Here is a 54,539-nt window from a genome sequence, read left to right as displayed (position 1 = left end):
GTGTGCTTTTCGAGGCGCACGTTGAGGTAGGCCGTCAAGCCCAGCCCCACGGCTTCGGGTTTGACCAGGGCGACATAGCGATCGATCACGCCGCTGTCTTCCAGCCGCTTGACGCGGCGCAGCACCGCACTGGGCGACAGGCCTACCTGCGCCCCGATCACGTCGTAGGTTTCGCGTCCGTTGTGCTGTAAACAGCGCAATATGGCCCGATCCAGCTTATCTAATGCGTCATTGACTCCCATGACGCACGATTTTACGCACACCCTGGATTTTGCGCACACGAGACCACCCACCCGGGTATGTCCCGATGGCGACAGAAAACACAAAAAGGAAGAATTTCACTTGCAAAAACGCACGGTCGTTCGTTTATTGCGCATACAACAATCCTATCCAGGAGACATCCATGACCGGTTTCTTTCGCCGCCTGCTGCGCGGCCTGGCTTTTGCTGCCACAGCACTAGCCCTGCTCCCCCTGCAAAGCGCCCATGCGGCGGGCAGCTACACGCAAACGCGCTACCCCATCGTGCTGGTGCACGGGCTGTTCGGGTTTGACTCAGCGCTGGGCGTGGACTACTTCTACGGCATTCCTGGCGCCCTGCGCAGCGACGGTGCCAAGGTCTATGTGGCCCAGGTGTCGGCCGCCAACAGTACCGAGGTACGCGGCGAACAGCTGCTCGCCCAGGTGAAGAACATCCTGGCCCTCACAGGGGCCGCCAAGGTCAACCTGATGGGCCACTCGCATGGCGGCCCCACCGCCCGCTACGTGGCGGGCGTCGCACCGCAGCTGGTGGCCTCGGTCACCTCCATCGGCGGTGTCAACCGCGGCTCGCGCGTCGCCGACATCCTGCGCGGCGTGGCTCCGGCAGGCTCCGTCAGCGAAACCTTGGCCAATGGCGCAGCCTCGGCGCTGGTGTCTCTGATCAACATCACCTCGGGCGGCACGGGCCTGCCACAAATGCCAGTGGCTGCACTGGACTCGCTCACCACGGCGGGGTCTGCCAAGTTCAACCAGCGCTTTAGCGCAGGCGTGCCCACCAGCGGCTGCGGCAATGGCGCTGAACTGGTGAATGGCGTGCGCTACTACTCGTGGACCGGCACCCAGCCCGTCACCAATATTTTCGACCTGAGCGACGGCGCTCTGGGCGTGCTCGGCCTGGTGTTTGGCGAGGCCAATGACGGCCTGGTCTCGGCCTGCTCCTCGCGCCTGGGCAAGCACCTGGGTGATTATCGCCAGAACCACCTGGACGAAGTGAACCAGTTGCTCGGCCTGCGCGACTGGTTCTCCACCGACCCCGTCACCCTGTACCGCCAGCAGGCCAACCGCCTCAAAACCGCCGGTCTGTGAAAAAACGCATAGGCGCACGAACGCTGGCCGTCTGCGCCCTTGTGGGCGCGGGTGCTGTCGGGTGGCTGGCGCTGTCCAATGGCAGCCCACTCGCCACCAGCGCACCGGGCAGTAGCTCCAGCGCCCGTGCGCCATCGGCGCCCGGTGCGCAAGTCGCCTCAACTTCGTATGCCGCCGCCGGGCACGGCCGCACCTCTGGCTCCACGGCCGCCGACCCATTGCTGACACCTGGACTGCGCTACGCGCTGGAAGCACTGCTGATGGCCGCCGGAGAAACGTCCGACCCACAGCGACTCAAGCAGCGCCTTGAAGCCCTGGTAGGCCAGCATTTCCCCCCAGAACTTGCCACCCGTGCCCTGGCCCTGGCACACCGCTATGTGGATTACCGCGTCGCCCTCGGTCAGTTGCGCCCCCCGTCCGACCAGACCGACCCGCAAGCACTGCGCACCGTAATGGCCGAGCGGCAAAGGGTGCGATTGCAGTATTTTGACGGTGACGAATTCGACGCCCTTTTTGCCCAAGACCTGGCCCTGGACGAATACATGCTGGCGCGGCTCGAGATCGAGCGCAACAGCGCCTTGACTCCGGAACAAAAGCGCAGCGCCTTGCAAGAGGCCGAACAGGGACTGGACCCTGCCTTGCGCGCGCAGCGCGCCGAAGCTGTGGCCCACGAGGGCGTGGCGCAGCAGACCGCCGCCTTCAATGCCCAGGGCGTGGACGAACGCACACGCCATGCGCAGCGCAGCGCCGAGTACGGCCCCGAGGCTGCCCAGCGCCTGGCCCAGCTCGACCGCGAACAAGGGGACTGGAACGCCCGCCTGGACCAGTACCAGCAGGCCATGGCCAGCACACAGGACCCGACACGCCTCGCCCCCCTGCGATCCCGGCTTTTTTCTCCCGAAGAACAGTTGCGCGTCGAAGCGGCCCTGGCCGCACGGGCGCTACCCTCCCCACACTAGCGCTGGCAGCCCGCTGCGGCCTCCAGCCGCCGTTGCATGCAGTATTTCAAGCGCTCGGATCGTGATACAGCGCAAATTTCCTGCAAAAAATCACTTCTACAGGCCAAACTACGCCTGAATGCTGAGGGCTGCATTGCCTACAGTTCATGACATAAATCAATCCACAAATGGAGACAGCATGAACGCAGCACTTTCGGGGCACGCCCTGGCGCCCACCGATGCCTGGGACAACCCCATGGGCACCGACGGCTTCGAATTCATCGAATACGCCGCGCCCGATCCCGCAGCCATGGGCCGCTCGTTTGAAGCCATGGGCTTCAAGCCCGTGGCGCGCCACCGCCACAAGAACGTGCTGCTGTACCGCCAGGGCACGATCAATTTCCTCATCAACGCCGAACCCGACAGCTTTGCGCAGCGCTTTGCACGCCAACACGGCCCCAGCGTGTGTGCGATTGCCTTCCGGGTGCATGACGCCAAGGCCGCCTACGAGCGCGCCGTGTCGCTGGGCGCCTGGGGCTACGCCGGCAAGGCAGGCCCGGGCGAGCTGAACATCCCGGCCATCAAGGGCATTGGCGACAGCCTGATCTACTTTGTGGACCGCTGGCGCGGCAAGGGCGGTGCACAGCCCGGCGACATCGGCAACATCGGCTTCTTCGACGTCGATTTCGAGGCCCTGCCCGGCGTGAGCGCGCAGGAAGCGCTGCACCCCTTTGGCCATGGGCTGACCTACATCGACCACCTCACGCACAACGTGCACCGGGGCCGCATGGGCGAGTGGGCTGACTTCTACGAGCGCCTGTTCAATTTCCGCGAGGTGAAGTACTTCGACATCGAAGGCCAGGTCACCGGCGTCAAGAGCAAGGCCATGACCAGCCCCTGCGGCAAGATTCGCATCCCCATCAACGAGGAAGGCAAGGAGAACCCCGGCCAGATCCAGGAATACCTGGACATGTACAACGGCGAGGGCATTCAGCACATTGCCATGGGTTCGGACGATCTCTACAAAACCGTGGACGCGCTGCGCACCAGCGGCGTGCGCCTGCTCGACACCATCGACACCTATTACGAACTGGTGGACAAGCGCATCCCCGGCCACGGCGAGCCGCTCGAAGAACTGCACAAACGCAAGATCCTGATCGACGGCAAAAAAGACGCGCTGCTGCTTCAAATCTTCAGCGAGAACCAGCTCGGCCCGATCTTCTTCGAGTTCATCCAGCGCAAGGGAGACGACGGCTTCGGCAACGGCAACTTCAAGGCGCTGTTCGAGAGCATCGAGCTCGACCAGATCCGCCGTGGTGTGCTCAAGGCGCCGAAATAAACCAGCCCCCCCTGAGGTGCTGCGGGCAGGGGGACGCCGCCAGCGCGGTGGGGCGGCCCTTGCGCGGCGGCCGCTGGCTTGGGCCGCGCCAGTTTCATGCGCCGTGGTCGGTGCATGTCCCATGAAAACAGAAAAGGAGACTCCCATGGCCGTCGAACCCGCCGTCTATGGCGCCAGCGAACGCCCGCCGCGCGGCGACTATGCCCGCGCGGGCGCCGACTACACCTGCGCCCAGGACTACACCCGCTACACCCGCGCCGACCACGACACCTACCGGCGCCTGTACGAACGCCAGAGCGCGTTGCTGCCAGGCCTGGCGAGCGAAGCCTTTATCGCGGCCCTGCCCTCACTGGGCGCACGCGAACAGATTCCGCGTTTTGAAGACATCAACGAGCGCCTGCATCGTGCCACCGGCTGGGAAATTGTGGCCGTCCCGGGGCTGATCCCCGAAGTGCCCTTCTTCACGCTGCTGGCGAACCGCAAGTTCCCGGTGACCGACTGGATCCGCACGCCCCAGGAGTTCGACTACATCGTCGAGCCCGACATCTTCCACGACCTGTTCGGCCATGTGCCGCTGCTGTTCAACCCGGTGTTCGCCGACTATGTGCAGCGCTACGGCCAGGGCGGCCTCAAGGCCCACGGCCTGGGCGCCTGCGAGATGCTGGCGCGCCTGTACTGGTACACCATCGAATTCGGCCTGATCCGCGAGGCTGGCGGCCTGCGGGCCTACGGGGCCGGTATTCTGAGCTCCTCGGGCGAGCTGCCGTACGCCGTACAAAGCCCGGAACCGCAGCGCCTGCCACTGCAACTGGAGCGCACCATGCGCACGCGCTACAAGATCGACACCTACCAGCAGACCTACTTTGTCATCGACAGCTTCCAGCAACTGTTCGATATGACGGCTGCTGACTTTGCCCCGCTGTACGAGCGCCTGCGCGGTCAGCCGGAGTTTGCGGCGCAAGCCTAGCTCCACAACCATTGCAGCCGTTTTCACACCGCCCTGCAATAAACATCACTCCGCAGGGCAGCGACATGGCCTACAGTGGCATCCATGAACTCTGCCAGCCCCGCAATCACGGCAACACCCTCCGAGCGCGCCGCGCGCCAGACCGCGGTGGTGCAAGCCCTGCTGCAGCACCTGCCCGCGCATGCCCTGCTGTGGCATTCCGAAGACACCACGCCCTACGAGTGCGACGGCCTGACCGCCTACCGCCAGCGTCCGCTGGTCGTTTGCCTGCCCGAAACCACGGCGCAGGTACAGGCGGTGCTGCAGGCCTGCCACCGCCTGGGTGTGCCCGTGGTGGCGCGCGGCGCCGGCACCGGCCTGTCGGGAGGCGCCCTGCCCCACGCGATGGGCGTGACGCTTTCACTCGCCAAATTCAACCAGATCTTGTCGTTAGACCCCGTCAGCCGCACCGCCCGCGTCCAGTGCGGCGTGCGCAACCTGGCCATCAGCGAAGCAGCCGCGCCCTATGGCCTGTACTACGCACCCGACCCCAGCAGCCAGATCGCCTGCACCATCGGCGGCAACGTGGCCGAGAACTCGGGCGGCGTGCACTGCCTGAAATACGGGCTGACGGTGCACAACGTGCTGCAGGTGCGCGGCTTCACCGCCGAGGGCCACGAGGCGACCTTCGGCAGCGAAGCCCTGGACGCCCCCGGCTACGACCTGCTGGCCGCTGTGATCGGCAGCGAGGGCATGCTGGCCGTCACCACCGAAGTGACCGTCAAGCTGGTTCCAAAGCCCCTGCTTGCGCGTTGCATCATGGCCAGCTTCGACGATGTGCGCAAAGCCGGTGACGCCGTGGCAGCAGTGATCGCCGCCGGCATCATCCCGGCGGGCCTGGAGATGATGGACAAGCCCATGACCGCCGCCGTGGAAGACTTTGTGCATGCGGGCTACGACCTCACGGCCGAGGCCATACTGTTGTGTGAGAGCGACGGCACACCCGAAGAGGTGGAGGAGGAAATCGGACGCATGAGCGCGGTGCTGCAGGCTGCAGGCGCCACCGCGCTGACCGTGAGCACCAGCGAAGCCGAGCGCCTGCGTTTTTGGAGCGGGCGCAAAAACGCCTTCCCCGCCAGCGGCCGCATCAGCCCCGACTACATGTGCATGGACTCGACCATTCCACGCCGACGCCTGGCCGACATCCTGCTGGCCATCCAGGACATGGAGAAGAAGTACGGCCTGCGCTGCGCCAACGTGTTCCATGCGGGTGATGGCAACCTGCACCCGCTAATCCTGTTCGATGCCAACGACGCCGACCAGCTGCACCGCTGTGAGCAGTTCGGCGCCGAAATCATGGAGACCAGTGTGGCCATGGGCGGCACCATCACGGGCGAGCACGGTGTGGGCGTGGAAAAGCTGGGCACCATGTGCGTGCAGTTCACCGCCGAGGAACTGGCACAGATGTCCAGCGTCAAGCACGCCTTCGATCCGCAGGGCTTGCTCAACCCGGGCAAGGTCATTCCCACGCTGAACCGCTGCGCCGAGTACGGCAAGATGCTGGTGCGCGGCGGGCAGATCAGCCACCCCGACCTGCCCCGCTTTTAAGCCCCACGCATGCAAGTGCTCCAGGGGCTGGCCATCCTGCTCACGCTGCAGTCGGTGGGCGAAGCTCTGTCGCGGCTGTTGCACCTGCCCTACCCCGGCCCGGTGATTGGCATGGTGCTATTGCTGGGCGCACTGCGCTGGCCTGCGGTGCAGCAGCGTGTGCAAACCGTGGCCCGCTTTTTACTGGCCCACTTGTCACTGCTGTTTGTACCCGTGGGCGTGGGCGTCATTTCCCAGCTCGGGCTGCTGGCAGAGCACGGGTGGCGGCTGCTGGTGGTGATCGTGGTGTCCACGTGGATCGGCATGGCTGTTACGGCGCTGGTGCTACGACAGTTGATGCGCCAGGCCCCACCATCGGGAGACAGGGAATGACGGACTTCGTGCAACTGTGGGTGTACCTCTCGTCCACACCGCTGTTCGGGCTCAACGCCACGCTGGTGGTCTATGTGCTGGCATTGGCGTTTTACACGCGCATGGGGCAGGCGCCCTGGGCCAACCCAGTGCTGTGGTCCATGGTGGTGCTGGGCCTGGGTTTGCTGGCCACGGGCACGGCCTACCCCACCTACTTTGCCGGGGCGCAGTTCATCCACTTCCTGCTCGGGCCCGCCGTGGTGGCGCTGGCCTGGCCGCTGTGGGAGCGGCGCGCCGAACTGCGCGTACGCTGGGGGCGCTTTACGCTGGCCTCGGTGGTCGGCGGCGCGGCCGCGGCAGGCAGCGCCGTGGGCCTGGCCTGGACACTGGGACTGCCCCTGGAAATCGTGCTTTCGCTGGCGCCCAAGTCGGTCACAGCCCCCGTGGCCATGGGTATTGCCGACAAGATTGGCGGCAATGCATCCCTGGCCGCAGTTTTTGCCGTGGTGACGGGGCTGGTTGGCGCACTCAGCGGCAAAACCCTGTTTACCTTGCTGGGCATCGGTACCGACTCCACCGGCTGGATGGCCCGTGGCTTTGCCATGGGCACGGCCGCCCACGGCATTGGCGCCGCACGGGCGCTGCAGGTGCACCAGGATGCTGGCGCCTGGGCCGCGCTGGCGCTGGGGCTGCAGGTGGTGACAGCGTCGCTGCTGATCCCGCTGATCGCGGGTTGGTTCTGATCAAACCAGCGCCAACAACCAGTCCCGGAACATTTGCAGCGCCTCGGGCCCCGGCCGGTGCTGCGGCTGCACGAACCAGTAGCCCTGTTCGCCCGCAAGCACCTGCGCGTGCGCCTGCACCAGGCGCCCACTGTCCAGCGCCTCCTGCGCCAGCAACTGCGGCACCAGCCCCACACCCAGGCCTGCGGCGGCAGCGGCCATCACCATGGAAAACAACTCATAGCGTGGCCCGCGCGAGGCGTGCAAGGTGTAATGCCAGCCACGCTCGGCATACCAGCCGCGCCAGGCGTTGGCGCGCGATGCCAGCGTGAGGTGCGGGCAGTGCAGCCAGGCCGCCTCGTCGTGCAGGGCGTGCGCGGCGGCGTACTGCGGGCTGCACACGGGCACGCACGGCCCCTCGGGCAACACCATGCCGCCCTGCGTGTCGGGCCAAAGCCGGTCGCCGTAGTAAATAGCGGCATCGAAGCCGCTCTCGTCAAAAGCGAACACCTCGGAGCGCACCGAGAGGTTGAGCGTAATGCGCGGGTGCAGCGCCGCAAACTGCGGCAGGCGCGGAATGAGCCACTGTGTGCAGAAGGTGGACACCACCGCCAGGTGCAGCACATAGCCTTCATCCCGCCCCACCCGGATCTCCTGCGTGTCGCGCTCGATCTGCTCCAGATGCAGGCGTATGCGCGCCGCATAGCTGCGGCCTGTGTCCGTCAGGGCCAGGCGCTGGCGTGCCCGCACGAACAAGGTCACGCCCAGCCGATCTTCCAGCGCGGCGACATGGCGGCTCACGGCGCTGGGCGTCAGGGCCAGCTCTTGGGCCGCACGCGAGAAGCTCTGCAGCCGTGCCGAGGCCTCGAAAGCCTGGAGCACGCCCAGGCTGGGGATGTCTTTCCGCATGGCAAATGCGCTCCACAGTTGTTCGTAAAACTCAACACCCATGGAGGATATAGCAGCTATTGGGTGCACTGAACGCATTTACCATGGTGCGCACACGCAGCCCACGGCCCCGGCACAGACCGGGAACCGCCCAAGGGACTCCATCGATTTGCTCCAGAACGCTTTCATGACCACCTCTTCGCCCTCCCTCTTCGACACCGCTTTGCAGCAACTGGGCCTGGACCTGGCCCCCTGGCGCGGCCAGGACCTTGCCGTGCGCGCGCCCCGCGACGGCGCGGTGTATGCGCAGCTGTCCAGCCACACGCCAGTGCAGGCACAGGCCCTGATCGACGGCGCGCACGCCGCCTTCCTGCAGTGGCGCGCCACGCCCGCGCCCGTGCGCGGCGAACTGGTGCGCCGCCTGGGCCAGAAGCTGCGCCAGCACAAGGAGGCGCTGGGCCTCTTGGTGTCGCTGGAGGCGGGCAAGGTGCGCTCCGAAGGGCTGGGCGAGGTGCAGGAGATGATCGACATCTGCGACTTCGCCGTGGGCTTGTCGCGCCAGCTGCACGGCCTGACCATCGCCAGCGAGCGCCCAGGCCACCGCATGATGGAAACCTGGCACCCGATGGGCGTGGTCGGCGTGATCTCGGCCTTCAACTTCCCCGTGGCCGTGTGGGCCTGGAACGCCGCGCTGGCCTTGGTGTGCGGCAACGCCGTGGCCTGGAAGCCATCCGAAAAAACCCCGCTGTGCGCCATTGCCTGCCACCACCTGTTGCAGCAGACGCTGAACGAATTTGCCGCCGAGCAGGGCATGGCCGCCCCCGCAGGCCTGTCCACGCTGCTGCTGGGCGGGCGCGAGATGGGCGAGCTGCTGGCGCGCTCACCGCGCGTGCCGGTGGTCAGCGCCACGGGCAGCACACGCATGGGCCGCGCCGTGGCGGTGGACGTGGCGCAGCGCTTTGGCCGCAGCATCCTGGAGCTGGGCGGCAACAACGCCATGGTGGTGATGCCCAGCGCCGACCTGGAACTGGCCGCACGCGCCATCACCTTCGCCGCCGTGGGCACGGCGGGCCAGCGCTGCACCACGCTGCGCCGCCTCATCGTGCACCGCGATGTGGCCGCACCGCTGCTCGCGCGGTTGGAAAAAATCTACGCCAGCGTGCGCGTGGGCGACCCTTTGGCCGACGGCGTGCTCGTCGGCCCGCTGGTGGACCGCGCGTCTTTTGAGCAGATGCAGAGTGCCCTGGCCCAAGCGCGTGAACAGGGCGGCACGGTGCACGGCGGCGAGCGCGAATGCCAGGCCCTGGGCGAGGACGCCTGGTACGCCCGCCCGGCCCTGGTGCGCATGCCCGCGCAAAGCAGCGTGGTGCAGCATGAAACCTTTGCGCCCATCCTCTATGTGCTGACCTGCACCAGCCTGGACGAAGCCATTACCCTGCAGAACGGCGTGCCCCAGGGCCTGTCGTCGGCCATCTTCACCACCGACCTGCGCGAGGCCGAGCGCTTCCTCTCCAGCACGGGCAGCGACTGCGGCATCGCCAACGTGAACATCGGCACCTCGGGCGCCGAAATCGGCGGCGCCTTTGGCGGCGAGAAAGAAACTGGCGGCGGCCGCGAATCGGGCTCCGACGCCTGGAAGGGCTACATGCGCCGCGCGACCAACACCATCAACTACAGCGACGCTCTTCCCCTCGCCCAAGGCGTGCGCTTCGACGTCTGATCCCATGATCGCCAACCCCCAGGGCGCGCCGATCGCCATCATCGGCGGCGGCGCCATTGGCAGCGCCATTGCATTTTTCCTGACGCAGATGGCGCCGCAGCAGCCCGTCGTCGTGGTCGAGCGCGACCCGAGCTATGCGCGCGCTTCGTCGGCGCTGTCGGCCAGCTCGATACGGCAGCAGTTCTCCAGCCCGATCAACATCGCCATTTCGCAGTTCGGCATCGAGTTCCTGCGCGACATTGGCGCGCGCCTGCAGGTGGGCGGCGAGCAACCCGACATCGGCCTGGTCGAAGCGGGCTACCTCTACCTGGCCAGCGCGGCGGGCGAGGCCGTGCTGCGCGCCAACCACGCCGTGCAGCGTGGCATGGGCGCCGACGTGGCCTTGCTCACGCCCGACGCGCTGCGCGAACGCTTTCCCTGGCTCAACACCACGGGCGTCACGCTGGGCTCGCTGGGCCTCTCTAGCGAGGGCTGGTTCGACGGCTACAGCCTGCTGCAGGCGCTGCGCCGCAAGGCGCAGGCCCAGGGCGCGCGTTATGTGCAGGGCGAGGCAGTGGGCCTGGACACACAGGCCAGCAACGGCGTGCAGCACATCACCGCGCTGCGCCTGGCGGACGGTGAGCGCCTGGCATGCAGCGCCGTAGTCAACGCCGCCGGCCCCTGGGCGCGCCCGGTGGCGCAGTGGCTGGGCATCGATTTGCCCGTCTACGCGCGGCGCCGCACGGTGTTCCACTTCACCTGCCCCGCGCCGCTGCCGCGCTGCCCGCTGCTCATCGACACCTCGGGCATCTGGCTGCGGCCCGAGGGCGCGGGCTTCATCGCCGGCTTCTGCCCGCCCGAGGACCAGGACCCCGACGACCTGCCGCTCGAACCCGAACACGCCGCTTTCGAGGACCATGTCTGGCCCACGCTGGCGGAACGCATCCCGGCCTTCGAGGCGCTGCGCCTGCGCAGCACCTGGGCGGGCTACTACGAGATGAATGCGTTCGACCACAACGCCATCCTGGGCCTGTACCCGTCCTGCGACAACCTGTACTTCGCCAACGGCTTCTCGGGCCACGGCCTGCAGCAGTGCCCGGCCATCGGGCGCGGGATGGCCGAACTCATCCTCACCGACCGCTGGCAAACGCTGGACCTCGAACCGCTGGCCTTCCAGCGCCTTCTCGACAACCGCCCCCTGCTCGAACGCAATGTCATCTGAAACCACCTCCACCCTCCCCCGCACCGGCGGCCAGATCCTCGTCGATCAGCTCGTGCTGCACGGCGTGCAGCACATCTTCTGCGTGCCCGGCGAGAGCTACCTCGCCGTGCTCGACGCGCTGCACGATGCGCCCATCGAACTGACGGTGTGCCGCCAGGAGGGCGGCGCGGCCATGATGGCCGAGGCCCATGGCAAGCTCACCGGACGGCCCGGCGTGTGCTTCGTCACGCGCGGCCCCGGCGCCACCAACGCGGCGGCGGGCGTGCACATCGCCATGCAGGACTCCACGCCGCTGGTGCTGTTCGTCGGCCAGATCGAGCGCGGCGCGCGCGGGCGCGAGGCCTTCCAGGAGGTGGACTACCGCGCCGCCTTCGGCACGCTGGCCAAGTGGGCCACCGAGGTGGACGATGCGCGCCGCCTGCCCGAGATCGTGGCGCGCGCCTTCAGCGTGGCCTGCAGCGGGCGCCCCGGCCCGGTGGTGGTGGCCCTGCCCGAGGACATGCTGACCGAGCGCGCCGAGGTCTCCGACGCGCGAGCGCTCCAGCCCATCGAGAGCGCGCCCAGCCCGGCGCAGATGGCGCAACTGCTCGAACGTCTGCGCCAGGCACGCAACCCGGTGGCCATCGTCGGCGGCAGCCGCTGGAACGCCGAGGCCGTGGCCCGCTTCCAGGATTTCGCCGCCGCCCACGCCCTGCCCGTGGCCTGCTCGTTCCGGCGCCAGATGCTGTTCGACCACCAGCACCCCTGCTACGCGGGCGACCTGGGCCTGGGCGTAAACCCCGCCCTGCTGGCGCGCATCCGCGCGGCCGACCTGCTGCTGCTCGTGGGCGGGCGCCTGTCGGAAGTGCCCTCGCAGGGCTACACCCTGCTCGACATCCCCACGCCGCAGATCCCGCTGGTGCATATACACCCCGACCCCGATGAACTGGGCCGCGTGTACCAGGCACAACTGCCGATCAACGCCACGCCCACTGCCTTCTGCGCAGCCCTGCCCAGCACGGCGGCGCAAGCGCCCAATACCGAGCGCCAGCAGGCCGTGCACGAAGCCCATGCCGCCTACCAGGCCTGGAGCGACCCGGCGCCGATCCGCATTCCCGGCGAGCTGCAAATGGGCGCGGTGATGCAGCACCTGCGCGAGGCGCTGCCGCAAGACACCATCTTCTGCAACGGCGCGGGCAACTTCGCCACCTGGGTGCACCGCTTCTGGCCGTTCCGCCAGTTCGGCACGCAGCTCGCGCCCACCAGCGGCAGCATGGGCTACGGCCTGCCGGCCGGTGTGGGCGCGCAGCGCCTGTGGCCCGAGCGCACGGTGGTGGTGTTCGCGGGCGACGGCGACTTCCTCATGCACGGCCAGGAATTCGCCACCGCCGTGCAGTACCGGCTGCCCCTCATCGTGGTGCTGCTGGACAACGGCATGTACGGCACCATCCGCATGCACCAGGAGCGCGAGTACCCGCGCCGTGTGAGCGGAACACAGCTACGAAACCCCGACTTCGCCGCCTATGCCAAAGCCTTTGGCGGCCACGGCGCACGCGTGGAACGCACCGAGGAGTTCGCCCCGACGTTGCAACGCCTACGGGAACAAGCTCAGACCACACGCCTGCCCGTGCTGCTGCACTGCCTGATCGACCCCGAGGCCATCACGCCCAGCCGGTCGTTGAGTCAGATACGGGGCGGGTGAGTCTTCGGTGGCCAGCAGCGCGCAGTCGTTATTTACCGATTGCCGGTAAACGGTATAAAATCTGACCGCATGGCGATCTTGTCCTTCAACTGCGCAGAAACGCAGCGACTGTTCTGCAGCGGTACAACCCGCCGCTTTACCAACATCCAAGCTGTGGCAGAACGGAAACTGGCCCAACTGGATGCGGCGCAGACACTGGACTTTTTGCGCAGCCCGCCAGGCAATCGCCTGGAAACGCTGACAGGAAACCGGAAAGGCCAGCACAGCATCCGCATCAACGACCAGTGGCGGCTGTGTTTCGTCTGGACGGACAAAGGTGCTGCCAACGCGGAGATTGTGGATTACCACTGACCGCCATCAGAAGGAGAAACACATGTTCAAGAACGGTATGCGTCCCGTACACCCTGGCGAGGTATTGCGTGAGGATTACCTCAAGTCCATGGAAATGAGCGCCAACGCATTGGCCAAACAACTGCACGTTCCAGCATCGCGCATTAACGACATCGTGCTGGAACGGCGCGGCATCACCGCAGATACGGCCTTGCGTTTAAGCCGCTTTTTTGGTGGTGACGCGCAATCGTGGTTGAACCTGCAAACGGCCTATGACCTGCGCACGGCCGAGCTGGACGAAACACTGCAGATTGCAGTGATGGCAGTGAATCCCCTCGAATTGCACCCGGCCTGAACTGCAGACCCTGCGCATCTCACAAGCTTCTACGCTTCAGCAAACAAGCCACGCCCCGGTGGCGACTCCAGCGCCAGCAGCGCCCGCTTGCGCGGCAGGCCGCCGCCAAAGCCGGTGAGGCTGCCATCGCTGCCGATCACGCGGTGGCAGGGCACGATGATGGAGACCTTGTTCTGCCCGTTGGCCGCCGCCACGGCGCGCGTGGCGCTGGGGCGGGCGATGGCGCGGGCTTGGCTTGCGTAGCTGCGCGTCTGCCCGTAGGGGATGGCCAGCAGGGCCTGCCAGGCACTGAGTTGGAAGGGGGTGCCCACCAGGTCCAGCGGCACGCCAAAGCGCTGGCGTTGCCCGGCGAAATATTCGGCCAGTTCGTGGGCCGTCTGCGTCAGCACCGCGCTGTCGCCCGGCTGCGCCGGGCCGCCACGCGCGGCCTCGACCTGGGCCAGCTCGCGCTCCACGCCGCCCTGACCCACGAATTCGAGCAGGCATAGGCCCTGGGGCGAGGCCACGGCCAGCATCTCGCCCAAGGGGGTGGAGAGCTGGCGCGAGAGCAAGGCCATGGGCCGGAGGTGGTCAGGCGATTTGATCCAGTGCCGAGCGCAGGTGGCCCACCGTGCGCTCCACGTTGTGCCACTTCTCCAGGCCGAACAGGCCGATGCGGAAGCTCTTGAAGTCCGGTCCCTCGTCGCACTGCAGGGGCACGCCACCCGCCGTTTGCAAGCCCACGGCGGCGAACTTGCTGGCGTTCTGGATGCCGGGGTCCGTGGTGTAGCTCACGACCACGCCCGGCGCTTTCCAGCCGTCTGCGGCCACGCTGGGGAAGCCCTTGCTCTCCATCAGCGCACGCACTTGGGCGCCCAGTTCGATCTGCTCCTGGCGCACCTTGTCAAAACCATATTCCCGCGTCTCCAGCATCACATCGCGCAGGCGTACCAGCGCGTCGGTAGGCATGGTGGTGTGGTAGGCGTGCTGGCCTTTTTCGTAGCCTTCGGCGATTTGCATCCACTTCTTCAGGTCGCACGAGAAGCTGCTGCTCGTCGTGCCGTCGATCGCCTGGCGCGCGCGCTCACTCAGCATCACCATGGCGCAGCAGGGCGAACTGCTCCAGCCCTTTTGCGGCGCGGAAATCAGCACATCGACGCCCGTGGCCTGCATGTCCACCCACATCGCCCCCGAGGCCACGCAGTCGAGCACGAACAGCGCGCCCACCTCGTGTGCGGCAGCGCTGATGGCGCGCAGGTAGTCGTCGCTCAGGATGATGCCGCTGGCGGTCTCGACATGGGGGGCGAACACCACCTTGGGTTGCTCGGCGCGGATGGCGGCCACCACTTCGTCTGCCGGGCACGGGGCCCAGGGCGCCTGCGGGCCATCGCCCTGCTTGCGGGCTTTGCACACGATGGCGCCGCCGCCCAGGCCTTTGTCGGCATCAAAAATCTGGCTCCAGCGGTAGCTGAACCAGCCGTTGCGCACGATCAGCACTTTTTGCTGGTTGGCAAACTGGCGCGCCACGGCCTCCATGCCAAAGGTGCCGCTGCCGGGCACCAGTACGGCGGTGTGGGCGTGGTAGACCTCTTTGAGCGTGCCCAGGATGTCCTGCATGACGCCGGTAAAGCGTTTGGACATGTGGTTGAGCGCGCGGTCGGTGTAGACCACCGAAAATTCGAGCAAACCGTCGGGATCGATATCGGGCAAAAGACCAGGCATGGGGGAACTCCGTGATGGGTGCGATAAGGCCTGCGCCGGGCAGGCTCGCCCGGTGCGGCTGACAAGCGTTTCAGCTTAGCACGGCCACCGCGTGAACAGGGCACGCCCCTGCCCGCGCCACGGCCTTGCCACGGGCCGGGCGCAAGGATCTACCAGGTGTCGATAAAGCGCGCTCCGAGTGCACCCACGCGCGCCGAGGCCAACCCCCGCGCCAGCCAGGTGCGCGTGTCCAACGGGTCGATCACGGCGTCGATCTCCAGCGTGGCGGCCATGTGCATGGCTTCGCCGTTGGCATACGACTTGGCGACCAGCTTTTGGTACAGCGCTTCGCGCTCGGGGCCTTCGGGGAGGGCTTCGAGTTCTTTCTTGAAACCCAGGCGCACCGCGCCCTCCAGCCCCATGGCGCCAAACTCCCCCGTGGGCCAGGCCACGGTGAACACGGGCGCATGCAGGCCACCGGCCGCCATGCCCATGGCGCCCAGGCCGTAGCCTTTGCGCAGCACCACGCTGAAAAACGGCACGCGCAGGTGCGCGGCAGTGACGAACATGCGGCTCACATGGCGCACCTGCGCGGTCTGCTCGACCTCGGGGCCGACCATGAAGCCGGGCGTGTCGATCAGGCTGACGATGGGCAGGCCATGCGCGTTGCACAGTTGCATGAAGCGCGCGGCTTTGTCGGCCGCATCGGCGTCGATGGCGCCGCCCAGGTGCAGCGGGTTGTTGGCCAGCAAGCCCACGGGGCGCCCCTCGATGCGCGCCAGCGCGGTATGGATGCCGGCGCCAAAGCCGGTGCGCAGCGCCAGCAGGCTGCCTTCGTCCACCAGGCCGCTCATGGCGGTGCGGGTGTCGTACACACGCAGGCGGTTTTCGGGCACCACGCTGCGCAGGGCGCGCTGGTCGGGCGCGCTCCAGTCGGCCCGGCGCCCCTGGAAGAATGACAGGTAGTGGCGTGCGGCGGCCACGGCTTGCACCTCGTCCTCGACCAGCACGTCGATCACGCCGTTGGCGTGCTGCACGGGACTCGGGCCGATCTGCTCGGGCTTGAAGACGCCCAGGCCGCCGCCCTCGATCATGGCCGGGCCGCCCATGCCGATGTTGCTTTGGCGCGTGGCGATGATGACGTCGCTGCAGCCCAGCAGGGCAGCGTTGCCGGCAAAGCAGCGCCCGGCCGTGATACCCACCACGGGCACCTGGCCCGACAGCGCGGCGTAGCTGGCAAAAGTATGGACATGCAGGCCCGCCACCACGGGGATGTCGGTGTCGCCCGGGCGGCCGCCGCCGCCTTCGGCAAACAGCACCACGGGCAATTGCTGGTCGAGCGCCACGCCCAGCATGCGGTCGGTCTTGGCATGGTTGCGCGCGCCCTGGGTGCCGGCGAGCACGGTGGCGTCATAGGCCATGACCACGGTGCGCGCCTTCTCCTCGCCGCACTGCACGCCGTTGACGGCGCCAATGCCCGTCACCATGCCGTCGGCCGGGGTGTTGGCGATCAGGTCGTCCATGCTGCGGCGGCGGGCCTGCGCGGCCACGGCCAGCGCGCCGTATTCGATGAAGCTGCCTGCATCGCACAAGTCGGCAATGTTCTCGCGCGCCGTGCGCTGGCCTTGCGCGTGGCGCTTGGCCACTGCAGCGGGGCGATGGGCGTCGAGGGTGAAGGCGTGGCGGTCGATGACACGCTGCAGGTCGGCGCGGATGTGGTCCGGGTCGCTCTCGTGCGCCTGGGCCTGCGCCACTGCGGCGGCGTCCTGCACGGGTTCAAGCACCAGCAGCGGCTGGGCCTGCACCAGATACGCCCCGGGCGCTGCGGCCATCGACTGCACACGCCCGGCATGGGGCGCCAGCAGCACATGCTCCATCTTCATGGATTCGAGCACCGCCAGGTCGGCACCGGCCGCCACCACATCGCCCACGGCCACGGCCCACTGCACCAGGCGTGCGGGCATGGGGGCGCAAACGCTGTTCGGGTCGGCTGCGGCCAAGGGGGTGGCGGTTGCAGAGTTTGAATGATTTTGGCCTCCAGCGCTTACAAGATAAGCGCTATCAGCTATCTTTTGAGAAGCATCCAGCAACGCTGGCAGCACCTGCTCCACCCAGCGCGTGTGCACCTGCTGGCTGGCCATCTCAGGCCGCTCGGCCACGGCGCGCAGCAGCGAAAGGTTGGTAGCGACGCCTTCAATGCGGCACTCGGCCAGGGCACGTTGCGAGCGGCGCAGCACATCGGCAAAGTGGCTGCTGCGCGAGGACACGATGAGCTTGGCCAGCAGCGTGTCGTAGTGGGGCGAAGGCGTGGCGCCGGCCACACCGTGGGTGTCCACACGTACGCCCGGCCCGGCAGGCAGGTCAAAGCGCGTCAGTGCGCCGCTGCCCGCCACCGCGCCGCCCTGCGCATCCAGCGTTTCAGCGTTGATGCGCCACTGCATGGCAAAGCCCCGCACCGGCGGCGGCGCGGCCGGGTCCAGGCCCAGGTCGTGCAGGCTCTGGCCTGCCGCCAATTGGATCTGCGCCTGCACCAGGTCCACACCCGTGACCTCTTCGGTGATGGTGTGTTCGACCTGCAGGCGCGGGTTGGCTTCGATGAAAACGTAGGGCAATGATTCGCAAGCCAGATCCACCAGGAATTCAAAGGTGCCCAATCCCTCATAGGCCACGGTGCGCGCCATCGTGAGGGCGTCTGCCGTGATGCGCTGGCGAAGCTCCTGCGTGAGGGAGGGGCTGGGCGCAATCTCCACCAGTTTCTGGAAGCGCCGCTGCAGCGTGCATTCGCGTTCGCCCAGGGCAACCACCTGCGCTCCATCGCCCAGCACCTGCACCTCGATGTGGCGCGCGTTCTCCATCAGGCGCTCCACGTAAACGCCCGCCACGCCGAAGGCGGCCTGCGCCTCGCGGCGGCAGGTGTCCCACGCGGCAGGCAGTTCGGCCTCGGACTGCACGGCGCGCATACCGCGCCCACCGCCACCGCCAATGGCCTTGATGACGATGCCCACCTTCCGTCCATCCACCTGCTGGGACTGCCAGAAAGACTGGGCCTCTTCGAGCGTGACCTCGTGCTGCGTGCCCGGCATCAGCGGCACGCTGCAACGCTGCGCCAACGCGCGCGCCTGGGCCTTGTCGCCAAACAGCGCCAACTGCGCGGGCGTGGGACCAATGAAGCGCAGGCCCGCCGCCTGGCAAGCCTGGGCAAAGTCGGCGCGCTCGCTCAGGAAACCGTAGCCGGGGTGCACGGCATCACAGCCTGTGGCCTGCGCAATGGCCAGCAGCCGCGCAGCGTCCAGGTAGGCCGCAGGCCCGGTGGCTCCCAGCGCCACGGCCTCGATGGCGGCATGCACATGGGGCGCCTGGGCGTCGTCGTCGGCATACACCGCAACGCTGGCAACTCCCAGGTCGTGCAGCGCACGCGCAATGCGCAGGGCCACCTCTCCCCGGTTGGCGATCAAGACTTTGGAAAAATACGGCGAGTTCATGGTTTTGCTTCTTTTCTGATAGCTGCCAGCGTTTGCTGCATAAGCGCTGTAGGCCTATTTCGGTGACATCTCAATGATCTAGGCGCTGCGTGTGAAACAGGCGCAGCCCAGGCCAGGGCTGCTGCGCAAGGGCCGCCAAGCTGCCTAGGCGGCTTCGCTTGCGTGCGCTGGTGCGCCCCCCTGCCCGCAGCGCCACAGGGGGTGTCACTCATCCTTCAACATGCGGCGCAGCACCTTGCCTGCGCCGGTTGACGGCAAGGCGTCGATGAAACGCAGCTCGCGCGGCGCCTTGTAGGGGGCCATGTTCTCGCGCGCCCATTGCAGCAAGGCTGCGGCGTCCACGTCCTGGCCCGGTTTCTTCACAATGAAGGCACGCACGATCTCTCCCTTTTCGGCATCGGGCACGCCGATCACCGCCGCCTGGGCCACGGCGGGGTGCTTGCACAAGATGGCCTCCACTTCTTCGGGGAACACGCTGTAGCCCGAGACCTTGATCATTTCCTTGAAGCGGCCCGTGAAGGTGAGGTAGCCGTCAGCGTCGATCCGGCCCATATCGCCGGTATGCACCCAGCCATTGCGCAGCGTCTGCGCGGTGGCCTCGGGCTTGTTCCAGTAGCCCTTGAAGTTGCCGGGGCCGCGCACGATGATTTCGCCCATTTCACCCGCCGGCAGCGTGGCGCCCGTTTCGGGGTCGATGATGCGGATTTCGTTGCCTGGCACGGCCTTGCCCTGGGTGCCCCAGCGAATCGCGTCGTGCGGCATGCTGGTGTCCACGGTGTGGGTTTCCGACAGGCCATACGAGGCCTCAAAACTGGCGCAGTTCGGAGCAAACTGTTTCCACTGCTGCGCCAGCGCCTCGGTCAGCGTGATGCCGAAGCTGGTGACCGGGTTCATGCGCAGCGCTGTCAGGTCGCGCTCGCGCAGGCCGGGCACCTGCATCAGGGCGGCGTTCATGGGGGCGATGCTGTACCACCAGCCCACGCGGTGGCGCTCCAGCGCCTGCGCCACGCCCAGGGGGTCAAAGCGGTACATCAGCACCGAGGTGGCGCCCGTGAATACCGGCACGTTCACGCCCATGACCATGCCGGCAATGTGGTACAGCGGCGCGACAGACAGCAGCACATCGTCGCCGCGCACACCGTTGCATTGCGCGGCCGCCGCCGTCTTGAACAATGCATTGCCATAGGTCAGCATGGCGCCCTTGGGCAAGCCCGTGGTGCCCGAGGTGTAGGTCATCAGTGCCACATCGTCCATGGCGATCTGCACCGGAGCGGGCGAGCCGCCCGCGCGCACGGTGGCCAGAAAGTCTTCGCACCCGGCGGGCACGGTTGCGGCCGCGGCACGCATGGCCAGCAACTCCGCCGGCACATCAATGGCGGGGGCATCGGGCAGCAGTTCGGCGTAGCGCACGACAAACACATGCTGCAATGCCGTTTGGGCGCGCACCTTGTCCACCACGGGCAAGAGGGATTCGGCCGCCACGATGACGCGCGCCTGCAGGTCGCCCAGCTGGTATTGCAGTTCGTGCTCTTTGTTCAACGGGCCGCAGGGGCAGACGATGGCACCGATCTTCTGGATGCCGAAGTGCGCCATGAGGTACTGCGGACAGTTGTTCAGGAACAGCGCTACCGGGTCGCCCTTTTTCACCCCCAGGGCCTGCAGGCGCGCGGCAAAGGCATCGCTGGCGCGGTCCAGCTCGGCCCAGGTGATGGTGTGCCCGTACCAGATGCAGGCCACGCCTTCAGGGGTGGCGCGCGCATGGCCGCGCAGGTATTCGTGCAGGGGTTGTGCAAGGGGTGCGCCTGCGGCGCCAGGGATGGGTTCGGTCATGAATGTGTCTCCTGTGTGTCTTATTCCGCCGTGACTCAGGGTTTGCGATAGGCACATGGCCCTGCCAGCGTCTTGCCAATATATACCGATTGGTAGAACAATGATACCCATGGGTATAACCAGAGCGACACCAACACAGACCGTGGCCACACTCGGCACGTCGCCGGTCAAGGCGCGCGGGCGCCAGAAGACATCTACGGCCAGTACCGACGAAAAGCGCGAGCGCATCCTCAAGGCCGCCGAGGTGTTGTTCGACCAGCAGGGCTACGCCAACACCACGATGGAGCAAATCGTGAGCGCGCTGGGCGTAACCAAGCCCTATGTCTACTACTACTTTCACAACAAGCAGGAAATCTTCGAAACACTGTCGTGGCGGCCTACGGTGGCCTGCTTTACAGCCATGGATTTCCCGGAGGACGACCACCGCCCCGCGCACACCAAAGTCACGGAAGGCATCGAGCGGCTGATCCGCTCCACCATCGAGCACCACCCCGCAGCCTTCTTTCCGTACCGCGAGCCCCAGGTGTACCGGCCCGAGTACATCGCCATGCAAAAGAAGCTGGCCAACCACTTCTACGAACGCCTGTGCACCCTGATGGAGGAAGGCCGGCAGGACGGCATGTTCGATTTCAAGGAAACGCGCCTGACCGCGCTGGCGGCCTGCAGCCTGCCAGGCTTTCTGTACCACTGGTACCGGCCCGACGGACGCCTCTCGCCCGCCGAGGTGGTGCGCGAACTCTCTCAACTGTCGTGGCGCGTGCTGGGTTTGCGCAGCAAACGCCGCCCCGGCGCATCCCATCCCCCTTCAACCCCGGAGACCTCCTCACCATGAAATCACTTCTCAAGCCACTGGCGGCAGCGGCCCTGCTGTGCGCCAGCGCCGCCCACGCACAAGACACCTTCAAGATCGCCTACATCGACCCCCTCTCGGGGCCGTTCGCCAACGTGGGCGAGCTGATGCTCACGCACACGCAGTACGCCGTGGAAGACATCAACGCCAAGGGCGGCGTGCTCAACGGCACCAAACTGCAGCTGCTGCAGTTCGACAGCAAGCTCTCGGCCCAGGAGAGCCAGAGCGCGCTGCAAGCCGCCATTGACCAGGGCGCCCGCGCCATCGTCACCGGTGGTTCGGGCTCGTCGGTGGTGACGGCGCTGGTGCAGGCCGCAGCGCGCCACAACCAGCGCAATCCGGGCAAGGAAGTGATTGTGCTCAACCACTCCTCCATCGACCCCGAGCTGACCGGCAAAGCCTGTAATTTCTGGCACTTCCAGCTCGAGGCGAACACGGCCATGAAGATGAAGGCCATCGCCAACTACGTGAAGAAGCAGCCGGACATCAAGAAGGTCTACCTGCTCAACCAGGACTACGCGCACGGCAAGCAATGGGCGCATTACGGCCGCGAGATGGTGGGCCTGGCACGCCCCGATATGCAGTTCGTGGGCGAGACTCTGCACCCCATTGGCCGGGTCAAAGATTTCGCTCCCTACCTGGCCAAGATCAAAAGCAGTGGAGCCGATTCGGTCATCACAGGAAACTGGGGCCAGGACATGACGCTGCTGCTCAAGGCGGCGGGCGATGCGGGCTACAACCTGCGTTATTTCAACCACAGTGCGGGCTCCATTCCGGGCACGGTGCTGGCCGTCTCGCAAGCCAAGCTCGGCCAGCTGACCTGGGTGGCCGAATGGCACCCCGGCCAGGCAGCAACCCCCAAGGTAGACGCACTGGCGCAGGCCTACAAAGCCAAGACAGGCAAGGAATTTCTGGCGCCACGCATCGAGATGACGCCGCGCTTCCTCGCAGCAGCGATCAACAAGGCACAGTCCACCGACCCGATGAAGGTTGCACGGGCGATGGAGGATCTGACGATCGACTCCGTCGTCGGCCCGGTGCGCATGCGCGGCGAAGACCATCAGTTGCTGCTGCCCCAGGTGGTGAACACCATTGCGCCGGTGGACGGCAAGGCGGTGAAGATGGGCTGGGATGGCACCAACTATGGCTTTCGCACCGACGCAGCCTATACCGGCAACGAGCTGGCCCAAGGCACGGAGTGCAAGATGACAAGGCCCTGATCCTGCGCACCGGCACGCCGGCCGATACCATGGGCGGCTTCTTCACGAGAGAGATCCCCATGCCCGACTTTCGCAGCGACACCGTGACCCAGCCGACTCCCGCCATGCGCGCCGCCATGCAGGCAGCGCCGCTGGGCGACGATGTGTTTGGCGACGACCCCTCCGTCAACGCGCTGCAGGAGCATGCGGCGCAACTGCTGGGCTTCGAGGCCGCGCTGTTTGCGCCCTCGGGAACGCAGACCAACCTGATCGCCCTCATGGGCCACTGCCAGCGCGGCGACGAGGCCATCGTCGGCCAAAGCTGGCACACCTACCGCTGGGAGGCCGGCGGCATGGCGGTACTGGGCTCCATCCAGCCCCAGCCGGTGGAAACGCAGAACGACGGCACGCTGCTTCTCACCGACATCGCTGCTGCCATCAAACCCGACGATCCACACTTTGCGCGCACCCGCCTGGTGGTGCTGGAAAACACGACGGGCGGCCAGGTGCTGCCCGCCACCTACATCTTTGATGTGGCGCAGCTGGCGCGCACGCGCGGGCTGGCACTGCACCTCGATGGCGCCCGCCTGTTCAACGCCGCCACGGCCTATGCGCAAGCCCAAGGCACCGATGTGTACGACGAAGCCCGCGCACTGTGCGGCCATTTCGACACGGTTTCGCTCTGCCTGAGCAAGGGTCTGGGCGCGCCCGTAGGCTCACTGTTGCTCGGGCGTGCAGACTTCATCCGCCAGGCCCGGCGCACCCGCAAAATCCTGGGCGGCGCCATGCGCCAGTGCGGCATGCTTGCGGCTGCCGGGCTCCATGCACTGCAGCACCATGTGCGCCGCATGGCCGACGACCACGCCCTGCTGCGCCAGCTTGCCGACGGGCTGGCCCAGGCCGGGCACGACCACCCCGTACTGCAAGGGCGGCTGGCGGTGGTTTCGGCGCATACCAACATTTTGTTCACCGATGTGGGTGCCGATGTGGCTCCGGCGCTTACCCGTTGGCTGGCACAGCACGGCGTGCGCTGCACCAGCAGCCTGTATGGCGGCCAAACGCGCCTGCGCTGGGTCACGCACCTGGACGTGGGGCCCGACGGTGTAGCGCGAACACTGGACTGTGTGCAGCGCTTCAGAACGGCCTAATCATTCACTTTATAGCTATTAAATCAATAGCTACTACCGCTGAATGGACGGGCGCTAGAGGCCAATTTTCTTTCAACCCACGGAAAACTTGCGCTTCACGGCGCGGGGCGTTGCCTGCCACCAAAGATGCCTGTGCCCACGCGCACCAGGGTGCTGCCCGCAGCAATGGCGGCATCGAGGTCGGCGGTCATGCCCAGCGACAAGGTATCGAAGCACTCCAGCCCCGACAGGCCCGAGCCGCGGATGCGGTCGAACACGGCACGCGCACGTTGGTGTAGCGCGTACTGGGCAGCGTAGTCGGCCGCTGGCTCAGGAATGCTCATCACGCCGCGCAGGCGCAACTGTGGCAGCGCCGCCACGGTTTGCGCCAAGACCAGGGCCTCGTCAGGCAGCACTCCCGATTTGGTCGGCCCGCCGTCCACATTGACCTGAATGCAGACTTGCAAGGGCGCCTTGTGCGCAGGCCTTTGGGCTGCCAGACGTTCGGCGATCTTGGCTCGATCCAGGGTATGCATCCAGTCAAAATGCTCAGCCACCAGGCGTGTCTTGTTGCTCTGCACAGGGCCGATGCAGTGCCATTGCAGCGTGGGCACATCCATCTGCTGCAGCGCCGCCATTTTTTCCACGGCCTCTTGAATGTAGTTTTCGCCAAACGCCTGCTGCCCCGCCTGGGCCGCCTGGAGAACGGCTTCGGGGCCAAAGGTTTTGGAAACGGCGAGCAGTGAAACACTGGCTGGATCGCGCCCGGCGGCTGCGCAGGCCTGCGCAATCCGGTCATGAACCTGTTGGAGGTTGTCGGCAATCGTGGTCATAATGTTTGCCAAGCGTACCAAACGATCGAGGGAACCGTGGACATTACCCAACTGCTGGCGTTCAGCGTCAAAAACAAGGCTTCTGACTTGCACCTGTCCGCGGGCTTGCCGCCGATGATTCGCGTGCACGGCGATGTACGCCGCATCAACGTCGATGCACTGGACCACAAGACGGTTCACTCCATGGTGTACGACATCATGAGCGACTCGCAGCGCAAAACCTATGAAGAGTTCCTGGAGGTCGACTTCTCGTTCGAGATCGACGGCTTGGCACGCTTTCGCGTCAACGCCTTCAACCAGAACCGCGGCGCGGCCGCCGTGTTCCGGACCATTCCGAGCAAGATCCTGACGCTTGAGCAACTCAACGCACCCAAGATTTTTGGCGACCTGGCACTCAAGCCGCGCGGCCTGGTGCTGGTGACCGGGCCCACGGGCTCGGGCAAGTCCACCACGCTGGCGGCCATGGTCAACTTCCTCAATGAGAGCGAATATGGCCACATTCTCACCGTGGAAGACCCGATTGAGTTCGTGCACGAGTCCAAGAAGTGCCTGATCAACCAGCGCGAAGTGGGGCCGATGACGCTCTCCTTTGCGGCAGCACTGAAATCTGCACTGCGCGAAGACCCGGACGCCATCCTGGTGGGCGAAATGCGCGATCTGGAAACGATTCGCCTGGCCATGACCGCAGCAGAAACCGGCCACCTGGTATTCGGTACGCTGCACACCTCCAGCGCAGCCAAGACCATCGACCGGATCATCGACGTGTTTCCGGCCGAAGAAAAAGAAATGGTCCGCTCCATGCTGTCCGAGTCTCTGCAGGCCGTGATCTCGCAAACCCTTTGCAAGCTCAAAGACGGCTCTGGCCGCGTGGCCGCGCACGAGATCATGCTGGGCACGAGCGCCATCCGCAACCTGATCCGCGAGGCCAAGGTGGCGCAGATGTATTCCACCATCCAGACCAGCAACAGTGTCGGCATGCAGACACTGGACCAGAACCTGACCGATCTGGTGCGGCGCAACATCATCAGCCCCGCCGAGGCCCGCAGCAAGGCCAAGATCCCCGACAACTTCCCAGGTTGATCTTCATTTCAACCGTCTGACACCGGCCGCCTACTGGCGGCCCACTGGAGCACCCCATGAAAGGCATTCTTGGTCTTTTGCGTATGACGACGCGCAACAACAAGCCGCAGGACCACCAGGACTCCGTCTTCTTTTCGACCGCCTTTGCCAACCAGGGCGTGGAGTCAACCATGCTGGTGCCCTGGGAAGCGCGAGCGGTGGAGGTAGGTGCCAAGCGCATGCCGGTCAGCCGAGGGGGCAAACTGCTGCAGGCGCTGTGGGCGAAAGACAAGTACATGGCCCATCTGGACCAGGATGCTGTCAAGCGCATGGAGCGTTTCTTCGAGTTCGCCCAGGTACCGCCCAACCGCGATGTGATTCGCCAGGACGAATACGGCAACTTCATGATCGTGCTGTTGACCGGCACCATTGCCGTGGACCGTGTGCAACCGTGGGGAGAGCAATTGCGACTGGCAGAAACCCGCCCCGGGGACATCCTGGGCGAGATGTCGCTGCTGGACAGCGGCATCCGCTTTTCGGCCTGCACCACACTGACCGATTGCGAGATTGCCGTACTCAGTGCCGACGCCATGGACGACATGATGGACAAAGATCCGCAGCTTGCCGCCAGCCTGGTGGCTTTGCTGGCACGCAAGCTGTCACTGCGCCTGCGGGTGGTCAGCGCACGTTTGAGCGAAAACCAGAAATGATGCACCAGCGCGCAGACGCCAAGTGCGGGAGGATTTGAAATGGAACGCGATCAGGCCAGTAAATTCATCAACGATCTGCTCAAGCTGCTGGTCAGTCGCAATGGCAGTGACTTGTTCATCACGGCCGAATTTCCACCGGCCATCAAGGTCGATGGAGCCATTGCCAAGGTATCGCCACAGCCGCTGTCCCCCAACCACACCCTGACGCTGGCCCGCTCCATCATGAGCGACAAGCAGGCCGCTGATTTCGAACGCACCAAGGAGTGCAATTTCGCCATCTCACCGTCGGGCATCGGCCGCTTCCGTGTGAACGCCTTCATCCAGCAAGGCCGCGTGGGCATGGTGATGCGCGTGATCCCGCTGACCCTGCCGACCATCGACGGCTTGGGCGTGCCGCAGGTACTCAAGGAAGTCACGATGACCAAGCGCGGCTTGTGCATCCTGGTGGGTGCCACAGGCTCGGGCAAGTCGACCACGCTGGCCGCCATGGTGGACTGGCGCAACGAACACTCTTTCGGCCATATCATCACGGTCGAAGATCCGGTCGAGTTCGTCCACCCGCACAAAAACTGCGTGGTGACGCAGCGCGAAGTGGGTCTGGACACCGACAGCTGGGAAGCCGCCCTCAAGAACACACTGCGCCAGGCGCCCGACGTGATCCTGATGGGCGAAATCCGCGATAGGGAAACCATGGAACACGCGATCGCGTTCTCGGAAACCGGCCACCTTTGCTTGGCGACGCTGCATGCCAACAGTGCCAACCAGGCGCTCGACCGCATCATCAACTTCTTCCCGGAAGAGCGCCGTGCGCAGCTGCTGATGGATCTCTCACTCAACCTGCGCGCCCTGGTTTCGCAGCGCCTGATCCCGAAGCAAGACGGTAAGGGCCGTGCTGCGGCTGTCGAGATCATGCTGAACACTCCGCTCATTTCCGACCTGATCTTCAAGGGCGACGTGGCAGAGATCAAGGAGATCATGAAAAAGAGCCGCAACCTGGGCATGCAGACCTTTGACCAGGCTCTTTTCGATCTGTTCGAAGCCAATGTCATTACCTACGAAGACGCCTTGCGCAATGCCGACTCGCTCAACGACCTGCGCCTGCAGATCAAGCTCAGCAGCCAGCGCGCCAAGTCGACCGACCTCGCTTCGGGTACGGAGCATTTCGTGATCGTCTAAACGCACACCGACTGCGCGCCTCCCGGCCCGCGCACGCCGCGGGCTTTTTTCATTCAAGGATTAAACGCCATGGCCAGCACCAATGCCCGCACGTACGAACCCCTCGCTTCTCGCAAGATCGCCTTTCTAGGACTTGGTGTGATGGGCTATCCCATGGCCGCACATCTGGCCCTGGCCGGCCACCAAGTGGCGGTATACAACCGCACTGAATCCAAAGCAGTCGCGTGGTGCACTGAATATGCCCACACCAACGCTCCACCGCACGCTCCTTCGCCACGCCTGGCCGCTAAGGATGCTGAAATTGTGTTTTGCTGCGTGGGAAACGACGACGACCTGCGCTCCGTGGTACTGGGTGCCGATGGTGCCTTTGCCGGTATGGAGCCCGGCGCCGTTTTTGTGGACCACACGACCGCATCGGCGCAGGTGGCACGCGAGCTGTATGGTGCGGCCCGCACCCTGGGCCTGCATTTCATAGATGCACCGGTCTCCGGCGGTCAGGCAGGCGCGCAGAACGGCCTGCTCACCGTGATGTGCGGTGGCGATGCGGCAGCATTCGAGAGGGTGCAATCCGTAGGAATGGCGTTTTCCCGCGCCTTCACCCGCATGGGCGAGTCTGGTGCAGGTCAGCTGACCAAGATGGTGAACCAGATCTGCATTGCCGGGCTGGTGCAGGGGCTCTCGGAGGCCGTCGCCTTTGGCCAGCGCGCCGGGCTGGATATGAACCTGGTCCTGGACGTGATTGGCAAAGGCGCGGCACAAAGCTGGCAGCTCGACAACCGCGGCAAGACGATGGTTGCGGGGAAGTTTGACTTTGGCTTTGCCGTGGACTGGATGCGCAAGGATTTAGGTCTGGTGCTTGCCGAGGCCCACCGCAATGGTGCGCGTTTGCCTGTGACGGCCCTGGTGGACCAGTTCTATGGTGACGTGCAGCAGCTGGGCGGGCACCGCTGGGATACGTCCAGCTTAATCAAGCGCCTCGGCTGAAGATCAGCGGTCCCTTCTCCTGGCTGCCCCTTTCAGGGTGCGCTGCGAGGTGCTGCGCTGCCCTCGCCATTGTCCTGGGTCACTGGCGCTGGCTTGGACGCCGTCATGCGCGCCAGGTCCGCGTCACTCAAGTATTCAAAAACCCGGACAACTTTGCTGACGCCAGTGACACCGCGGGCAATGGATGTGGCGCGAGCGGCCTCGCGCTGCGTGACCAACCCCATGAGGTAGACCACGTTGCGCTCCGTTACTACCTTGAAACTGCTGGCCGATAGATCCTTGGCATCGACCAAACTGGCGCGCATCTTGCCAGTGATGAACGTGTCATTCGAACGTTGCCCCAGCGAAGTACTGGGCATGACCGCCAACTCATTCACCACGGAGCGAACATTTTCCACGCCGCTGACGATCTTCTCAATCTCCTGCCGTGCCTCGGCCGTGCCGACCTCTCCCGTTATGAGCACCTGGCGGTTGTAGCTGGTCACATTGACGTGCACTTTGTCGCCATAAGCACCATGAATGCGATTGGACGAGCGCAGCTCGATGGTTTCGTCCTCGATCTGGGTTCCCGCAGTCCGGCGGTCGATCGCCATCATGCCGCCAAGAGCCGCACCGCCCAGCACCACGGGCGTCGCGCAACCTGCCATACCCGCAGCCAATGCGGTTGCAGCCATTACCGCACACAAGGCGCGATTCATACGATTTGTCATCACGAAATCTCCTGTTCACCAAACAATTGGGCATCCATGCCATCGCAGAGACAGTTGATCACCAGGGTGTGCACTTCGCGCACACGCGCTGCACGATCGTGCGGAACACAAATCAGCACATCGGTCTCCCGCACTGCTGTCGCCAAATTCCCACCTGTACGGCCCGTCAGCGCAACCACTGTCATCTCTCGCTCGTGTGCCGCATGCACGGCGGACAGCACGTTTGCATCTGCCGCAGTCGTACTCACGACCAGTAGCAAGTCTCCTGCTTGACCTAATGCGCGCACTTGGCGGGCAAACTGCTGGGGTTCGTCCGTGCCACCCGCATTCACGGTCAGCAGCGCACCATCTGCACACAACGCAATCGCAGCGAATTCAGGACGCTCGCGCTCGAACCCTGCCACGCAGCAGGTCGCAAACTGCTGTGCATGCGCAGCCGATGCACCACTGCCGCAGGCAAGAATTTTCCCCCCACTGGTAATGCTCGCAAGCAGCGCCTGCACGGCATCAGAGATGGGGCGCGCCAGGATCTGGGCAGACTGGTATTTCAAATCGGCACTCTCGATGAAGTGCTCCTGTATACGTTGCTCAAGCATGGGCCGTTGCGATATTGGACTGGTTTCAGACCGATGATGATACCCCTCGGTGTTATGAATTTTGTAGCAATCGGTACCTTGTCTTCTTCGCCTATTCACTCAAGGCGCATCAAAAGCTGCCTTGATCCATTCGACTTCGCCCTCCACCAGAACCACATCGAAACGGCACGGGGGCGGTGCGCCCCATCGCAGCAGAAAATGACGCGCAGCGAAGATGATGCGCCGCTGCTTCAACGATGAAATACTGGCCCCGGCGCCACCGAATGCGCGGCTGGAACGCCTGCGCACCTCGACAAACACCACAGTTCCGTCGGGCTCCTGCACAATCACGTCGATTTCTCCGCCACCACGTCCTGGCGTTCGATAATTGCGCACAAGCAGTCGCAGGCCGGCAGCCTGCAAATGGGCCCATGCAAGATCCTCCGCAGCATTGCCTTTCGCGCGTGTGGTCGTCTTGCCGGTAAATATCTTGTCAAGGAAATCCATTGAGCGCATCTTTCGCATCAGCCTTGGGTGCCGCCCGCGAAGCGGCCGCAGACCAGCATTATCCTCAAGCGACCTTGTATGTGGTTGCCACCCCCATCGGCAATCTTGCAGACATCACGCTTCGCGCGCTGCACGTGCTGCAGTTGGCGGATACCTTGGCTTGTGAGGACACGCGCCACACCCAAGGCATGCTGAGAATCTATGGCATCGACAAGGAACGAAGCCAACTGCTTGCCGTGCACCAGCACAATGAAGCTGAGTCTGCACAGGCAGTAATTGCCCGATTGCAGCAAGGCGAGCGGGTGGCTTACGTTAGCGACGCGGGCACCCCAGGCGTTAGCGATCCTGGGGCACGCCTGGTTGCTGCGGTGCGTGCGGCAGAACTGCGCGTGATGGGTCTGCCTGGCGCGAGCAGCATCACGACGGCCATTAGCGTGGCCGGAATGATTGCCAGTGGGAGCGACGGTTTTGTATTTTCAGGATTCTTGCCAACCAAGGCAGCTGAGCGCAACATGCGTGTGCAGCGCCTGCAGCAGGAACCCCGCGGCATCGTGCTGCTGGAAGCGCCGCACCGCATTCAAGAACTGGCACACGCCTTGTCGGCCCTGGGCCATCGTCCAGTCACGTTGGCACGCGAGCTGACCAAGCAGTTTGAGGAAATCACCACGCTGCCGGCCCACGCTCTTGCGTCTTGGCTGCAAGCAGATCCCCATCGATCGCGCGGCGAATTCGTCGTACTTGTGCATCCGGTTGCTGCGATCACGGATACAAGAGACAGTCTGCGCATTCTTCAACTGCTTTTGCAAGAATTGCCTTTGAAGTCTGCGGTGCGCCTCGCCGCGACCATTACCGGTTCACCACGCAATGCTCTGTACGACAGTGCATTGAGGCTGCAGCGCGCAGGTGAACCATCGATCGAAACAGATGATTGATAGTTCACGAAATTCCTTCCCAGCACGCCATTGGCGCCAGGGCTGAGGCCCATTGGCCACTTGCCGACCTCACAAGATATCGATGGGCAAAAACAAAAACGCCCACTAAAAAGTGGGCGTTTACTGACAGCGGAGACCGCTTGCATATTGGTTGCGCGAGAAGGATTTGAACCTCCGACCTTTGGGTTATGAGCCCAACGAGCTACCAGACTGCTCCATCGCGCGGTAAGAAGTATATTATAGCTTACTTTTCAGAGCTCTCGCTAGAATTATTTGCATCAGCACGATCCACCAGTTCAACCAAGGCCATTGGTGCATTGTCGCCAACGCGGTAACCCATCTTCAGAATACGGGTGTAACCACCGGGACGCGCATTGAAGCGGGGACCCAGGTCATTGAACAACTTGGTAACCATGTCACGGTCGCGCAGACGGTCAAACGCCAAACGCCGGTTAGCAACAGTGTCCACCTTGGCCAAAGTGATCATGGGCTCGACCACACGACGCAGTTCTTTGGCTTTTGGCACTGTGGTTTTGATGGCTTCGTGTTGCAGCAGCGAATTCATCATGTTTTGCAACATCGCAAGGCGGTGCGAGGTGGTGCGGTTGAGTTTGCGGAGTCCGTGACCGTGGCGCATGGTGCTTTCCTTATATATCGTTAAATCGGGCAGCCGTATCAGGTACTGCCCAAGGCACTCCCCTTATGGGGACCAAAATTATAGCTTACCGCTTGTCCAAACCGGCTGGCGGCCAGTTTTCAAGCTTCATTCCTAAGGTCAGGCCGCGCGATGCGAGCACTTCCTTGATTTCGTTGAGCGACTTACGACCCAAGTTCGGGGTCTTCAGGAGTTCATTCTCAGTACGCTGAATGAGATCGCCAATGTAGTAAATGTTTTCAGCCTTCAAGCAATTGGCCGAACGCACGGTAAGTTCAAGTTCATCGACGGGACGCAACAGAATCGGATCAAACGTGGCATTGCCGCGCTGGCTGCCCGGCTCGGGGAAGACGGGCATATCCCCGCCTTCGAGCTGCGCAAAAACTGCCAATTGTTCAACCAAAATCTTTGCCGACGCGCGAACCGCATCTTCTGCAGTGATCGCGCCATTGGTTTCAATCTCAACGACCAGCTTATCCAAGTCGGTCCGCTGCTCGACACGAGCGCTTTCAACCGTGTAGCTGACCCGCTTGACTGGGGAGAACGAAGCGTCGAGAACGATCCGTCCAATCGACTTGGATGTTTCATCCGAGAATCGGCGTTGATTGCCCGGGACGTAGCCACGGCCCTTCTCGACCTTGATCTGCATATCCAATTTGCCGCCTTGCGACAAGTGGGCGATCACATGATCCGGGTTCACGATCTCCACGTCGTGGGGTGTCTGGATATCGCGTGCAGTTACGACGCCATCGCCGTCTTTTCGAAGGCTGAGCGTGACTTCGTCACGGTTATGCAGCTTGAACACAACGCCTTTGAGATTCAACAAGATGTTGACCACATCTTCCTGAACACCATCAATCGAGGAATACTCGTGGAGCACGCCTGCGATCGTCACTTCTGTCGCTGCATAACCCACCATGGACGAGAGCAGAACGCGCCGAATGGCATTGCCCAACGTGTGCCCATATCCGCGCTCGAACGGCTCCAGTGCGACTTTGGCCCGGTTGTGGCCTAGCTGCTCTACATTGATAGCCTTGGGTTTCAGCAAATTTGTTTGCATGCAGACTTCCTCTCAATACCCCCAGCTCGTTACACCGGTAAGGCTGGTGAAGCGCCTACACCGCAATGCCTTGCGGTGTAGGAACGATTTTCTACGGTGATTGCGCTCAGTGCTTAGCGCGAGTACAGCTCAACAATCAAGGATTCGTTGATATCTGCACCAAATTCGTCCCGATCAGGAACCTTCTTGAAGACTCCTTCTGCCTTGGCAGCATCGACCTCAACCCAAGCAGGCATACCGACTTGCTGTGCGAGCTGTAGCGCCTCAGCAATACGGCCTTGATTCTTGGATTTTTCGCGCACAGCCACCACGTCACCAGCCTTGACCAGGTACGAAGGGATATTGACAGACTGCCCATTGACAGTCATTGCCTTGTGGGACACAAGCTGACGAGCTTCTGCGCGCGTAGAGCCAAAGCCCATGCGATACACCACGTTGTCCAGGCGGCACTCCAACAACGACAACAGGTTGGCACCCGTGTTGCCCTTGCGACGGTCAGCGGCCTCGAAATAACGGCGGAATTGCTTTTCCAGGATGCCGTACATGCGCTTGACCTTCTGCTTTTCGCGCAGTTGGAGGCCATAGTCAGACGTGCGCTGACCCGAGGTGCGACCATGCTGGCCGGGTTTGGAATCAAACTTCGACTTGTCCGCAATCGAGCGGCGTGCGCTCTTGAGGAACAGGTCGGTGCCTTCACGGCGAGAGAGTTTGGCCTTGGGGCCGAGATAGCGTGCCACTTGAATATCCTTCTATGTCATCTTCCGCAAACCATTGCGGGAGCCGTCTGCAGCGGCTAAACCGGCGCAGACGGCGGTGGGCTTGTTAAATCAATTAAATGCGACGGCGTTTTTGCGGGCGGCAGCCGTTGTGGGGTACCGGGGTCACATCAGAAATCGACGTGATGCGGATACCTAGGGCACCAAGGGCGCGTACCGAAGATTCACGTCCAGGGCCAGGGCCCTTGATTTCCACATCCAGGTTTTTAATACCTTGCTCAATAGCTGCACGACCCGCCGTTTCTGAAGCTACCTGGGCGGCGAAAGGCGTTGATTTGCGCGAACCCTTGAACCCTTGACCACCTGACGATGCCCACGACAGTGCGTTGCCCTGGCGATCGGTAATTGTGATGATGGTGTTATTGAACGATGCATGCACGTGGGCAACACCATCCGAAACGTTCTTGCGAACTTTTTTGCGTACACGCTGTGAGGCGTTATTGGCAGGAGACTTGGCCATATTGATCTTTCAATCTCTTTATTTTTTCAGTGCAGCGGCACCCTTGCGCGGACCCTTGCGAGTGCGTGCGTTTGTGCGCGTGCGCTGACCGCGCATGGGCAGTCCGCGGCGATGGCGGAAACCCCGGTAGCAACCAATGTCCATCAAACGCTTGATGTTCATCGTGGTTTCGCGGCGAAGGTCACCCTCAATGGTGAACTGCGCAATCTGGTCGCGAATTTTTTCCAGATCACCGTCCGATAGATCTTTGATCTTTTTGGAATAAGCGATGTCGCATGCTTCGCAAATTTTGCGAGCGCGTGTGCGACCAATGCCGAAAATAGCAGTTAAGCCAATCTCTGCATGCTTGTGCGGCGGAATATTGATACCAGCGATACGTGCCATGTGCGTCCTCTAATGCTTTCCTGTTCAACCCTGGCGCTGCTTGTGGCGCTGGTCAGTACAGATCACACGCACCACACCTTTGCGGCGGATGATCTTGCAGTTACGACAGATTTTCTTGACCGAAGCCGAGACTCTCATTTCATACTCCTAAAACCAGATAGCGCTCCGGCTGCATGCCTGAAACACCTTGTAAGCCTGTGCATAGCACAAGGCATACATCTTTTAAATCACGCCAGCTTTTGACCGCAGCGCGCCATAAATATGCAAATAACTTGGTGGCAAACGCCGTCAAGCACCTGCTCCCGACTTGAAATTCGCCTTCTTGAGCAGCGAGTCATACTGCTGAGACATCAGATAATTTTGCACCTGTGCCATGAAGTCCATAGTCACCACCACAATGATCAGCAACGAGGTGCCACCAAAATAGAAAGGCACGTTGTATTTAATGATCAAAAACTCAGGCAGCAAGCACACGAACGTGATGTAGATCGCACCAATCAACGTGAGACGCAGCAGAATTTTATCAATGTAGCGCGCAGTCTGTTCACCTGGCCGAATGCCAAGTATGAACGCACCACTTTTCTTCAGATTGTCTGCGGTTTCACGGCTATTGAACACAAGTGCCGTATAGAAAAAACAGAAGAAGATGATGGCCGTTGCATAGAACATCACGTAAATAGGTTGCCCTGGCGTGAGTGCTCCTGATATATCTTTCAGCCAACGCATCGACTCGCCTGCGCTGAACCAGTTCACCACCGTCGCTGGAAGAAGAATGATGGACGATGCGAAGATCGGAGGAATCACACCTGCCATATTCAGCTTCAAAGGAAGATGAGATGACTGACCGCCATAGACCTTGTTGCCTACCTGCCGCCTGGCGTAGTTAACAAGAATTTTCCGCTGCCCACGCTCGACGTAAACCACGAAGTAGGTCACCAGCCCAACCACCAGTACGATGAAGATGGCGGCAATGATGCTCATGGCACCTGTACGAACCAACTCCAACAGTCCACCGATAGAGCTAGGCAAACCGGCTGCGATACCTGCGAAAATCAGGATCGATATACCGTTACCCAAGCCGCGCTCAGTAATCTGCTCGCCGAGCCACATCAGGAATATTGTTCCTGCCGTAAGGCTTACCACGGCCGTCATGCGAAAACCAAACCCAGGCACAAGCACCAAACCTGCAGAACTTTCCAGCGCCACGGCAATCCCTAATGACTGGAAGATTGCCAGCCCCAAGGTTCCATAGCGGGTGTACTGGGTGATCTTTCGACGCCCTGCCTCACCCTCTTTTTTTAGCTGTTCAAATGTGGGCACCGCGTAGGTCATGAGCTGCATGATGATCGATGCCGAGATGTACGGCATGATTCCCAATGCAAACACGGTAAAACGCGAAAGCGCCCCGCCTGAAAACATATTGAACAAGTTCAATATGCCTTGTTGGCCACTGAAAAGTTGCTTGAGTTGGGCCGGATCGATACCAGGAACGGGGATATGCGCCCCGATACGGTATACGACCAGCGCCATCAGCAAAAATACCAGTCGGCGACGCAAATCGCCGTACTTGCCGGTTTTTGCTATTTGTGCAGCGCTAGTTGCCACAGAAGCTTTCCTTAATGCCGAGTCAGGCGATAGAGCCGCCAGCTGCTTCAATCGCAGCCTTGGCACCTGCCGTTGCACCGATGCCGGTAAGCTTCACCGCCGAACCAATGGCTCCGGTGTTGATCACTTTCACGACCTTGGCGTTTTGTCCGACCAGACCAGCCTGCTTGAGAGCGAGCATGTCGATCTCCGCCAGACCAAGCTGGGTCAGCGCCGTGAGCGTAACTTCTGCATTGAACTTCAGAGTCTGCGACTTGAAGCCACGCTTTGGAAGGCGGCGCTGCAGCGGCATCTGACCACCTTCAAAGCCAACCTTGTGGTAGCCACCAGAGCGCGACTTTTGCCCTTTGTGGCCGCGACCAGCCGTCTTGCCCAAACCAGAGCCAATGCCCCGACCGACGCGACGCTTGGCGTGCTTTGAACCTTCTGCTGGCTTGATGTTATTAAGTTCCATCATTTACCTCTCAGAGGACTTTGACCAGATAACTGATCTTGTTGATCATGCCGCGCACTGCAGGCGTATCCTGCAATTCGCTGACACTGTTCAGCTTGCGCAGCCCGAGGCCACGTACGGTTGCACGATGGGTGACCTTGGTCCCAATCGGGCTGCGTACCAGCTGAATCTTCACGGTTTGTTGTGTAGACATTGTCCAGGCTCCTGTCAGACGAAGAGGTCTTCGACCGTCTTGCCGCGCTTGGATGCCACTTCCGCCGGTGTGGTGGAATTGGTGAGCGCGTCAAATGTGGCACGGACCATGTTGTAGGGATTCGATGAACCATGGCTCTTGGCCACGATATCCGTCATTCCCATGACTTCGAACACGGCGCGCATTGGGCCGCCAGCAATAATGCCAGTCCCCTTGGGAGCCGGCGCCATCATGACGTGGGCCGCACCGTGGTGACCCGTTACCTGATGGTGAATTGTGCCGTTCTTCAGCGACACCTTCACCATATTGCGGCGAGCCTCTTCCATTGCCTTCTGCACTGCAGCTGGCACTTCCTTGGATTTTCCTTTGCCCATGCCCACGCGGCCATCGCCATCACCAACAACGGTCAGGGCAGCAAAACCGAGAATACGACCGCCCTTCACGACTTTGGTGACGCGGTTGACCGCAATCATCTTTTCGCGCATGCCGTCGTCGCGGCCTTCGTCTTGCACTCGGGGTTGAAATTTAGCCATTTTGTATTCCGTTCCGCTTAGAACTGCAGACCCGCTTCACGTGCGGCGTCGGCAAGAGCCTTGACGCGGCCGTGATAGGCAAAACCTGCACGATCAAATGCAACCTTCTCCACGCCTGCCTGCTTGGCTTTTTCGGCAATACGCTTGCCGATAACCTGTGCTGCCGCTGCGTTGCCACCCTTGCCAGATCCGCCCAGTGCTGCACGCACATCGGCTTCTGCGGTGGATGCGCTGGCCAGCACTTTGCTGCCATCGCCGGAAATCACGGCTGCATAGATATGGAGATTCGTACGGTTTACAGTCAGTCGCGCCACGCCTTGCTGTGCAATGCGGATGCGTGTCTGACGGGCCCGACGAAGACGCTGCTCTTTCTTGGTCAACATGTTGCAGCTCCTTATTTTTTCTTGGTCTCTTTGATCGTGATCTTTTCGTCCGCATAACGGATTCCCTTGCCCTTGTAAGGCTCGGGCGGACGAACCGCACGGATCTCTGCAGCAATCTGACCTACGCGCTGACGGTCCGCACCCTTGACAACCACTTCCGTGGGCGTTGGCGTTGCGACAGTGATGCCAGCAGGCATTTCAAAATTGACAGGGTGTGAATAACCCACGGCCAGATTCAGCTTGGAACCGGAGGCCGAAGCCTTGTAGCCCACGCCGACCAGGTTGAGTTTCTTTTCAAAACCCTTGCTGACACCCACGACCATGTTGTTAACCAACTGGCGAATGGTGCCGCTCATGGCATTGGCTTCACGCGAATCATTGGCTGGAACAAAGCTCAGCTTGCCCTCATTGCTGGACACTTTGACCAGCATGTTTTGCGCCAATGACAACGCGCCACCAGAGCCCTTGACAGAGATCTGGTCATCTTTAACTGACACATCCACGCCAGCGGGGATGGTCACAGGCATTTTTCCTACTCGAGACATTTCAGTTTCTCCTCAATGCCGCGCTTAGGCCACATAGCAGAGCACTTCACCACCGACTCCGGTAGCGCGCGCTTTGCGATCGGTCATGACACCCTTGGGGGTGGTGACAATTGCCACACCCAGGCCGTTCATGACTTGTGGAATGGAATCACGACCCTTGTACACACGCAAGCCAGGGCGGCTCACGCGCTCGATACGCTCGATAACCGGGCGTCCAGCGTGGTACTTCAGGGCTATTTCAATTTCAGACTTGCCACCGTCGGTTTTGACCTGGAATCCGTCAATGTACCCTTCGTCCTTCAGCACCTGAACGATAGCGGTCTTCACCTTGGAAGACGGCACCATCACGGTAGCCTTGGAAACCATTTGGGCATTGCGGATGCGGGTCAGCAAGTCAGCGATAGGATCACTCATGCTCATGTTGTATCTCTCCTGCCTGCTTACCAGCTGGCCTTGGTGACACCCGGGATGTCGCCAGCGAAGGCCAGCTCGCGAATCTTGGCGCGGGCCAGACCGAACTGACGGAAGGTACCACGGGGACGACCCGTGATTGCACAGCGGTTGCGCTGGCGCGTGGGGTTGGCGTTGCGCGGCAGCTTCTGCAGACCCAAACGGGCTGCTTCACGCTCTTCATCACTGCGCTTGACGTCGGTTGCGACAGCCTTGAGTTCAGCATACTTTGCTGCATATTTGGCTGCCAGTTTTTCGCGCTTGAGTTCGCGCTGGATCAATGCTACTTTAGCCATACGCCGCCTCAGTTCTTGAACGGAAAACGGAAACCCGTGAGCAGTGCCTTGCACTCTTCATCGGTTGTTGCCGTCGTGGTGATGCTGATATTCAGGCCACGCAGCGCGTCAACCTTGTCGTACTCGATTTCAGGAAAAATGATCTGCTCCTTGACGCCGATGTTGTAGTTGCCACGGCCATCAAAAGAGCGACCGGAGATACCCCGGAAGTCCCGTACACGCGGCAGAGCCACAGTAACAAAGCGATCGAGAAACTCGTACATCTGAACGCCACGCAGCGTCACCATGCAGCCAATGGCCTGCTCTTCGCGAATCTTGAAACCCGCAATAGCCTTCTTGGCCTTGGTGACCACAGGCTTTTGCCCTGCAATCTTGGACAGATCGGAGACAGCGTGATCCATGACCTTCTTGTCGGCCACAGCCTCACTCACACCCATGTTGAGGGTGATTTTGCTAAGACGCGGAACCTGCATGGGCGACGTGTACCCAAACTGCTTCATGAGTTCAGGTGCGACTTTTTCGCGGTAGTGTTGTTGGAGTCGTGCCATTTTTTACCCCTTAGGCCGTCTTGATTTCAGCGCCGCTGGATTTGTATGTGCGGACACGCGAGCCGTCCGCCTGCACCTTGATGCCGACACGGTCAGCCTTGCCCGTCGCAGCGTTGTAGATCGCCACATTGGACTGGTGAATCGGCATGGCCTTCTCGACGATGCCGCCCGTCGTACCCTTCATGGGGTTCGGCTTGACGTGCTTCTTCACGAGGTTGATGCCCTCGATGACCAGATACGAGTCATCTTTGCGCAGCGACACCGTGCCGCGCTTGCCCTTGTCGCGCCCTGTGAGCACGACGATTTCGTCGCCCTTGCGAATCTTGTTCATCGCACTGTCCTTAGAGAACTTCAGGAGCCAGGGACACGATCTTCATGAACTTTTCGTTGCGCAGTTCGCGCGTCACGGGTCCGAAGATGCGGGTGCCAATGGGCTCCAGCTTTGCATTGAGCAACACCGCAGCATTGCCATCGAATTTCACAAGCGAGCCATCGCCACGGCGAATACCCTTGGCGGTACGAACCACCACGGCACTGTAAATTTCGCCCTTCTTGACACGACCACGAGGCGCAGCTTCTTTGACGCTCACCTTGATGATGTCGCCCACGCTGGCATAGCGGCGCTTGGACCCACCCAGCACCTTGATGCACAGGACGGACTTCGCGCCGGTGTTGTCGGCAACGTCTAACCGAGTTTCTGTCTGGATCATTTCATTATTCCCAACTTGCACCAGAAGCCATGTACATCCCGAGATCCTCGAGAAACACCCAGCAGCCAGTCAGTCTTGGGCCCGTCGTCCACCTTGCAAACCATTTGCAGGGCTTTCCTGGGCAGAATTTCGCTGATTTCTTAGCGAAGCCTTGGAGTATTGCAAAAAATCGTAGGCTCGTCAAGCGCTTTTTGACGATCCTCGTTAGCGGGGTACACGAAGATACTGCTCCGCCAAGGAGACGAAGGCCGCTGGCTGCGGATCATGCCCTGTCTCCTGCTGCAAAATTTCTGCCACATCAGATGCCATTTCCGCGGCCCGTCGCGCATTCAGAAAGAGGACGCGCCACCTCCGCGCAAGAACATCTTCCACTGTGCGTGCATATTCATATCTTGCCGCAAATCGCACCATGGCTTCGTTGACACCCTCTCCCAGATCGCGCTCGGCTCCCGGGAGCTGGCGCACAAAGTCTGCTTCAGCGCCGTACGAATGCCAGCCCTGTGCATCGCACATGCGATGGTGCACAGGTGTGCTGGGCGACCCCACGAGCGGAAAGTGGGCAGTCACTCCAGCAGGCTTGTAGTCGAGCAAGCCATTTGAAAAACACTTCTGCAAGACATCTTCGGCCATGGCCCGGTAGGTCGTCCATTTGCCGCCAGTGACGGTGACCAACCCACTGCGGCTCGCCAGCACAGTGTGCTCCCGGCTCAGGCTCTTGGTATTGTTGCCGTCATCGTCCTGCGGCTTGACCAACGGGCGCAATCCCACCCAGATGCTCCGAATGTCATCAGGGGTGGGCGCCTTGCGCAGATACCGGGCTGACTCCCGGAGGATGAACTCCATCTCCTCCGGGAAGGGCTCCGGCTCACGCTCCAGATCGTGCCGCGGGCTGTCGGTGGTGCCCAGGATGACTTTACCCAGCCAGGGAACAGCAAAAAGCACCCGGCCATCTGCCGTCTTGGGCACCATCAGCGCGTGATCAGATGCAAGAAACTCCCGGTCCACCACCACATGCACACCCTGGCTGGGTGCCACGATTGGAAGGACGGGGCGGCCCGTGGCCTCGCCATCTTGCTGGCGCAGGGCGTCCACCCAGACGCCTGTTGCATTGACAACACAGCGTGCGCGCAGAGTGTGGCGAGTTCCGGTCTCAGTGTTTTCACACACCACACCATTGACCCGCCCATTTTCATGCAGCAATTCGCGTGCGGCACAGTAATTCACCAGCAGAGCCCCTTGGCGAGCCGCCGTGCGAGCCAGCGCCAAGGCCAGACGTGCGTCGTCGAACTGGCCGTCCCAATATTTGACACCGCCTTTAAGTCCCTGCGCGCGCACGGTCGGCAGACACTGCAGCGTCTGCTTCGCACCCATAAACTCTGTAGAACCCAGCCCCGCCTTGCCCGCAAGAGCGTCGTACATCTTCAACCCTACGCCATAGAAAGGCGCTTCCCAACAGTGGTACGAGGGCATGACAAACGCCAGCGGCTGCGCCAGGTGTGGTGCGTTATTCAGCAAGGTGGTGCGCTCATGCAACGCTTCGCGCACCAGGGCAATATTCCCTTGCGCCAGATAGCGCACTCCGCCATGCACCAGCTTGGTGGCCCGCGATGATGTTCCCTTGGCAAAATCGTGCGACTCGAGCAGCGCCACGCTAAAACCACGCACCGCAGCATCCAGCGCCACACCCAAACCCGTGGCGCCTCCACCAATAACGACCAGATCGTAAATACGTGGCTCTCCAAGACGATCCAATAGTTCGGCGCGTGGAGTCAGCAAAGGGTTCTGGTATGTGGTCATGGTGGGATTGCATCCATGCGCATCGGTATCAATCGGTAATGCATTTAAAGCCCCCACTCCACAAAGGAGCGGGGGAGACAACCCCCGACTACACGGCCAAGGAATCGCCTGCGAGACGAGGTGCTCAGCGCACCTTGCCTTCCTTCCATGCCTGCAGCAGCTTGCCGTAGGCAATGGTTTCACCCTTGGGCTTTTCGTTGGCCAGGGCCTTCCAAGGGGCATGCTGGTCGCTCAACCATTTGGCCGGATCGCTCTTGGGATTGAGCTTTGGGGCGCACCGTTCCATGCCTGCGCGCTCCAGGCGGGCCATCACCTGATCCATCTCGTCCGCCAGGGTGTCCATGGCTTTTTGCGGGGTCTTTTCGCCCGTCACGGCCTGGGCCACGTTCTTCCACCACAACTGCGCCAGCTTGGGGTAATCAGGCACATTGGTGCCGGTAGGCGACCAGGCAACACGTGCTGGACTGCGGTAAAACTCGACCAAACCACCCAGCTTGGGCGCCAGATCCGTCATCGCCTTGGACTGGATATCGCTCTCGCGGATCGGCGTGAGACCGACAATGGTTTTCTTCAGCGACACCGTCTTGGCCGTAACGAACTGAGCGTACAACCAGGCGGCCGCCGTCTTGTCGGCGTCGTGTCCCTTGAAGAACGACCACGAGCCCACGTCCTGGTAGCCGTTTTGCATGCCGGGTTTCCAGTATGGACCGTTCGGGCCGGGTGCCATGCGCCATTTGGGCGTGCCATCCGCGTTAACCACGGGCAGGCCCGGCTTGACCATGTCGGCCGTGAAAGCGGTGTACCAGAAGATCTGCTGCGCGATCTGGCCCTGCGCCGGCACGGGGCCGGATTCGCCAAAGGTCATGCCCATGGCTTCCTTGGGCGCGTACTTCTTCATCCAGTCCACGTACTTGGTGAGCGCGTAGACGGCGGCCGGCGAGTTGGTGGCGCCGCCGCGCGCGACCGAAGCACCCACGGGCGTGCACTTGTCGTCGGCCACGCGGATACCCCACTCATCGATCGGCAGACCGTTGGGCGTGCCGATGTCGGCCGTGCCGGCCATCGACAGCCAGGCATCGGTGAAGCGCCAGCCCAGCGACGGATCCTTCTTGCCGTAGTCCATGTGGCCGTAAATGGGCTTGCCGTCAATCTGCTTCACGTCGTTGGTGAAGAACTCGGCGATGTCTTCGTAGGCGCTCCAATTGAGCGGCACGCCCAGATCGTAGCCATATTTGGCCTTGAACTTGTCCTTGATGTCCTTGCGGTCGAACAGGTCGGCGCGGAACCAGTACAGGTTGGCAAACTGCTGGTCGGGCAGCTGGTAAAGCTTGCCGTCGGGCGCGGTGGTGAACTTGGTGCCGATGAAATCCTTCAGATCCAGGCCCGGGTTGGTGAACTCTTTACCCGTGCCGGCCATGTAGTCGGTCAGGTTCATCATCTTGCCGTAGCGGTAATGCGTACCGATCAGGTCCGAGTCCGAGATCCAGCCGTCATAGATCGACTTGCCCGACTGCATGGAGGTCTGCAGCTTCTCGACCACATCGCCTTCCTGAATCAGGTCGTGCTTGACCTTGATACCGGTAATTTCCTCAAACGCCTTGGCCAGCGTCTTGGACTCGTATTCGTGTGTGGTCAAGGTCTCGGAAACCACCGAAATTTCCTTGACGCCCTTGCTTTGCAACTTCTTTGCGGCCTCAATGAACCACTTCAATTCGGTTGCTTGCTGGTCCTTGCTCAGCGTGGAGGGCTGAAATTCGCTGTCAATCCATTTCTTTGCCTCTGCCTCCCCGGCCCAGGCGGCCTGGCCCAGGGCCAGCGCGGCTGCGGCAAATGCGACTGCCTTCAGTTGAACCTTCATCACTTGTCTCCTCATTGGGCCTCCCCTTTTACAAATGAATCCCGGCCGCGGGGGAGGAACGGGCCGGATTTCTCGAAATCTCAAACGACGCGAAAGGGCTCCGCCTCGTCAGGCTTTGCGCATGACAAAGGCCAGCGCCGCCATCGACAACACCAAACTGATCCATACCGACGGTGCAGCCTCCAACGAAAACCACTGCACCATGTTTTCACCCAGACCCACCCAGGCCAGATTGATGAAAGCCGCGGTCAGCAATCCAATGAAGAGCCGGTCGCCGCGTGTGGTTTCAATGGGCAGGAACCCCTTGCGCAGCACCGTGGGAGATTTGATTTCCCACACGGTCATGCCAACCAGCATGAGCGCGATGCAGACAAAGAAAACAGCCACCGGCGTGGTCCAGGCCATCCACTCAAACATGGAAATCCCCCTTGTTCAATTGGGCACAACAGCGCTAAAGGCCTGTCCCATGAAAACGTTACACACGGCCCATCGCGAAACCCTTCGCGATGTAATGCCGCACAAACCAGATCACGATGGCGCCCGGAACGATGGTCAGGACACCCGCTGCTGCCAGCGTGGCCCAGTCCATACCCGATGCGCTGACCGTGCGCGTCATGGTGGCCACGATGGGTTTGGCATTCACGCTGGTCAGCGTGCGCGCCAACAACAGCTCCACCCAGCTGAACATGAAGCAGAAGAACGCCGCCACACCCACACCCGCCTTGATCAGCGGCAGGAAGATGGTGAGAAAGAAACGTGGAAACGAATAGCCGTCGATGTAGGCGGTTTCATCGATCTCGCGCGGGATGCCGCTCATGAACCCTTCCAGAATCCACACCGCCAAAGGCACGTTGAACAGCAGGTGCGCCAATGCCACCGCGATATGCGTATCCATGAGGCCCACCGTGGTGTAAAGCTGGAAGAACGGCAGCAGGAAAACCGCCGGCGGCGTCATGCGATTGGTCAGCAACCAGAAAAACACATGCTTGTCACCCAGGAACTGGTAGCGTGAGAATGCGTAGGCCGCAGGCAAGGCCACAGTGAGCGAAATCACCATGTTGATGGCCACATAGATCAGACTATTGATGTAGCCCGAATACCACGAGGGATCCGTAAAGATGGTTTTGTAGTTCGCCCAGGTGAAGTGCTGGGGCCAAAACGAGAAATGCGACAGGATTTCCTCGTTCGTTTTGAAACTCATGTTGATCATCCAGTAGATGGGCAACACAGCAAAAATCAGGTACGCGATCAGGAACAGCGTGCGCTTCTGGAAACGTTTTTCATTCATGGCCAGCCCCTTGTGCGTCGGCGGTTCCCATGCGCTGCATCCAGTTGTAGAGGATGAAACACATCAGCAGGATGATGAGGAAGTAGATCAGCGAGAAGGCTGCCGCCGGCCCCAGATCAAACTGGCCGACCGCCTTCTGCGTGAGGTACTGCGACAGGAAGGTCGTGGCATTGCCCGGTCCGCCGCCGGTCAGAACAAACGGCTCGGTGTAGATCATGAAACTGTCCATGAAACGCAGCAGCACCGCGATCATCAACACGCCCCGCATCTTGGGCAGCTGGATGTAGCGGAACACCGCCAGCTTGCTGGCCCCATCGATCCGGGCGGCCTGGTAGTACGCATCGGGAATGCTGCGCAGCCCGGCAAAACACAGCAGCGCAACCAGCGGCGTCCAGTGCCATACATCCATCACCAGCACCGTGAGCCAGGCATGCGTGGCATTGCCCGTGTAGCTGTAATCGATGCCGATCTTTTGCAGCGTATATCCCAGCAGGCCGATGTCGGCACGCCCATAGATCTGCCAGATCGTGCCCACCACGTTCCACGGAATCAGCAGCGACAGCGCCACCACCACCAGCACGGCAGAAGACTTCCATCCCTGCGCAGGCATGGACAACGCCAGCAAAATACCCAGCGGAATCTCCACCAACAGCACCGCCAGCGAAAAGGTAATTTGCCGCCACAGTGCAGAGTGCAATTCCTCATCGCGCATTACCGAGGCAAACCACTCCACCCCGACGAACACCCGGCGCTCGGGCGAGATGATGTCCTGCACCGAGTAGTTCACCACCGTCATTAAAGGAATGATGGCCGAGAAGGCCACACATAGCAGCACCGGAAGAATCAGAAACCAGGCTTTTTGGTTCACCGGTTTGGTGGTTCCGCTCATGGCAACAACTCCTCGTTTTGGTAGAAGCAAGTGTGTTCACCCAGCACCTGCAGCCAGACCTGATCGCCGGCAGAGGGCAAGCGCTGTTCCGTGTTGAAACGCGCCTTGACTTGGTGCGCACCTGCCTGTGCGGTCAGCATGAAATAGGTGCCGATATCCTGCACACGCGACACGGTGCACGGCAAGGCGCCGACCTGGCCCGGCTGCGCCAGTGACAGATATTCAGGCCGTATGCCCACCTGCAGCGCACCCGCAGGCAGCACGCGCGGCGTTGGCAGCTCCAGGGCATGGCCAGCCACCTGCAAGCGCCCTGTGTCGAATTGCGCGGGCAGAAAATTCATCCCCGGCGAGCCAATGAAATGCCCGACAAACACATGCTGTGGCCGCTCGAACAATGCATCAGCCGAGCCCACCTGTACGGCACGGCCGCGCGTCATCACCACCACCTGGTCGGCAAAGGTCAGCGCCTCGACCTGGTCGTGGGTCACATAGATCAACGTGAGCTTGAGCTCATGGTGGATCTGCTTGAGTTTGCGCCGCAATTGCCACTTGAGGTGCGGGTCAATCACCGTGAGTGGCTCATCGAACAGCACAGCGGCCACATCCGAGCGCACCAGCCCCCGGCCCAGCGAGATCTTCTGCTTGGCATCGGCCGACAGGCCCGCCGCACGTTGGTCCAGCTGTCCGCTCATCTCCAGCATCTCGGCAATGACTCCGACGCGCTGGCGAATCTGGTCTTGCGGCACCTTGCGGTTGCGCAGGGGGAAGGCCAGGTTCTCGGCCACCGTCATGGTGTCGTAGATCACCGGGAACTGGAACACTTGGGCAATGTTGCGGTGCTGAGGACTCTTGTGCGTCACGTCGCTGCCATCGAACAGTACCTTGCCATGCGAAGGCACCAGCAGGCCCGACATGATATTGAGCATGGTCGTCTTGCCGCAGCCCGACGGACCCAGCAGCGCGTAAGCGCCACCGTCTTCGAACTCCATCTTGAGCGGCAGCAGCGCGTAGTCGCTGTCCTGATGGGGGTTGGGTTTGTACGAATGCGCCAGATCAAGCGTGATATGCGCCATGTCAAATCCCCCCCGTGCGCTGCGGCGCCAGCAGCAGGCCGCCATCGCCGCCAAACACATAGACCTGCGCAGGGCTGAAGTACAGCGTGACCGAGGCCCCGAGATCAAAGTAATGCACCCCCGTGATCTGGGCGACCAGGTCGCCCAGCGGTGTCGTCGCGTGCACATAGGTATCGGAGCCAGAAATTTCGGCCAGCTCCACCGTACCCTGCACTGCCACATCGCCAGGGCGCGCCTGCACGCGCAGCGCACTGGCACGCACCCCAACGGTCAGATTTGCGCTGGCAGGCGCTGCCAGGGGCTTGCGCGGCACCAGCTCCACGCCGCCTTGCAGTCGCAGGCCGTTCGCTGCCGACCCAGCCGCCACCAGGTTGATGGGGGGGTCGCTGAAGGCGCGCGCCACGCGCAGCGAGCAGGGCTCGTGGAACACATCGGCCGTGGGGCCGTATTGCAGCAGTCGCCCTTCGTCCAGCACGGCCGTATAGCCGCCCAGCAAAAGGGCCTCGGCCGGTTCGGTGGTCGCGTACACCACGGTCGACTGCCCTGCCGCAAACAGTTGCGTGAGTTCTTCGCGCAATTCTTCGCGCAGCTTGTAATCCAGGTTCACCAGGGGTTCATCGAGCAGCATGAGCGGCGCGCCCTTGGCCAGCGCGCGGGCCAAGGCCACGCGCTGCTGCTGTCCGCCTGAGAGCTCGGCGGGCAGGCGGTCCAGAAACATTTCTATGTGCAGGCGCTCGGCCAATTCGCGTACGCGCGCCTGCAGGTTCTTTTCACCGCGCAGCTTGAGCGGCGACGCGATGTTGTCCGCCACAGTAAGCGAGGGGTAGTTGATGAACTGCTGGTAGACCATGGCCACATTGCGCTGGCGCACCGGCATGCCCGTCACATCCTTCCCATCCACCCGCACCCGCCCGCTGCTGGGCGCATCCAACCCGGCCATGATGCGCATCAGACTGGTTTTGCCCGCCTGCGTAGCCCCCAACAACACCGTCACGGCGTTGCTGTGCAGGGCCAGATCCATGTCGTACAGCCAGGTTTGCGCGCCCACTTTTTTGCTGATGCGCTCCAGAACCAGCTCCATTGCTTGACCTTTCCTGCGGCACGCCGCTCCCAGCTTTTCAGCGTGTTAGGAGGATTGCCGCAGCATGTTGATTTTCGTATCTTTTCATTTTTGTTCTTTTTTGTTCGAAATGTATCAAGGTTAACCCTTAATTGGTTCCTTTTTTTTCGATTTACAGTAACAACACCCGCCACCTTTCCCCAAAAATCTGCGTGAACACCAATCCCAGACAACTGCTTCTGCTCGAAGAAGTGCGCGCCCGCCAGTCGGCCACGGTGGAAGAACTCGCCGAAACCCTGGGAGTGACCCTGCAGACGGTGCGGCGCGATGTGCAGCGTCTTTCCGAGCACGGGCTGCTCACCCGGTTCCATGGGGGCGTGCGCATGCCGGGTTCCACGGTAGAGAACATTGCCCACACCCAGCGCGAAACGCTCAATTCCGAGGGCAAGGCGCGCATTGCCAAGGCGGTGGCGCAGCGGGTGCCCAACAACTGCTCGCTGATCCTCAATATCGGAACCACCACCGAAGCCATTGCCAAGGCGCTGCTCAAGCACCAGGGCCTGCGCGTCATTACCAATAACCTCAACGTCGCGGCTATCCTGTGCAGCAACCCCGATTGCGAGGTCATCGTGACCGGGGGCGTGGTGCGCTCGCGCGACCGGGGCATCGTGGGCGAAGCCGCCGTGGACTTCATTCGCCAGTTTCGGGTGGATATCGCCATCATTGGTATCTCGGGCATCGAGGACGACGGCTCGCTGCGCGACTTCGATTACCGCGAGGTGAAAGTGGCACAAACCATCGTGGAACACGCCCGCGAGGTCTGGCTGGCCGCCGACCACAGCAAGTTCAACCGCCCTGCCATGGTGCAGCTGGCCACCCTGGACCAAATCGACCGCCTGTTTACCGACGAGCAGCCGCCTGCGCCCTTCCCCGCTCTGCTGGAAAACGCCGATGTGGAACTGGTGCTTGCCGCACCCTGATCCCACGGCTCCTCCAGCGCGCCCTTTCACTGACACACCATGACCTACCTGCTCGCCCTCGACCAAGGCACCTCCAGTTCACGCAGCATCGTGTTCGACGAACGCGGCCACATCGTGGCCCAGGCGCAACTCGAACTTCCCCAGATCTACCCCCGCCCCGGCTGGGTGGAGCACGATCCGATGGAGATCTGGCGCACCCAGCTCGCCACGGCGCGCGCCGCCCTGCAGCAGGCAGGCATCACCGCCCGCGACATCCGGGCGGTAGGCATCACCAACCAGCGCGAAACCACCGTGCTGTGGAACCGCAAGACCGGGCGGCCCGTGCACCACGCCATCGTCTGGCAGGACCGGCGCGCAGAACCCGCCTGTGCGCAGTTGCGCGAACAGGGCAAGGCGGACACCATCCAGTCCAAGACCGGACTGTTGATCGACGCTTATTTTTCAGGCACCAAACTGCAGTGGCTGCTGGACAACGTGCCCGGCGCACGCGAGGCGGCCGAGCGCGGCGAGCTGGCTTTTGGCACCGTCGATAGCTGGCTGATCTGGCAGCTGACCCACGGCCAGGTGCACGTGACGGATGTGAGCAACGCCTCGCGCACCATGCTGCTCAATGTGCACACCAACCAGTGGGACGACGAACTGCTGGCGCTGCTGCGCATTCCCAAGGCGCTGATGCCCGCGGTGCTGCCGTCCAGCGCCCACTTTGGCGACACCGCAGCGGACCTGCTGGGCCACACCATTCGCATCGGCGGAGTGGCAGGTGACCAGCAAAGTGCGCTGTTCGGCCAGGCCTGCTTCACCGCAGGCATGGCAAAAAATACCTACGGTACCGGTTGCTTCATGCTGATGCACACAGGTTCCACGTTCCAGACCAGCCAAAACGGCCTGCTCACCACCAGCGCCGCCCAGCCTGGGACACAACCCGAATTTGCGCTGGAGGGCAGCGTCTTCGTCGGCGGCGCCGTGGTGCAGTGGCTGCGCGACGGCCTGCGTGCCATCTCCAGCAGCAGCGAGGTGGAGCCCCTGGCGCTCTCCGTGCCCGACTCGGGTGGCGTGATGATGGTGCCCGCCTTCACCGGCCTGGGCGCACCGTACTGGCAACCCGACGCACGCGGCACCATCACCGGCCTGACACGCGGCACCACCCTTGCCCACATCGCCCGCGCGGCACTGGAAAGCATTGCCTACCAAAGCGCCGCCCTGCTGCTGGCCATGAGCCGCGACGCCGTGGCTGCCGGTGGCGCACCGGTGAGCGAGTTGCGCGTAGATGGCGGCGCCTGCATCAACGACCTGCTGATGCAGTTCCAGGCGGATTTGCTGGGAATTCCGGTGGTACGGCCCGCTGTGATCGAAACCACCGCGCTGGGTGCCGCCTACCTGGCCGGGTTATCAAGCGGGGTGTATGGCAGCACCGCAGAACTCGCGCAGCTGTGGCGCGCCGAGCGCCGCTTTGTCCCCACGCTGGGCGCCGCGCGCGCACAAGAGCTGATGGCCCATTGGGAACATGCCGTGCGCCAGACCACGCTGGCCTGAGGTGCGCCCATGGGTGGCGCATGCCACCGATGCCGCTACCATGGCGGGCTCCACAGCAGCACCTGCACCGCACCATGAGCCAGACTTCCGCCTCCGCAGCCTCCATCCCCCTGCCCATGATCGCCTTCATCGGTGGCGGCAACATGGCCAGCGCCATCATTGGTGGGCTGATCCGCCAGGGCCACCCCGCCCACCAGATCGAGGTGGTTGAACCGTGGGAGGAAGCCCGGGTGGCATTGCAAAAAAACTTCGACATCCAGGCGCAGGCAACGGCCGGCCCCGCGCTGGCGCGCGCGGGCATCGTGGTCTGGGCTGTCAAGCCGCAAACCTTCAAGGACGCCGCCGCGCAGGCGCGCGAGCACACCCAGCATGCCCTGCACCTGAGCGTGGCTGCCGGCATCCGCTCTGACAGCATTGCCCGCTGGCTGGGCAGCGACTGCATCGTACGCACCATGCCCAATACCCCCGCGCTGGTGGGCAAGGGCATGAGTGCGCTGTATGCCCGCACTGGCGTCAGCGCAGCACAGCGCCAGCAGGTCGAGACCATCATGGCAACCACGGGCGAATTCCTGTGGGTGGACGACGAGCAGCAGCTCGACGCCGTCACTGCTCTGTCCGGCTCCGGCCCAGCCTATGTTTTTTACTTTCTGGAGGCCATGGCCCGCGCTGGCACGGCCATGGGCCTGACACCCGCCCAGGCCCACCAGTTGGCGGTCGGCACCTTTGTAGGCGCCTCGGAGCTGGCCCGGCAATCGGACGAGTCGCCTCAAGTCCTGCGCCAGCGCGTCACCTCCAAGGGCGGCACCACCTATGCGGCGCTGCAGTCGATGGAACAGGACGGCGTGGGGGAGGCCTTTGTGCGCGCCATGCAGGCAGCGCAGCAACGCGCCCACGAGCTGGGCAATGAGTTTGGCGCTTAAATTCTAGGCCAAATTGCCACCCAACGCCCTACCTGAAAGCGCTGACAGCTATATATTTAATAGCATTTAACGCAATGCGTAGCTGCCAGCAATGCCCACAAAGAAGGAGAATCCGATCCAGTGGTTCTCGCGGAAGGCCTTGAAACAGCCTTCGCGCGTACGCCCCCGAATCAAGGCCCAATGCCAGGCCACCTGCGCCAGCACCACGGCAATAGCAACATAAAACAGAGCACCCAGCGCAAACGGAGCAAGGGCCAGAGCCCAAATAAGCACAAAACCCAGGTAGAACGCCACAATGGCAGCCACATCAAAGCGTCCCAGCGTAATGGCCGAGGTTTGCATGCCCAGCTTCAAGTCATCATCGCGGTCCACCATGGCGTATTCGGTGTCGTAGGCCAGCACCCACAACAGGTTACCCAGCACCAGCCACAGCGCCAGCCAGGACACCTGGCCCTGCACGGCGGTAAAGGCCATGGGGATGCCCATGCTGAAAGCCACGCCCAACACGGCCTGGGGCATGGAAAAAAACCGCTTGGTGAACGGGTAAAGAATGGTCACTCCCAGGGCGGGCAGCGACCAGACCACCGTCGGCGCATTGGTGGTCAGCACCAGCGCAAACGCCACCAGTGCCAGCACAGCTCCCACGCCCAGAGCCTCGCGCACCGACACGGCGCCGCTGGTGATGGGGCGCTGCGCCGTGCGCTTGACATGCCGGTCAAAATCCCGGTCGGCCACGTCGTTCACGCAGCAACCGGCACTGCGCATCAGGATGGTCCCCAGCGTAAACACCGCCACCAGGTGCCAGCCTGGAAAGCCGCCAGCGGCCAGCCACAGCGCACTGAGTGTGGGCCACAGCAACAGCAGCCACCCTGCGGGGCGGCTCCAGCGGATGAGATCAAGGTACAGGGACAGGCGGCTGCGCGGCGAGGGAGACATACAGACGAAAAAAGACTGGGGCTCATCCGGCCTACTGGCACGCAGGCCGAACCGATGCCGCCGCAGTGTAGTGCAGTGCAGTGCCCGGCTGGCCACGCGCAGGCCGCCAGGCGCAACAGATTTACTCTTCCAACAAGGAGCGCAGCATCCAGGCCGTCTGCTCATGCACGGTCAGGCGCTGGGTCAGCAAGTCGGCCGTGGGTTCATCGCTGGCACGTTGCACCGCAGGGTAGATGCTGCGTGCCGTGCGCGCCACGGCTTCATGGCCTTCGACCAGCACGCGCACCATGTCCAGGGCCTTGGGTGGCTTGCTGGGCGCATCGGGCACGCTGGCGAGTTTGCCGAACTCGGCATACGAACCCGGTGCTACATGGCCCAGCGAACGGATGCGCTCGGCAATCGGATCCACGGCGTTCCACAGTTCGGTGTACTGGCCCATGAACATCAGGTGCAGCGTGTTGAACATCGGCCCCGTCACGTTCCAATGGAAGTTATGCGTAGTGAGGTAGAGCGTGTAGGTGTCCGCTAGCAAATGCGAGAGGCCGCTGGCGATGGCAGCACGGTCCTTGTCGCTGATGCCAATATGGATAGCAGGAACCTTGGATTTGGGAGCTTTGGTAGTGTTGGCGGCTTTGGCCATAGTCATCTCCTGGGGTGGATAAACAATCGAACCTGGGAACATCCGCATGCGGTCAAAACACGCAACTGCAAGCTCACAGGAGCTACCGGTTCACTGTAACGCAAGGCTTGGCGGTTCGATGTAGGACGGTGACCACCGTGCATTGCGCGCTCATGACAGCCGCGTAACTCCCGGCAGTTCACAGGCATAGATGGAGTTGCGCAGCGCGGCGATGGCTTCATAACGCGTAAAGCTGCGCCGCCAGGCCAGCACCACACGGCGCGTGGGCGGTGCGCTGCCGTCGCTCTCCAGGATGGGCAGGTAGCGGATATGCGGTTCATCGCTTTTGCGCCGCCGGGCCTGGCGCGAGAGCGCCTCGCGCGGCACCGCCAGGCGCGGCACCAAGGTGACGCCCATGCCAGCAGCCACCATGTGCTTGATGGTCTCCAGCGACGAGCCCTCAAAGGTCTTGCGGATGCCCTCGGCGTTGCTGGCAAAGCGCGCAAACTCGGGGCACACCTCCAGCACATGGTCGCGAAAGCAGTGGCCAGCGCCCAGCAGCAGCATGTTTTCGCTCTTGAGTTCCGCCGCCGACACCGAGGGCTGTGCGGCCAGCGCGTGGTTGCTGGGAACAGCGGCCAGAAAGGGCTCGTCATACAAAGGCGCCATGGCCAGCCCCGTGTCGGGGAAAGGCTCGGCCAGGATGGCGCAGTCAATCTCGCCCGTGCGCAGCATTTCAAGCAGCTTGACGGTGAAGTTTTCCTGCAGCATCAACGGCATTTGGGGGGTATTCCGAATGGCGTGGCGCACCAGATCGGGCAACAGGTAAGGGCCGATGGTGTAGATCACGCCCAGCGTCAACGCACCCGCCAGCGGGTCCTTACCGCGCTTGGCAATCTCCTTGATGGCGGCGGCCTGCTCCAGCACGCTCTGGGCCTGGCGCACGATTTCCTCGCCCAGCGGGGTCACACTGACCTCTCCGGCGCTGCGCTCAAACAGCTTGACGTCCAGCTCTTCTTCCAGCTTTTTGACCGCCACCGACAGCGTGGGCTGCGACACATAACAGGCATCGGCGGCACGGCCAAAGTGCTTTTCGCGTGCCACGGCAACGATGTATTTGAGTTCGGTGAGAGTCATGTGAGTAGCAGTATGGGCACCCGGTGCCTTGCGCAGCACACATCCAAATACCGTGCTGTGCAGGATCAATCCCTCTATGATGCACGAACCATGACACCGCGCACCACCAGGTCCTTGCATCTGCGCCTGTGGGCAATTATTGCCATGGCCTGCCTTCCGGTTTTTTTGATGGCTTTCCTGGACTACCGGGAACGGCGCCATGACGCGATCGCAGCCCTAGACAATGAAGTCGGCCGCATGCTGGCGGCGGTTCATCTGACAGAGGAGTCAGCCTTGCGCAGCATGCGCCAGACCTTCCAGATCATGGCCCGTGCCGACA

At 62.6% G+C, this 54,539-nt stretch carries 61 protein-coding genes and 1 tRNA gene (2 of these 62 running past the window's edge); 24 read left to right on the top strand and 38 right to left on the bottom strand.

Annotation, left to right across the window (positions count from 1 at the left end; genetic code table 11):
- Positions 1 to 242 carry the 5' portion of an Lrp/AsnC family transcriptional regulator gene (locus tag ACYVOC_RS04425; protein WP_461160984.1) on the bottom strand. 241 nt of this gene lie to the left of the window's left edge, so only the first 242 of its 483 coding nucleotides appear in the window; its start codon is at positions 240 to 242; the stop codon falls past the left edge of the window.
- Between the two features lie 161 nt (positions 243 to 403).
- Here ACYVOC_RS04425 and ACYVOC_RS04420 point away from each other — a divergent pair, with 161 nt between their 5' ends.
- The 7 genes from ACYVOC_RS04420 to ACYVOC_RS04390 all read left to right on the top strand — a co-directional run bounded on the left by ACYVOC_RS04420 (position 404) and on the right by ACYVOC_RS04390 (position 7,270).
- Positions 404 to 1,345, top strand: coding sequence for an esterase/lipase family protein (locus ACYVOC_RS04420; RefSeq protein WP_116005865.1), 942 nt, complete (start codon positions 404 to 406; stop codon positions 1,343 to 1,345).
- Positions 1,342 to 2,304: a lipase secretion chaperone gene (locus tag ACYVOC_RS04415; RefSeq protein ID WP_461160983.1), complete on the top strand. Its 963-nt coding sequence runs from the start codon at positions 1,342 to 1,344 to the stop codon at positions 2,302 to 2,304. The genes ACYVOC_RS04420 and ACYVOC_RS04415 overlap by 4 nt, the downstream gene beginning before the upstream one ends.
- Before the next feature lie 178 nt (positions 2,305 to 2,482).
- On the top strand, positions 2,483 to 3,622 hold the full coding sequence (gene hppD, locus ACYVOC_RS04410; RefSeq protein WP_116005864.1) for a 4-hydroxyphenylpyruvate dioxygenase: 1,140 nt from the start codon (positions 2,483 to 2,485) through the stop codon (positions 3,620 to 3,622).
- Positions 3,623 to 3,767: 145 nt separating this feature from the next.
- Positions 3,768 to 4,589, top strand: coding sequence for a phenylalanine 4-monooxygenase (gene phhA / locus ACYVOC_RS04405; RefSeq protein WP_461160982.1), 822 nt, complete (start codon positions 3,768 to 3,770; stop codon positions 4,587 to 4,589).
- Positions 4,590 to 4,673: 84 nt separating this feature from the next.
- Entirely contained in the window at positions 4,674 to 6,176 is a 1,503-nt protein-coding gene (locus ACYVOC_RS04400; protein WP_461160981.1) for an FAD-linked oxidase C-terminal domain-containing protein, read from the top strand.
- A gap of 9 nt (positions 6,177 to 6,185) precedes the next feature.
- Positions 6,186 to 6,548, top strand: a complete 363-nt coding sequence (locus ACYVOC_RS04395; RefSeq protein WP_461160980.1) for a CidA/LrgA family protein — start codon at positions 6,186 to 6,188, stop codon at positions 6,546 to 6,548.
- Entirely contained in the window at positions 6,545 to 7,270 is a 726-nt protein-coding gene (locus ACYVOC_RS04390) for an LrgB family protein (RefSeq protein WP_461160979.1), read from the top strand. The genes ACYVOC_RS04395 and ACYVOC_RS04390 overlap by 4 nt, the downstream gene beginning before the upstream one ends.
- On the opposite strand, the gene ACYVOC_RS04385 is transcribed toward ACYVOC_RS04390, so the two are convergent.
- Entirely contained in the window at positions 7,271 to 8,158 is an 888-nt protein-coding gene (locus tag ACYVOC_RS04385; protein WP_461160978.1) for a LysR substrate-binding domain-containing protein, read from the bottom strand.
- A gap of 166 nt (positions 8,159 to 8,324) precedes the next feature.
- Between ACYVOC_RS04385 and amaB the strand changes: the two genes are divergently transcribed.
- The 5 genes from amaB (at position 8,325) to ACYVOC_RS04360 (ending at position 13,424) form a co-directional block, all read left to right on the top strand.
- Positions 8,325 to 9,857, top strand: a complete 1,533-nt coding sequence (gene amaB / locus ACYVOC_RS04380) for an L-piperidine-6-carboxylate dehydrogenase (RefSeq protein WP_461160977.1) — start codon at positions 8,325 to 8,327, stop codon at positions 9,855 to 9,857.
- Between the two features lie 4 nt (positions 9,858 to 9,861).
- On the top strand, positions 9,862 to 11,058 hold the full coding sequence (locus tag ACYVOC_RS04375; RefSeq protein WP_461160976.1) for an NAD(P)/FAD-dependent oxidoreductase: 1,197 nt from the start codon (positions 9,862 to 9,864) through the stop codon (positions 11,056 to 11,058).
- Complete coding sequence (locus ACYVOC_RS04370; protein WP_461160975.1) at positions 11,048 to 12,739, top strand: thiamine pyrophosphate-binding protein; 1,692 nt, start codon at positions 11,048 to 11,050, stop codon at positions 12,737 to 12,739. Before ACYVOC_RS04375 ends, ACYVOC_RS04370 begins: the two co-directional genes overlap by 11 nt.
- 69 nt (positions 12,740 to 12,808) lie before the next feature.
- Entirely contained in the window at positions 12,809 to 13,090 is a 282-nt protein-coding gene (locus ACYVOC_RS04365; protein ID WP_116005857.1) for a type II toxin-antitoxin system RelE/ParE family toxin, read from the top strand.
- A gap of 22 nt (positions 13,091 to 13,112) precedes the next feature.
- Positions 13,113 to 13,424 carry a HigA family addiction module antitoxin gene (locus tag ACYVOC_RS04360; protein WP_116005856.1) on the top strand — a complete coding sequence of 104 codons (312 nt, stop codon included), beginning with the start codon at positions 13,113 to 13,115 and terminating at the stop codon, positions 13,422 to 13,424.
- Between the two features lie 29 nt (positions 13,425 to 13,453).
- Here ACYVOC_RS04360 and ACYVOC_RS04355 read toward each other — a convergent pair whose 3' ends face one another.
- From ACYVOC_RS04355 to ACYVOC_RS04340, 4 genes are all read right to left on the bottom strand, one after another.
- Positions 13,454 to 13,981, bottom strand: a complete 528-nt coding sequence (locus ACYVOC_RS04355; protein WP_461160974.1) for a methylated-DNA--[protein]-cysteine S-methyltransferase — start codon at positions 13,979 to 13,981, stop codon at positions 13,454 to 13,456.
- A gap of 13 nt (positions 13,982 to 13,994) precedes the next feature.
- Positions 13,995 to 15,125, bottom strand: a complete 1,131-nt coding sequence (locus ACYVOC_RS04350) for an aminotransferase class V-fold PLP-dependent enzyme (protein WP_461160973.1) — start codon at positions 15,123 to 15,125, stop codon at positions 13,995 to 13,997.
- Between the two features lie 149 nt (positions 15,126 to 15,274).
- On the bottom strand, positions 15,275 to 18,586 hold the full coding sequence (locus ACYVOC_RS04345; RefSeq protein WP_461160972.1) for a carboxyl transferase domain-containing protein: 3,312 nt from the start codon (positions 18,584 to 18,586) through the stop codon (positions 15,275 to 15,277).
- Between the two features lie 204 nt (positions 18,587 to 18,790).
- Positions 18,791 to 20,416 carry an AMP-binding protein gene (locus ACYVOC_RS04340; RefSeq protein ID WP_461160971.1) on the bottom strand — a complete coding sequence of 542 codons (1,626 nt, stop codon included), beginning with the start codon at positions 20,414 to 20,416 and terminating at the stop codon, positions 18,791 to 18,793.
- Between the two features lie 109 nt (positions 20,417 to 20,525).
- On the opposite strand from ACYVOC_RS04340, the gene ACYVOC_RS04335 reads away from it, so the two are divergent.
- The 3 genes from ACYVOC_RS04335 to ltaE are packed head-to-tail and all read left to right on the top strand — an operon-like array spanning position 20,526 to position 23,613.
- On the top strand, positions 20,526 to 21,248 hold the full coding sequence (locus ACYVOC_RS04335) for a TetR/AcrR family transcriptional regulator (RefSeq protein WP_461160970.1): 723 nt from the start codon (positions 20,526 to 20,528) through the stop codon (positions 21,246 to 21,248).
- Positions 21,245 to 22,486 (top strand): branched-chain amino acid ABC transporter substrate-binding protein, encoded by a 1,242-nt coding sequence (locus ACYVOC_RS04330; protein WP_461160969.1) that lies wholly within the window; start codon positions 21,245 to 21,247, stop codon positions 22,484 to 22,486. The genes ACYVOC_RS04335 and ACYVOC_RS04330 overlap by 4 nt, the downstream gene beginning before the upstream one ends.
- Positions 22,487 to 22,545: 59 nt before the next feature.
- Positions 22,546 to 23,613, top strand: coding sequence for a low-specificity L-threonine aldolase (gene ltaE / locus ACYVOC_RS04325; RefSeq protein ID WP_461160968.1), 1,068 nt, complete (start codon positions 22,546 to 22,548; stop codon positions 23,611 to 23,613).
- Positions 23,614 to 23,708: 95 nt separating this feature from the next.
- Here ltaE and ACYVOC_RS04320 read toward each other — a convergent pair whose 3' ends face one another.
- The gene (locus ACYVOC_RS04320) at positions 23,709 to 24,425 is read right to left on the bottom strand and encodes a YggS family pyridoxal phosphate-dependent enzyme (RefSeq protein ID WP_116005849.1); all 717 of its coding nucleotides are present in this window, start codon (positions 24,423 to 24,425) and stop codon (positions 23,709 to 23,711) included.
- Positions 24,426 to 24,461: 36 nt separating this feature from the next.
- On the opposite strand from ACYVOC_RS04320, the gene ACYVOC_RS04315 reads away from it, so the two are divergent.
- The 4 genes from ACYVOC_RS04315 to ACYVOC_RS04300 all read left to right on the top strand — a co-directional run bounded on the left by ACYVOC_RS04315 (position 24,462) and on the right by ACYVOC_RS04300 (position 28,354).
- Positions 24,462 to 25,505 (top strand): type IV pilus twitching motility protein PilT, encoded by a 1,044-nt coding sequence (locus ACYVOC_RS04315; RefSeq protein ID WP_461160967.1) that lies wholly within the window; start codon positions 24,462 to 24,464, stop codon positions 25,503 to 25,505.
- Between the two features lie 56 nt (positions 25,506 to 25,561).
- Complete coding sequence (locus ACYVOC_RS04310) at positions 25,562 to 26,194, top strand: cyclic nucleotide-binding domain-containing protein (protein ID WP_116005847.1); 633 nt, start codon at positions 25,562 to 25,564, stop codon at positions 26,192 to 26,194.
- A gap of 39 nt (positions 26,195 to 26,233) precedes the next feature.
- A complete protein-coding gene (locus ACYVOC_RS04305) occupies positions 26,234 to 27,370 on the top strand; it encodes a PilT/PilU family type 4a pilus ATPase (RefSeq protein WP_116005846.1) in 1,137 nt (378 codons plus the stop codon).
- Positions 27,371 to 27,439: 69 nt separating this feature from the next.
- On the top strand, positions 27,440 to 28,354 hold the full coding sequence (locus tag ACYVOC_RS04300) for an NAD(P)-dependent oxidoreductase (protein WP_461160966.1): 915 nt from the start codon (positions 27,440 to 27,442) through the stop codon (positions 28,352 to 28,354).
- Positions 28,355 to 28,386: 32 nt separating this feature from the next.
- Here ACYVOC_RS04300 and ACYVOC_RS04295 read toward each other — a convergent pair whose 3' ends face one another.
- The 3 genes from ACYVOC_RS04295 to ACYVOC_RS04285 all read right to left on the bottom strand — a co-directional run bounded on the left by ACYVOC_RS04295 (position 28,387) and on the right by ACYVOC_RS04285 (position 30,146).
- Positions 28,387 to 29,064, bottom strand: a complete 678-nt coding sequence (locus tag ACYVOC_RS04295) for a BON domain-containing protein (RefSeq protein WP_461160965.1) — start codon at positions 29,062 to 29,064, stop codon at positions 28,387 to 28,389.
- Positions 29,064 to 29,660, bottom strand: a complete 597-nt coding sequence (locus ACYVOC_RS04290; protein WP_461160964.1) for an SIS domain-containing protein — start codon at positions 29,658 to 29,660, stop codon at positions 29,064 to 29,066. Before ACYVOC_RS04290 ends, ACYVOC_RS04295 begins: the two co-directional genes overlap by 1 nt.
- Before the next feature lie 99 nt (positions 29,661 to 29,759).
- Positions 29,760 to 30,146 carry a YraN family protein gene (locus ACYVOC_RS04285; protein ID WP_461160963.1) on the bottom strand — a complete coding sequence of 129 codons (387 nt, stop codon included), beginning with the start codon at positions 30,144 to 30,146 and terminating at the stop codon, positions 29,760 to 29,762.
- Between ACYVOC_RS04285 and rsmI the strand changes: the two genes are divergently transcribed.
- Positions 30,146 to 31,078: a 16S rRNA (cytidine(1402)-2'-O)-methyltransferase gene (gene rsmI, locus ACYVOC_RS04280; RefSeq protein ID WP_116005841.1), complete on the top strand. Its 933-nt coding sequence runs from the start codon at positions 30,146 to 30,148 to the stop codon at positions 31,076 to 31,078. The genes ACYVOC_RS04285 and rsmI overlap by 1 nt on opposite strands.
- A 148-nt stretch (positions 31,079 to 31,226) precedes the next feature.
- Here the strand turns inward: rsmI and ACYVOC_RS04275 are convergent.
- From ACYVOC_RS04275 to ACYVOC_RS04155, 25 genes are all read right to left on the bottom strand, one after another.
- A tRNA-Met gene (locus tag ACYVOC_RS04275) sits at positions 31,227 to 31,303 on the bottom strand.
- A gap of 19 nt (positions 31,304 to 31,322) precedes the next feature.
- On the bottom strand, positions 31,323 to 31,715 hold the full coding sequence (gene rplQ, locus ACYVOC_RS04270) for a 50S ribosomal protein L17 (RefSeq protein ID WP_116005840.1): 393 nt from the start codon (positions 31,713 to 31,715) through the stop codon (positions 31,323 to 31,325).
- 85 nt (positions 31,716 to 31,800) lie between these two features.
- A complete protein-coding gene (locus tag ACYVOC_RS04265) occupies positions 31,801 to 32,793 on the bottom strand; it encodes a DNA-directed RNA polymerase subunit alpha (RefSeq protein ID WP_116005839.1) in 993 nt (330 codons plus the stop codon).
- Between the two features lie 113 nt (positions 32,794 to 32,906).
- On the bottom strand, positions 32,907 to 33,530 hold the full coding sequence (rpsD, locus tag ACYVOC_RS04260; protein ID WP_116005838.1) for a 30S ribosomal protein S4: 624 nt from the start codon (positions 33,528 to 33,530) through the stop codon (positions 32,907 to 32,909).
- Between the two features lie 94 nt (positions 33,531 to 33,624).
- The gene (rpsK, locus tag ACYVOC_RS04255; protein WP_116005837.1) at positions 33,625 to 34,029 is read right to left on the bottom strand and encodes a 30S ribosomal protein S11; all 405 of its coding nucleotides are present in this window, start codon (positions 34,027 to 34,029) and stop codon (positions 33,625 to 33,627) included.
- Between the two features lie 18 nt (positions 34,030 to 34,047).
- Entirely contained in the window at positions 34,048 to 34,413 is a 366-nt protein-coding gene (gene rpsM / locus ACYVOC_RS04250) for a 30S ribosomal protein S13 (protein WP_116005836.1), read from the bottom strand.
- A 24-nt stretch (positions 34,414 to 34,437) separates the two neighbouring features.
- The gene (rpmJ, locus tag ACYVOC_RS04245; RefSeq protein ID WP_003050535.1) at positions 34,438 to 34,551 is read right to left on the bottom strand and encodes a 50S ribosomal protein L36; all 114 of its coding nucleotides are present in this window, start codon (positions 34,549 to 34,551) and stop codon (positions 34,438 to 34,440) included.
- Between the two features lie 150 nt (positions 34,552 to 34,701).
- A complete protein-coding gene (gene secY, locus ACYVOC_RS04240; RefSeq protein WP_461160962.1) occupies positions 34,702 to 36,018 on the bottom strand; it encodes a preprotein translocase subunit SecY in 1,317 nt (438 codons plus the stop codon).
- Between the two features lie 22 nt (positions 36,019 to 36,040).
- A complete protein-coding gene (rplO, locus tag ACYVOC_RS04235) occupies positions 36,041 to 36,472 on the bottom strand; it encodes a 50S ribosomal protein L15 (protein ID WP_116006247.1) in 432 nt (143 codons plus the stop codon).
- Between the two features lie 10 nt (positions 36,473 to 36,482).
- Complete coding sequence (gene rpmD / locus ACYVOC_RS04230) at positions 36,483 to 36,665, bottom strand: 50S ribosomal protein L30 (RefSeq protein ID WP_116005834.1); 183 nt, start codon at positions 36,663 to 36,665, stop codon at positions 36,483 to 36,485.
- Positions 36,666 to 36,679: 14 nt separating this feature from the next.
- Positions 36,680 to 37,198 carry a 30S ribosomal protein S5 gene (gene rpsE, locus ACYVOC_RS04225; RefSeq protein WP_116005833.1) on the bottom strand — a complete coding sequence of 173 codons (519 nt, stop codon included), beginning with the start codon at positions 37,196 to 37,198 and terminating at the stop codon, positions 36,680 to 36,682.
- Between the two features lie 17 nt (positions 37,199 to 37,215).
- On the bottom strand, positions 37,216 to 37,581 hold the full coding sequence (gene rplR / locus ACYVOC_RS04220) for a 50S ribosomal protein L18 (RefSeq protein ID WP_116005832.1): 366 nt from the start codon (positions 37,579 to 37,581) through the stop codon (positions 37,216 to 37,218).
- Positions 37,582 to 37,592: 11 nt separating this feature from the next.
- A complete protein-coding gene (rplF, locus tag ACYVOC_RS04215) occupies positions 37,593 to 38,126 on the bottom strand; it encodes a 50S ribosomal protein L6 (RefSeq protein WP_116005831.1) in 534 nt (177 codons plus the stop codon).
- Between the two features lie 24 nt (positions 38,127 to 38,150).
- Entirely contained in the window at positions 38,151 to 38,546 is a 396-nt protein-coding gene (rpsH, locus tag ACYVOC_RS04210) for a 30S ribosomal protein S8 (protein ID WP_116005830.1), read from the bottom strand.
- 20 nt (positions 38,547 to 38,566) lie between these two features.
- Positions 38,567 to 38,872, bottom strand: a complete 306-nt coding sequence (gene rpsN, locus ACYVOC_RS04205) for a 30S ribosomal protein S14 (protein ID WP_116005829.1) — start codon at positions 38,870 to 38,872, stop codon at positions 38,567 to 38,569.
- 8 nt (positions 38,873 to 38,880) lie between these two features.
- Positions 38,881 to 39,420 carry a 50S ribosomal protein L5 gene (gene rplE, locus ACYVOC_RS04200; protein WP_116005828.1) on the bottom strand — a complete coding sequence of 180 codons (540 nt, stop codon included), beginning with the start codon at positions 39,418 to 39,420 and terminating at the stop codon, positions 38,881 to 38,883.
- Between the two features lie 10 nt (positions 39,421 to 39,430).
- The gene (rplX, locus tag ACYVOC_RS04195) at positions 39,431 to 39,751 is read right to left on the bottom strand and encodes a 50S ribosomal protein L24 (protein ID WP_116005827.1); all 321 of its coding nucleotides are present in this window, start codon (positions 39,749 to 39,751) and stop codon (positions 39,431 to 39,433) included.
- Positions 39,752 to 39,761: 10 nt separating this feature from the next.
- Positions 39,762 to 40,130, bottom strand: a complete 369-nt coding sequence (gene rplN, locus ACYVOC_RS04190) for a 50S ribosomal protein L14 (RefSeq protein ID WP_116005826.1) — start codon at positions 40,128 to 40,130, stop codon at positions 39,762 to 39,764.
- A gap of 204 nt (positions 40,131 to 40,334) precedes the next feature.
- Positions 40,335 to 41,927 (bottom strand): glycerol-3-phosphate dehydrogenase/oxidase, encoded by a 1,593-nt coding sequence (locus ACYVOC_RS04185; RefSeq protein ID WP_116005825.1) that lies wholly within the window; start codon positions 41,925 to 41,927, stop codon positions 40,335 to 40,337.
- Between the two features lie 124 nt (positions 41,928 to 42,051).
- On the bottom strand, positions 42,052 to 43,785 hold the full coding sequence (locus ACYVOC_RS04180) for an ABC transporter substrate-binding protein (RefSeq protein WP_116005824.1): 1,734 nt from the start codon (positions 43,783 to 43,785) through the stop codon (positions 42,052 to 42,054).
- Between the two features lie 108 nt (positions 43,786 to 43,893).
- A complete protein-coding gene (locus ACYVOC_RS04175) occupies positions 43,894 to 44,202 on the bottom strand; it encodes a DUF2160 domain-containing protein (RefSeq protein ID WP_116005823.1) in 309 nt (102 codons plus the stop codon).
- A gap of 58 nt (positions 44,203 to 44,260) precedes the next feature.
- Complete coding sequence (locus ACYVOC_RS04170) at positions 44,261 to 45,073, bottom strand: carbohydrate ABC transporter permease (RefSeq protein ID WP_116005822.1); 813 nt, start codon at positions 45,071 to 45,073, stop codon at positions 44,261 to 44,263.
- Positions 45,066 to 45,962, bottom strand: a complete 897-nt coding sequence (locus ACYVOC_RS04165; protein WP_116005821.1) for a carbohydrate ABC transporter permease — start codon at positions 45,960 to 45,962, stop codon at positions 45,066 to 45,068. The genes ACYVOC_RS04170 and ACYVOC_RS04165 overlap by 8 nt, the downstream gene beginning before the upstream one ends.
- Positions 45,959 to 47,035, bottom strand: coding sequence for an ABC transporter ATP-binding protein (locus ACYVOC_RS04160; RefSeq protein ID WP_461160961.1), 1,077 nt, complete (start codon positions 47,033 to 47,035; stop codon positions 45,959 to 45,961). The genes ACYVOC_RS04165 and ACYVOC_RS04160 overlap by 4 nt, the downstream gene beginning before the upstream one ends.
- 1 nt (position 47,036) lies before the next feature.
- Complete coding sequence (locus ACYVOC_RS04155) at positions 47,037 to 48,116, bottom strand: ABC transporter ATP-binding protein (RefSeq protein ID WP_116005819.1); 1,080 nt, start codon at positions 48,114 to 48,116, stop codon at positions 47,037 to 47,039.
- 191 nt (positions 48,117 to 48,307) lie between these two features.
- Here ACYVOC_RS04155 and ACYVOC_RS04150 point away from each other — a divergent pair, with 191 nt between their 5' ends.
- From ACYVOC_RS04150 to proC, 3 genes are all read left to right on the top strand, one after another.
- The gene (locus tag ACYVOC_RS04150; protein WP_116006246.1) at positions 48,308 to 49,075 is read left to right on the top strand and encodes a DeoR/GlpR family DNA-binding transcription regulator; all 768 of its coding nucleotides are present in this window, start codon (positions 48,308 to 48,310) and stop codon (positions 49,073 to 49,075) included.
- A gap of 39 nt (positions 49,076 to 49,114) precedes the next feature.
- Positions 49,115 to 50,608, top strand: coding sequence for a glycerol kinase GlpK (gene glpK, locus ACYVOC_RS04145; protein ID WP_461160960.1), 1,494 nt, complete (start codon positions 49,115 to 49,117; stop codon positions 50,606 to 50,608).
- Positions 50,609 to 50,682: 74 nt separating this feature from the next.
- A complete protein-coding gene (proC, locus tag ACYVOC_RS04140; protein ID WP_461160959.1) occupies positions 50,683 to 51,528 on the top strand; it encodes a pyrroline-5-carboxylate reductase in 846 nt (281 codons plus the stop codon).
- A gap of 66 nt (positions 51,529 to 51,594) precedes the next feature.
- On the opposite strand, the gene ubiA is transcribed toward proC, so the two are convergent.
- The 3 genes from ubiA to ACYVOC_RS04125 all read right to left on the bottom strand — a co-directional run bounded on the left by ubiA (position 51,595) and on the right by ACYVOC_RS04125 (position 54,220).
- Positions 51,595 to 52,464 carry a 4-hydroxybenzoate octaprenyltransferase gene (gene ubiA / locus ACYVOC_RS04135; protein ID WP_461160958.1) on the bottom strand — a complete coding sequence of 290 codons (870 nt, stop codon included), beginning with the start codon at positions 52,462 to 52,464 and terminating at the stop codon, positions 51,595 to 51,597.
- Between the two features lie 121 nt (positions 52,465 to 52,585).
- Positions 52,586 to 53,104 carry a Dps family protein gene (locus tag ACYVOC_RS04130; RefSeq protein WP_116005815.1) on the bottom strand — a complete coding sequence of 173 codons (519 nt, stop codon included), beginning with the start codon at positions 53,102 to 53,104 and terminating at the stop codon, positions 52,586 to 52,588.
- A gap of 150 nt (positions 53,105 to 53,254) precedes the next feature.
- Positions 53,255 to 54,220: a LysR substrate-binding domain-containing protein gene (locus tag ACYVOC_RS04125; RefSeq protein ID WP_461160957.1), complete on the bottom strand. Its 966-nt coding sequence runs from the start codon at positions 54,218 to 54,220 to the stop codon at positions 53,255 to 53,257.
- 90 nt (positions 54,221 to 54,310) lie between these two features.
- On the opposite strand from ACYVOC_RS04125, the gene ACYVOC_RS04120 reads away from it, so the two are divergent.
- A protein-coding gene (locus ACYVOC_RS04120; RefSeq protein WP_461160956.1) for a bifunctional diguanylate cyclase/phosphodiesterase crosses the window boundary here: on the top strand, positions 54,311 to 54,539 show its start. Its footprint extends 2,540 nt past the window's final position; the window shows 229 of its 2,769 coding nt (coding positions 1–229); it begins with the start codon at positions 54,311 to 54,313; its stop codon lies off the right edge, out of view.

The organism is Simplicispira piscis, assembly GCF_054783455.1.
This window is presented reverse-complemented; position numbering and strand designations above follow the sequence as displayed.

Excerpts from the sequence above, each read along its gene's own strand:
- ACYVOC_RS04420 (WP_116005865.1), top strand. The coding sequence starts at position 404 with ATGACCGGTTTCTTTCGCCGCCTGCTGCGCGGCCTGGCTTTTGCTGCC.
- hppD (WP_116005864.1), top strand. The coding sequence starts at position 2,483 with ATGAACGCAGCACTTTCGGGGCACGCCCTGGCGCCCACCGATGCCTGG.
- phhA (WP_461160982.1), top strand. The coding sequence starts at position 3,768 with ATGGCCGTCGAACCCGCCGTCTATGGCGCCAGCGAACGCCCGCCGCGC.
- ACYVOC_RS04400 (WP_461160981.1), top strand. The coding sequence starts at position 4,674 with ATGAACTCTGCCAGCCCCGCAATCACGGCAACACCCTCCGAGCGCGCC.
- ACYVOC_RS04395 (WP_461160980.1), top strand. The coding sequence starts at position 6,186 with ATGCAAGTGCTCCAGGGGCTGGCCATCCTGCTCACGCTGCAGTCGGTG.
- ACYVOC_RS04390 (WP_461160979.1), top strand. The coding sequence starts at position 6,545 with ATGACGGACTTCGTGCAACTGTGGGTGTACCTCTCGTCCACACCGCTG.
- ACYVOC_RS04385 (WP_461160978.1), bottom strand. The coding sequence starts at position 8,158 with ATGCGGAAAGACATCCCCAGCCTGGGCGTGCTCCAGGCTTTCGAGGCC.
- amaB (WP_461160977.1), top strand. The coding sequence starts at position 8,325 with ATGACCACCTCTTCGCCCTCCCTCTTCGACACCGCTTTGCAGCAACTG.
- ACYVOC_RS04375 (WP_461160976.1), top strand. The coding sequence starts at position 9,862 with ATGATCGCCAACCCCCAGGGCGCGCCGATCGCCATCATCGGCGGCGGC.
- ACYVOC_RS04370 (WP_461160975.1), top strand. The coding sequence starts at position 11,048 with ATGTCATCTGAAACCACCTCCACCCTCCCCCGCACCGGCGGCCAGATC.
- ACYVOC_RS04365 (WP_116005857.1), top strand. The coding sequence starts at position 12,809 with ATGGCGATCTTGTCCTTCAACTGCGCAGAAACGCAGCGACTGTTCTGC.
- ACYVOC_RS04360 (WP_116005856.1), top strand. The coding sequence starts at position 13,113 with ATGTTCAAGAACGGTATGCGTCCCGTACACCCTGGCGAGGTATTGCGT.
- ACYVOC_RS04355 (WP_461160974.1), bottom strand. The coding sequence starts at position 13,981 with ATGGCCTTGCTCTCGCGCCAGCTCTCCACCCCCTTGGGCGAGATGCTG.
- ACYVOC_RS04350 (WP_461160973.1), bottom strand. The coding sequence starts at position 15,125 with ATGCCTGGTCTTTTGCCCGATATCGATCCCGACGGTTTGCTCGAATTT.
- ACYVOC_RS04345 (WP_461160972.1), bottom strand. The coding sequence starts at position 18,586 with ATGAACTCGCCGTATTTTTCCAAAGTCTTGATCGCCAACCGGGGAGAG.
- ACYVOC_RS04340 (WP_461160971.1), bottom strand. The coding sequence starts at position 20,416 with ATGACCGAACCCATCCCTGGCGCCGCAGGCGCACCCCTTGCACAACCC.
- ACYVOC_RS04335 (WP_461160970.1), top strand. The coding sequence starts at position 20,526 with ATGGGTATAACCAGAGCGACACCAACACAGACCGTGGCCACACTCGGC.
- ACYVOC_RS04330 (WP_461160969.1), top strand. The coding sequence starts at position 21,245 with ATGAAATCACTTCTCAAGCCACTGGCGGCAGCGGCCCTGCTGTGCGCC.
- ltaE (WP_461160968.1), top strand. The coding sequence starts at position 22,546 with ATGCCCGACTTTCGCAGCGACACCGTGACCCAGCCGACTCCCGCCATG.
- ACYVOC_RS04320 (WP_116005849.1), bottom strand. The coding sequence starts at position 24,425 with ATGACCACGATTGCCGACAACCTCCAACAGGTTCATGACCGGATTGCG.
- ACYVOC_RS04310 (WP_116005847.1), top strand. The coding sequence starts at position 25,562 with ATGAAAGGCATTCTTGGTCTTTTGCGTATGACGACGCGCAACAACAAG.
- ACYVOC_RS04305 (WP_116005846.1), top strand. The coding sequence starts at position 26,234 with ATGGAACGCGATCAGGCCAGTAAATTCATCAACGATCTGCTCAAGCTG.
- ACYVOC_RS04300 (WP_461160966.1), top strand. The coding sequence starts at position 27,440 with ATGGCCAGCACCAATGCCCGCACGTACGAACCCCTCGCTTCTCGCAAG.
- ACYVOC_RS04295 (WP_461160965.1), bottom strand. The coding sequence starts at position 29,064 with ATGACAAATCGTATGAATCGCGCCTTGTGTGCGGTAATGGCTGCAACC.
- ACYVOC_RS04290 (WP_461160964.1), bottom strand. The coding sequence starts at position 29,660 with ATGCTTGAGCAACGTATACAGGAGCACTTCATCGAGAGTGCCGATTTG.
- ACYVOC_RS04285 (WP_461160963.1), bottom strand. The coding sequence starts at position 30,146 with ATGGATTTCCTTGACAAGATATTTACCGGCAAGACGACCACACGCGCG.
- rplQ (WP_116005840.1), bottom strand. The coding sequence starts at position 31,715 with ATGCGCCACGGTCACGGACTCCGCAAACTCAACCGCACCACCTCGCAC.
- ACYVOC_RS04265 (WP_116005839.1), bottom strand. The coding sequence starts at position 32,793 with ATGCAAACAAATTTGCTGAAACCCAAGGCTATCAATGTAGAGCAGCTA.
- rpsK (WP_116005837.1), bottom strand. The coding sequence starts at position 34,029 with ATGGCCAAGTCTCCTGCCAATAACGCCTCACAGCGTGTACGCAAAAAA.
- rpsM (WP_116005836.1), bottom strand. The coding sequence starts at position 34,413 with ATGGCACGTATCGCTGGTATCAATATTCCGCCGCACAAGCATGCAGAG.
- rpmJ (WP_003050535.1), bottom strand. The coding sequence starts at position 34,551 with ATGAGAGTCTCGGCTTCGGTCAAGAAAATCTGTCGTAACTGCAAGATC.
- rplO (WP_116006247.1), bottom strand. The coding sequence starts at position 36,472 with ATGGAACTTAATAACATCAAGCCAGCAGAAGGTTCAAAGCACGCCAAG.
- rpmD (WP_116005834.1), bottom strand. The coding sequence starts at position 36,665 with ATGTCTACACAACAAACCGTGAAGATTCAGCTGGTACGCAGCCCGATT.
- rpsE (WP_116005833.1), bottom strand. The coding sequence starts at position 37,198 with ATGGCTAAATTTCAACCCCGAGTGCAAGACGAAGGCCGCGACGACGGC.
- rplR (WP_116005832.1), bottom strand. The coding sequence starts at position 37,581 with ATGTTGACCAAGAAAGAGCAGCGTCTTCGTCGGGCCCGTCAGACACGC.
- rplF (WP_116005831.1), bottom strand. The coding sequence starts at position 38,126 with ATGTCTCGAGTAGGAAAAATGCCTGTGACCATCCCCGCTGGCGTGGAT.
- rpsH (WP_116005830.1), bottom strand. The coding sequence starts at position 38,546 with ATGAGCATGAGTGATCCTATCGCTGACTTGCTGACCCGCATCCGCAAT.
- rpsN (WP_116005829.1), bottom strand. The coding sequence starts at position 38,872 with ATGGCTAAAGTAGCATTGATCCAGCGCGAACTCAAGCGCGAAAAACTG.
- rplE (WP_116005828.1), bottom strand. The coding sequence starts at position 39,420 with ATGGCACGACTCCAACAACACTACCGCGAAAAAGTCGCACCTGAACTC.
- rplX (WP_116005827.1), bottom strand. The coding sequence starts at position 39,751 with ATGAACAAGATTCGCAAGGGCGACGAAATCGTCGTGCTCACAGGGCGC.
- rplN (WP_116005826.1), bottom strand. The coding sequence starts at position 40,130 with ATGATCCAGACAGAAACTCGGTTAGACGTTGCCGACAACACCGGCGCG.
- ACYVOC_RS04185 (WP_116005825.1), bottom strand. The coding sequence starts at position 41,927 with ATGACCACATACCAGAACCCTTTGCTGACTCCACGCGCCGAACTATTG.
- ACYVOC_RS04180 (WP_116005824.1), bottom strand. The coding sequence starts at position 43,785 with ATGAAGGTTCAACTGAAGGCAGTCGCATTTGCCGCAGCCGCGCTGGCC.
- ACYVOC_RS04175 (WP_116005823.1), bottom strand. The coding sequence starts at position 44,202 with ATGTTTGAGTGGATGGCCTGGACCACGCCGGTGGCTGTTTTCTTTGTC.
- ACYVOC_RS04170 (WP_116005822.1), bottom strand. The coding sequence starts at position 45,073 with ATGAATGAAAAACGTTTCCAGAAGCGCACGCTGTTCCTGATCGCGTAC.
- ACYVOC_RS04165 (WP_116005821.1), bottom strand. The coding sequence starts at position 45,962 with ATGAGCGGAACCACCAAACCGGTGAACCAAAAAGCCTGGTTTCTGATT.
- ACYVOC_RS04160 (WP_461160961.1), bottom strand. The coding sequence starts at position 47,035 with ATGGCGCATATCACGCTTGATCTGGCGCATTCGTACAAACCCAACCCC.
- ACYVOC_RS04155 (WP_116005819.1), bottom strand. The coding sequence starts at position 48,116 with ATGGAGCTGGTTCTGGAGCGCATCAGCAAAAAAGTGGGCGCGCAAACC.
- glpK (WP_461160960.1), top strand. The coding sequence starts at position 49,115 with ATGACCTACCTGCTCGCCCTCGACCAAGGCACCTCCAGTTCACGCAGC.
- proC (WP_461160959.1), top strand. The coding sequence starts at position 50,683 with ATGAGCCAGACTTCCGCCTCCGCAGCCTCCATCCCCCTGCCCATGATC.
- ubiA (WP_461160958.1), bottom strand. The coding sequence starts at position 52,464 with ATGTCTCCCTCGCCGCGCAGCCGCCTGTCCCTGTACCTTGATCTCATC.
- ACYVOC_RS04130 (WP_116005815.1), bottom strand. The coding sequence starts at position 53,104 with ATGGCCAAAGCCGCCAACACTACCAAAGCTCCCAAATCCAAGGTTCCT.
- ACYVOC_RS04125 (WP_461160957.1), bottom strand. The coding sequence starts at position 54,220 with ATGACTCTCACCGAACTCAAATACATCGTTGCCGTGGCACGCGAAAAG.